A 46398-nucleotide genomic window follows, 5' to 3' on the forward strand; every position below is an offset into this window, starting at 1 on the left:
AGCAACCAACTGGTATCAGAACACAAAGAGATAGAATTTGACAGCAACATGCTTAAAAATGAAGATTGGCTAACTACAGAAGATTTAATGGACTATTTAAAAATTAGCCGATCTAAAATTTACGAATTGCGTAAAAAACGAATGATACCAAGCTTAAAAATTGGTAATGCACCCATGTTTCCTAAAATGTTAATCAACAAAATCTTTCTACCACTCGCACAACAATCTTTAAACAACAACGCTTTAGAAGACAATCAATAAACCGTTAACCTTTATAACTCAATACTTGCGCATCCATTAAAAAAGCGCATTAGCCCAAAACAAATAGATTGTTAGAGCATAATGCGCTTGTAATGGAGATAATACACTTTTAGGCAATCTCCTTTTTACCTCAACATATTTAAACCACGGTTAACGGGCCTAAATAAGTACTGGTAGCAGCGTAATTGGTGCCGTCTTTGTAAAAAGAGGCCCAAAGTTCTACCTCAAACCCTTCCATAAACTGCGGTAAGGTAACACTAGCAGTCGTAGCATCTCTAGTAGCAATAGCTGTATTGCTATAAAACAAACCCAAGTCTGGTGCGTACACAACAGCCATTAAAACATCGGTAGTAGTAGCTTTACCTTGGCCGCTGTTGTCAAGCCAGTTCAGATTTACAATTCGCCCAGTAGCAGCAGTAGCACTAGCGCCATCCAAACCTCTTAAATCACCTTTGCTAATCAACACCTTTTCGTAATCCATTATCATACCTTGTGCCGTGCTTACCACTGCATTTTTAAGATGATAAGAAGTAGCCAAATTAGCGCGCGATTTATCGCCTTGCGAACTCCCAAAGTATGCACTTAAAATTGCCGTAATCGGACTCAAGAATGAAATGACTGTTTTAAATTTTGCACGTTGCAGCTCTTGTCTGTCAGTTGGGGTATACTTACCACGCTGAGGCAAACTGCGCATTACATTTTTACCTCGCCAACGCGTACCCACTACACTACCTACTTTACCAGAAAATCCTCCTAGAATCCCTTTTTCAAATGTTGCCATAATTATATATGTTTTAAGTTAATATGCTGTAAAACTAAGGGCTAATCATCTAGTAAACAAAAGCTTGTTAGCAATTAGCACAAACTAACACAAATAAGTGGGAGTACCTTTTTTTTGAATGCTAATAAAACAGCAAAACACACCATAACACATCAGAACACAAGTAGCTTACCTACAACACCTCAGTAACTTCTGGCGCACATTTCTCTTAATTATATAGGGTTTTGTTCGAGTTTGCTTCGGGTTTTGTTCGGGTACAACTTGAGTGTATTTTTTTAAAATACATGCTATTCCGAAGAAAACCCGAAGCAAACTGGGAGGAAACTAGAAGAGGGAATAGGTTGGTTTTTGAAAGTTGTTAAACTTATTGAAAATGAAATGGTAATGAAGAGAAATAATCTTTAACTTTAAATTAAAAAGATTGCTTTGTACTTCACAATGAAAAGTAAATTAGTAACAATAACAGAATAGTCTTCCTAAAAAGGTATAACTCTAAGTATTGTTTTTTAAGAAGTAAATGTCAGTTTTATAGTATTTTAACTTTTAAAAATTACCTATCAATAGGTATGTCTATTGCTGTATTTATTTCTATTTTAGTACAAATATTAATTATAATGAAAAAAATATTTCTTTTACTATGCTTATTTTGGTTTGCTCTTTTAAATGCACAAAAAACAACCAATGAAAAAGAAAAGATATTTGAAACAAAATTAAAAGATGTTTTAGGGAAATATACTACTAGTAGTGAGTCTTTAGATAAAAAGTTTAAAAAAAAGTCTCAAATAATAGAACCTATCTTACAAAACCAACGCCTTACTAAAGCTTTTAATCAAATAATTTTTAGTCATACAGATTTAGTGGATAATGCATCTGCTTTTGGTGTATCGCAAAATGAAGAAGGAACAACAGCTTCTATAAATTCTTATTTTCATTTAAAAGGTAAAAGTAGAAACCAATTATTTTTAAAAGCAGGTATTAATTCGGTTAGTAGTAGTGGTATATTTAATTTATATGCGAGAGATGTTTGGAGAAGTAGTGTTGGTGGTAATATAGGATTTATATGGAAAGTGTATGCAACAACTTTTACAAATGAAAATATACCAAAATTAGATTACAACCTTGTACTTAGAGATATTTACATAAGAGACAGTATTTTAAAAGATCTTACAGTAAATTATTGTTTAAAAAATTATCAAGATATAAGAAGTAAGTATGTCCAATTAAAAAAATATCCGCTAATAAAAGAATATAAAGACAAAAAAGACCTTTTAATTGCTTACCTAAAAGTTTTAGAGAAAAACGAAACTTTTTACAAAGAATTAATAGGTAATAAAAAATTAAGAAATGCCGTACAAAGTCAAACACAAAAAAATAACAAAGACAAAGGTTTAAAGGAAGATAACGTTGATATTAAACTGGAGTTTGCTACATATTCTGATATTGAAAATAGAAATAATGATAAAGTAATCGCAATTTTGTTAGAAAAGTTTTGGTCAGAAAAAAATGAATTAAATACTAATGAACAAGCTGGGATATTACAAAAAATAGCTAAAAAAATTGGACTTAAAAAAGAAAAAAAAGATACAAAACTAGAAACTGAAATTAAAAAAGTGGCAGCAATATATGATGCTAAACATATAAAAAATACAGGTTATTCTTTTCATTGGCTAGATTTAAACACAACTTTAAATAATAATACTTTTGGATTTTCAGATAAAAAAGAAAATATACACAATGATATTAAAGATGATTTTGATGCATATAAAGCAACAAAAACAGATATAAATAAATTAAAGGTTACAGTAGCTTTTAACTATAATTATACTTTTAATAAAACATGTGGAGTATTTTATTTAAAAGGAGGTCTACAATATAATTCTGGTTCCTTTTTAAATAGTAACCTGATTAGTGGTAAACCTCATATAGATAGTGCTAATACCACAAATCTGTTTTTAATTAAAGATTATATAGATGATGAAGCACAAGAAGATATTTTAGGTGCATTCGATAATATTAAAGAAAACTTAAAGTTTGGTGCATTCAATTTTTATTCAGCATATTATTTTGGTAAAAAGAAAACAATTGGTGTAAATTTAAGTGCTGTACATAGGTACTTAATTAATAAGCCAGAGCATACTTTTTATAAAAACAACTATTCAATTTTTTTAGGCCCTATTTTTAGAAAAACAAAAGCAGATGATGATACTGGATTAACTTTTGGAATTGATATAGGATATGATAATGCTTTATATAGCAGAAATGCAAAAGACAACTTTGTAGCTAGAATACGAGTAGGTATTCCATTGAAACTTTACAATATTAACAAGTAATTTTTTTAATTTTTTCTGGCCATAAAAAAAAAGGCTATTAAATAAATAATCACTAAAAACTATATTCCCTCTTTGTTTATGTGGTCAACTTAAACCCTGTTAGTTCGAGTTAATTTTACGATTGTAATGAGAAAAATTAGTATCGAGAACTAGTTATGAATTAACTATGTTTTAATAAGATTTCTCCATAAAGTCGAAATGACAAAAATATGCGATCAGTTTGATGATTAGCAAACTTTAAAAACTATGTTCCCTCTGTGTCTATGTGGTCAACCCAAACCTTTGTCAGTTCGAGTTAATTTTACGATTGTAATGAGAAAAATTAGTATCGAGAATTAGTTATTATTTAACTATGTTTTAATAAGATTTCTCCATAAAGTCGAAATGACAAAAATATGCGATCAATTTGATGATTAGTAAACTTTAAAAACATCTAACTTTAATAATTTTTTCACTAAAAACTATGTTCCCTCTCTGTCTATGTGGTCAACCTAAACCCCCTTTTAGTTTCATGATAGGCAAACGATGCATCCTTTAAAATTTTTAATCCAAAAAAACACTTCTATAAAAAACACCAATCTGTAGATAAAATTATAGCAAACGTCTATTCTCTTTTTTTAACTTTTATTTAAAAGATATCTTTAAACTATTAATACAAAACAAGGTCTTAGTATTGATAAGAAAAGAAGTTTAATTTAAAAATTAAAATTATGAAAGTAAGGATATCAAAGTTTATTTTGCCTTCGTTATTAGTGTTGGCAATTAGTACACAAGCTAATGCACAATCAAGAAGAGATACAAATACTAAAAAAACAACTACAGTAACCAAAAGAACAGTTACTACTAATAACAATACAAGAACAACAACATCAACAAAAAGAATACCTCGATCTACGGTTACGTATAAAAAATCATCGAGAAAAGTAGTTGCTGTAAGAAATGTACCTAACAAACGAGTAGTAAGTCACAGAGGTGTAGATTATTATTATGCTAACAATAGATATTATACCTATTCTAGAGGACGTTATATAGCGATTGCACCAAAAGTAGGCTTTCGTATAAATACTTTACCTAGTAACCACAGAAGAATCCGTTTTAACAACAGAAACTATTATTACACAGAAGGTGTTTTTTACATACAAAGCAATGATGTTTATGAAGTGGTAGACCCAGAAATAGGTACCATAGTTTATGAATTACCAAATGAAGTAGAAAAAGTAGTAATAGACGGACAAACATATTATGAATTTGCCAATATACTTTACGAAAAAGTACAAGTAGATGGCATGAGAGCCTACGAAATAGTAGGTATTATAGAAATGAATTAAGTATCAATTTGGTTGATTGGTTAGTGATTGAGGAGTGCATATAATATAAATTATATGTGCTCTTTTTTATTTTGGATCAACTGTAATGTATTTTGATAAAATGCTTACCATTTGAGTGAATTCTACGATTGAAATGATAAAAATCAGTACAAAAACATGTGTTTTTATGTTCTGTTTTTTTGAAATTCCTAAATTTAATAATTATAGATATTTGATAATCAATATTATAAGGAATAGAAAAAGGTTCGTCTATATAAAACTTCTATTTGTAGACACTTACAAGGCATATATCTATTTTCTTTTTTTAACATTTATTTATAAACTATTTTAGAACTATTAATACAAATTGAGGTCTTAGTATTAATAAGAATTATAAGGGATATCTAAAAAGTAGTAAAACACCCAATTATAAAAAGGGTAAAATAAAGCCTACTAAAAAGTAGGCTTATAAAATGAACTAATAGTAATTCAGTTGGGGGATTGAATAGTTAGAGTACATATCTGTAAAATTTTATGTGCTCTTCTTTTTTTAGCATACACTGCTGTAAACTTTTATTAATTACTACAATTAGATTATAATAACTGAATTTTTATAGACAAAAACTTAAACAGATAAGTTATATATTAATCAAATAACTTTTTTGATATATTTTCTGATAAATGTCTTTACTAAACATATACAATTGAGCAGGTCTTTTAGAAACACCTACTTGTTTTTCATCTAAAGGAATAATGTATTTTTTGTTGATTACTTTACGTCTAAAATTACGATTGTCAATTTCTATATTTAAAATAGATTCATACAAGTCTTGTACATCATTAATTGTAAATTTATCAGGCAATAATTCAAATATAATAGGTTCAGACAAACATTTAGTTTTTAAATCCTCATAAGCCTCTAAGATAATCTGTTTGTGATCAAAACCAATTTTAGGCAATTGATTTATAGGATGCCATTTTGCCTGGTAGGTATTGTTTGTTACATCTACATCTTCAGTTTTTAGTAAAAAGTAATAGGCAATAGTAACTGTTCTTACATTAAACTTTTGGTTTTCTACCCATATTAAATCTTTTTCATTATTCAGTCTATCAGGGTCTCCAAAAGCCTTAAATTGTTTCTTATATTGGCCAGTTAAACCCGTCAATTCTTTTAAAACTCTAGTTGCAGAATCATCTAAACTTTCATTTTCATAAACGTGGTATCCAGTAAGTACATAATCATCTACTAATGGAGTATTTGTTTTTTCATCTGCTAAAAAACGTTTAATTAATAATACGTTTAAGCTTTTTGTGTTGGTGTCAAAACCAAAAACTACACAATCTACAGATAAGTTTTGTATTAAGTTGTTCTTCATAAATCTCTTTTCAGTTACAAATTTACATAAAATATATTATTAAACGTTATTATAACGTATATAATATATTGTGCTATTTCTAGTTTTTATGGTGTGTTAGGTTAATATCGACTATATAATTGGTAATAAAATATATTTATTTTGTTAAAAACAGCTTTTTGTAAAAAATATTTTTATACATTTGAAAAATAAACGTAAAAATGACGTTATATATTTTAATCTTACTAAAAACTACAAAATGAAATCTACATTACCATCTATTAAAGATAATTTTTACGCTGTAAGATATCACTTACAAATAAAAAAAGGAAAATATTTAGCAACTGTTTATTGTATGGTTTTATTGTTTTTTACAAACTTATTAAACGGACAAAACACAGAAAACAACACAGACTACAAACCATTTAGTATTAGTGCACATGTAAAAAATATGCATACATGGCATGGTTTTGTCGTACATCCAGGGGCATTATTTGCATCGAGTTTAGAATACAATTCTAAAAACAAGAAATTTACTTTTGGTTTTTGGGGTGGAGCAAGTTTTAGTCCTGTAGATGTAAACAATGTAAATACTGGCGAAAATATAAGTGCATATTATAAAGAGTTATCTATTTATACAAAATACCGATTTTCTGATCGATTTTTTATAGAAGCAGTAACACACAATAACTATACAGGAGTAGAGGAAAGAGGAGATAAATTAAGCTATTGGAGTTATGACAAAACACAAGGTTATAATTTTGTTGATGTAAACTTTGGTTATAATGTAACCCCAAATACCTTATTGTATTTAGCAACCATTATTAATGGTGGTTCTGGAGATTACGAAGTGCAAGCAGATGGTAGTTTAAAAGATTCTTGGACTCATTATTTTGAAATTAACAGTAAGGTTTGGCAAAATAAAACAGAAAGTTTATCACTTTTTGCTGGTGGTGCTTGGTCTTTTATTACTGATAAAACTTTTTACACTCAAAGCGCTGGAAACATTATTAATGTTGGGGCTACCTACAATAAACAATTGGCTATTAATAAGTACAAAATACCTGTAGATTTAACTTTAATGTGGAACCCAGAACAAGAAAGAACAGTACTTCAGGTAGATATAACCTTATTTTAAAATAGATATTCTTAACTTTCATTCAATAATAAACATCAAAATATGAAAACAAAATCTTTAATATTCAATTATTACAAACTAATAACACCAATTGCACTGCTGTTGTTTGTATTCAATTTTATAAGTTGTGCAGAACAATTAAATGATAAAGAAGCAACATCAACTTCATCAGAAGAAATAGGTGATGTTTTTAAAAGCGAAATCGATTTAACTGGTAAAAAAATTGGTTATTGTTCGCCTACATTAAATGCACCCTATTATCAAGCATTATGGCAAAGTATAAAAGCTACTACAGAAAAAAATGGCATGCAGTTTTTATCTGCAGATGGCCAAGATGATATTAACAAACAAATTGCAGCTGTAGAAGATTTAATTACAAAAGGAGTAGATGCTTTGTTATTAAACCCTAAAGATCCTGATGCCCTAGTTGGGGTTACAAAAATGGCAAAAGCTGCTGGTATTCCTGTTTTTATTATAGATAGTTCTATAAACCCAGAAGCAGAATTTGTAACAACTATACAGTCTAATAATTTAGCAAACGGAGAATTAGCAGGAGAGTGGTTGGCTAAAAAGTTTGGTAACAAACCTATGAATATTGCTTTATTAAGTGGTAATGCTGGTAACCCTGTTGGGCGTACTCGTAAACAAGGTTTATTACAAGGTATTACAGAAGAGCAGTTACGTACACAAGGTAAAATCAATTTAAATGTAAAAACCCAAGCGTATACAGAATGGTCTTATGCAGGTGGTTTAAAAGCCATGGAAGATATTTTAGTGGCTCACCCAGATGTAAATGTGGTTATTACAGAATCTGATGTATGTGTTTTAGGTGCAATTAAAGCAATTGCACAAGCAGGTAAAACTGATGATATTTTAATTGTTGCAGGTGCAGACGGACAAAAAGAAGCTATTAAATACATTATGGAAACTGATTTTTATGGTTGTACAGCCATGAATAGTCCTGTGCAGATTGGTAAAAATGCAGTAGAATATGCAGTTATGTATATGAATGGTAAAACTGATTTTGATAAAAAATCGTACACAGCACCTTTGTTAATTACCAAAGAAAATGCAGCTAAGTATTACAACCCAAATGCAATATTCTAATTTTAAAAAGATTTAACATGAAAAATTCAGCAAGCGAATATCGCTTAGAAATGACAGGAATATCAAAAAGTTTTGGTGTTGTGTCTGTATTAAAGAATGTGAATCTTAAAGTAAAGTCTGGCGAAATTCATGCTTTACTAGGTGAAAACGGTGCAGGTAAATCTACCTTAATTAAAATATTAAGTGGAGTACACCAAAAAGATGCAGGACGTGTGGTTTTAAATGGTGAAGAAATTACACCAAAAAACACGCATGAAGGTCAGGTGTTAGGTATTAATGTAGTGTATCAAGAATTGTCTTTGGTAAATGATTTATCAGTAGCAGAAAACATATACCTACATAAATTAGGGGCAAATAAAACTTGGATGAACTGGAAAGGTGTAATGAATGATGCACAAGAATTATTAGATTCATTAGATTTTAAAATAGATGCATCAGCAAAAGTTAAAAACCTAAGTATTGTACAAAAACAAGTTGTAGAAATTGCCAAAGCAATATCCGAAGACACCAAAGTGTTAGTTTTAGATGAACCAACTACTGTTTTTGACCCAAAAGATGTAAAAAAACTCTTTCAAATATTATTTAAGCTAAGAGATCAAGGAGTTTCTATAATATATATATCACATCATTTAGATGAGATTTTTAAAATTGCAGATACAGTTACAGTACTTAGAGATGGTGTTGATACAGGGAGTATGCCAATTGCTGAAACTGATAAAGATGGTGTAATTCATTTAATGATTGGTAGAGAGTTAAACGAATTGTATCCTAAAAGAGATATAAAAATTGGTGAAGTGCCAATCTTTGAAGTAAAAGATTTAACTGCTAAAGAAACACTAGTGCATGATGTTTCTTTTGATGTAAAACCAGGTGAAGTATTGGGTATTGCAGGTTTAGGAGGAAGTGGAAGAACAGAAACTGCAAAATTGATTTTTGGTGCTGATAAAAAGAAATCAGGAACTTTACTTTTAGAAGGTAAAGAAATTAAAACGAATTCTCCTGTAGATGCTGCAGGGTATAAAATTGGTTTTGTATCCGAAGACAGAAAAGAAGAAGGTGTTTTCTTACCACTTTCTATCCGAAGGAATATTAGTATTACCAGCTTCGATTCTATTTCTAGTAAACTAGGTTTTATAAATGTAGATAACGAATACAAAAAAGTGTTGAATTTAATTAAAAAACTAAACATTAAGGCACCAAATTCTGAGGTAGATGTAAAAAACTTAAGTGGTGGTAATCAACAAAAAGTAGCCTTAGCCAAATGGTTGAGTATTGATAGTAAAGTTATTTTTATTGATGAGCCAACAAGAGGAGTAGATGTAGGGGCAAAAATTGAAATTTATAACCTTATTAATGAAGTTGCCAAAAAAGGTGTTGGTGTGGTTGTAATCTCATCAGACATGCCAGAAATTATGGGTATTTCTGATAGAATATTAGTTATGCACAAAGGTACATTTTATGGTGAATTACAAAAAGAACAATTTTCTGAAGAAAACATTTTGCGTTACTCAATAGGAGAACCATTAAAAACAATATAATTAAACTAATTAAACTTACAAATTATGGCTTTAACAATAAAAGAACAACTTAGCAGTCCTGGTGGCATTCTTAAGTTTTTAGTAAAGTATAATACAATATTCATTTTTATTTTATTAGTGATTTTTTCGGCACTAATTTCAGATGTATTTTTTACCTCTGTAAACCTTTCTAACTTATTAAAACAAGTGTCTGGTATTGGTATTATCAGTATTGGTATGCTCATTGTAATTCTTACAGGTGGTATAGATTTATCTGTAGGTTCTATGGTAGCTTTATTAGCGGTTACCTTTGCTATTTTAGTTAATATTTTTGCATTACCATTGGCAATTTTAATGACAATAATTATTGGCTTTGGTTTAGGAAGTATTTCTGGCTATTTGGTTGCGTACCAAAAAATGGCTCCATTTGTGGCTACGTTAGCTTTAATGACAATTGCAAGAGGGTTAAGTTTTATTTACTCTAAAGGTTCGCCTGTTACATTTACAACTGTTGGTGGTAAATTTATGTCAGATTTTGCAAATAATTCCACTTTACGTATTCCTAATATTGCTATTGTATTTTTTATCATTGTAATCTGTGCTATGGTTATGTTGCGTTACAATGTTTTTGGTAGATTAGTAATTGCCATTGGTAGTAACGAAGAAGCCTCTCGTTTATCTGGTATAAAAGTAAATAAATACAAGTTTTTAGTATATGCAATTTCTGGAGCTTTGGCTGCAACTGCTGCAATTATTGTTGCTTCTAGAACCAATTTAGGATCGCCAAATATGGGTATGGCTTGGGAGTTAGATGCCATTGCTGCAGTAGTAATTGGTGGAGCAAGTTTAAATGGTGGAAAAGGAACAGCCATTAATACTTTAATGGGCGTACTTATTTTAGGATTAATAGGTAATATTTTAAACCTATTAAATGTACCTTCTTATCCGCAACAAGTGGTAAAAGGAGCCATCATTATTTTTGCAGTATTATTACAACGTTTTGACAGTAAATAAAAAAAATCATGAAAAATATAAAATTAAATAACAACACATTCTCTCAATTTTCTCAACAAGCTTCTATCCCCCAATATGATAGATCTAAGGTGAAAACTGGTATTGTACATGTAGGTATTGGAGGCTTTCATAGAGCACACGAAGCCTTTTACACAGATCAATTGTTGCACAAAGAAGCTTCAGAAAATTGGGGGATTTGTGGTGTTGCCTTATTAGATTTTGACACTAAAATTTATAATACGCTGCAAGAACAAGATGGTTTATACACCCTTATTGTAAAAGAATTAGATGGTAGCCATACAAGACACATTATTGGTTCTATTGTAGAGTCTTTATTTGCACCAGAAAATCCGAAGCAAGTCATAGAAAAAATGGCTAGTGAAGAGGTTAAGATTATTTCTTTAACTATTACAGAAGGAGGGTATAATTATAATGAAGCAACAAAACAATTCGATTTTACAAATCCTTTAATTATTCACGATTTAGAAAATCCACAGGCTCCAAAAACCATATTTGGCTACTTAACACAAGCCTTAAAATTAAGAAAAGAACATGGCTTAAAAGGAATTACAATTCAGTCTTGTGATAATATACAAGGTAATGGACATATGACACAAAATATGTTATTGAGTTATGTAGCAGAAGCAGCACCAGAATTGGTAGATTGGATTCACAATAATGTATCTTTCCCTAATGCAATGGTAGATCGAATTACACCAGTTACAGCACCAGAAGATATTAGCTATTTAAAAGAAACTACAGGTATAGATGATGCTTGGCCAGTAGTTTGCGAACCTTTTAAACAATGGGTTATAGAAGATAATTTTATTGCTGGTAGACCTGCTTGGGAAAAAGTAGGCGCACAGTTTGTAGAAGATGTGGTGCCTTACGAAAAAATGAAATTAAGTTTACTAAATGCAGGGCATTCTGTAATTGGTTTATTAGGTGCTTTAGTAGGATACAATACCATTGATGAAGCTGTAAATAACACAAATATCAGAACTTTTTTAAATCATTATATGGATGTAGAAGTTACACCCACTTTAGGCGATTTAGAAGGCATTAATTTACCCGATTACAAACAATCATTATTAGAGCGTTTTGGAAACATTAATATTAAGGATCAGATAGACCGTATTTGTTCTGAGACTTCTGCAAAGTTCCCTATTTTTATATTAACAACAATTAATAATCAGTTGGCAAATAAAGGCGCTATAGAATTAGCCGCTTTTGTAACAGCAGCTTGGGCAATTTATAGTTTTGGTGAAGATGAAAAAGGAAACCCATTAGCAATTAAAGATGCTCTAAAAATAACTTTACAATCTAAGGCGATTGAAGCACAAACAAAACCAGCAATATTTTTAGAAATAGATAGTATTTTTGGCGATTTAAATACCAATAGTACATTTGTAAACAGTTATACTAAAGCGTATAAAGACATTCAAAATAAAGGGGTAGAAGCCTGTGTAATTGCTCTAAATAATAAATACGATAAAACAAAAGCTTAATGAAAAATATAGTTTGTTTTGGCGAAGTTTTATGGGATATTTTTCCAACTCATAAAAAAATAGGTGGAGCACCATTAAATGTCGCTACTAGGTTAAAATCATTAAACAATAAAGTATCAATTATTACCAAAATTGGGCAAGACAAAGAAGGTGAAGAAATTGCTGATTTTATTAAAAAACAAGGCATCAGTGAAAAAGGGGTTCAAATAGATACTAGTTTAAAAACAGGGACAGTAGATGTAGTTTTAGATAAAAACGGAAGTGCATCTTATACCATTCAACATCCTAGAGCTTGGGATAAAATAGGTATCAATAAAGAAGCAAAACTATTGATAGCCAATGCAGATGCATTTGTGTATGGTAGTTTAATAGCTAGAGATGCAGTTTCTAGAGCCTCTTTAAATGAATATTTAAAATGGGCAAAATATAAAATTTTAGACATCAATTTAAGACCACCACATTATGCCATACCCATTTTATTAGAATTGATGAATGAAGCCGATTTTATTAAATTTAATGACGATGAAATTTATGAAATAGCCAAAGCTTTACAAGGAAATGTTCTAGGTTTAGAATCAACCATTAAATGGATGGCCACAAAGACAAAAACCGCTTGCATTTGTGTTACTTTAGGCAAAGAAGGTGCAGTGCTTTTTAAGGATGGTAACTTTTATTACAACAAAGGCTATACTGTTAAAGTGGTAGATACTGTAGGAGCAGGAGATTCTTTTTTAGCAACATTAATAGACCAGTTGTTAAAGGATAATAATCCACAATTTGCAATTGATTATGCATCTGCTGTGGGTGCTATTGTTGTGGGGTCAGAGGGTGCAAATCCAGAAATTTCTGAAGAACAAATACTAGAAATACTAAAAAAATAAGTGGGCTTGTTAGTAAATGTTATTTTGTTTATCTTTTTTAAAAAGGGTAAGTAAAATAACATTTTTTTGTACTATTGGTATTGTTTAATTTGATAGTTCTATAACTAGAATTAACAATAAATTAGAGTAATAGATTTAAAGTGTTCTGTAAATTTGCTTTTCCTTAAAAGTAAGCTATTTCAGTTTACTCATAAATTGTAATAATAGTATGAAATCAAATAACACTATATATTCTATTTTAGATTTGGCTTTGGTATCTCAAGATCAACCTTTAAAACAGACTTTTAATAATGTTTTAAAACTGGTGCAAAGTGCAGAAAAAGTAGGCTATACAAGATATTGGTTGGCAGAGCATCACAATTCAGAAAATATTGGATCTAGTGCTACAGCTATTTTAATTGGTTATGCTGCTCAAGGCACAAATACCATTAGAATTGGTTCTGGTGGAATTATGTTACCTAATCATTCGCCTTTAATTATTGCAGAACAATTTGGAACTTTAGCTTCCATATACCCAAATCGAATTGATTTAGGTTTAGGTAGAGCACCAGGAACAGACAGAGAAACTGCAGAAGCTATAAGATCAGATTTTATGGAAGCTGCACAAGATTTTCCGAGTGAAGTGGAAAAAATACAGCAATATTTTTCAGTAGATAATAGTGTTGCCAAAGTTAGGGCAACAGTTGCAGAAGGTGTAGATGTACCTCTATATATTTTAGGATCGAGCACAGATAGCGCACATTTGGCTGCCAAAAAAGGGTTGCCTTATGCTTTTGCGAGTCATTTTGCAACTGCATATTTAGGTAGTGCATTAAAAATTTATAGAGAAGAATTTCAACCTTCAGAAGATTTACAAAAACCTTATGTAATTGCAGGTGTAAACATTATTGTAGCAGATACAGATAAAGAAGCAGAACGTTTATCAACTTCTTTAATTCAGTTAATTGTAGGATTATTTACAGGCAAACGAGCTGCAGTACAACCACCAACTGCCATGAGTAATTACTACAAAGAAGTACTAAATAATCCACAAGTACATCAAATGTTAAAATACTCTTTTATTGGGAGTAAAGCCACAGTAAAAGCACAAGTAAAAGAGTTTTTAGCATATACTCAAGCAGATGAACTGATTGCTGTGACCAATATTTATGATATTAATGATAGAATAAAATCGTATCAATTATTTGCTGAAATTATGGACGAGTTGAATGCTTAATTCTTGTTTTATAACAACCTAATAATAAGGTCTTTGTAAAACAACTCAACAGAATCCAAAAAAGGAGTAATATTTCTATGGATAAAAACACTAAAACCCCAAACTTAAGTTTGGGGTTTTTAAATAAAAAGAAGGGGGGAAAGGGGTTTATTTTTTTAAGACTTTTAGTATTTTATGAAAAACCTCATTGTTTTCATACACTCCTTGAAATTCCTTTGATTGAGCACCATAAGCAAAAATGGGCACCATAATAGCTGTATGATCATATGAGGCAAAATAACCTTCAATTTCGTGTTTTTTAACATCACCTTGTGGAATACTAAATCCAGAAGTTTCATGATCTGCTGTTATAATTACTAAAGTTTCTGGGTTATTATCCGCAAAAATTAATGCTTCACTAATGGCTTTGTCAAAATCTATAGATTCAGCTAAAATGCCTGCAGTGTCATTAGAATGCCCTGCATGATCTATTTTAGCAGCCTCAATCATAACAAAGAATGGTTGATTCTTTTTATTTAAAAACTCTAATCCAAACTTTGTTGCATCTGCTAACATGTTACCTCTACCATCTCTAATCGATTTCATTCCATGTTCAGACATAAAAATACCCACTTTATCATTTGTGATATTTTTTAAATCGCTAATTGATGATAAGATGTTAAAATTATCTTCAATACTTGAATCTTTAAAAGCAGCACCACCACCACCAATAAAAAGGTTGAGTTTACTGTTTATTAAATCTTTTGCAATTGTAGGATCATCAGACCTGTCTATAGCATGTGCATAAAAAGAAGCAGGTGTTGCACCCAAAATATTATCGGTACTAATACAAGCTGTAGAAAACTTTTGTTCGTTTAAAATTTCTGTGATGTTTTTTATCGGTTTTTGATGAACATCTGTACCAATGGCTCTGTTATTGGTTTTTACACCTGTAGCCAAAGCTGTACCAGCAGCAGCAGAATCTGTAGTAAAATCGTCTGCAGCTTGGGTTTTAATAAAACCAATACTTTTTAATTGAGTTAAAGATAATTCACCATTATTTACTAAGGCTGTAGATGATATTTGAGCCAATCCATTACCATCACCAATTAATAAAATGATGTTTTTAACTGGTAAATCTTTTTGATCTGCTTTAAATGTGGGATGGTATACATCAGAAAATGTATCAGAAATAACCACTCTATTGGATAGCGTTTTAAAATAAGTAACACATTTAAAAGGATGATCTGTGTTAATGATATCTACACCCATATCCGATAAAACTCTCCAAGCTCTTTTAGAATCTGGACTTGCCCAAAAACGGAAAGGTTTATTCGTTTTCTTTGCTTTTGCGATTACATTCACTACACGTTTTTCATCATTGTGTGTTAATCTACCTTTTCCATTCCATTCTGAAAAACGTTTAAAATTCAAACTAACCATTCCGATTTTATTCCATATTTCTGATGTAATATCAGTACCTAACTCTTGATAATCAAAAAAGATAAAATCAGGATAATTTACATATTCCTCAGCTTTAGGTCTGTTCCCAGAAATAATAATTTGTATGTTTTTATTGTTGATAATGGTAGGGTGCTTTTTTAATATAGTAACCAATTTATTTAAAGTAGCTTCTGCTTCCGATTTTATATCAATTAAAAGGATTATTTTTTTATCCTTTTGATATTCAAGTTTTAAAGCATTTTCTATAGGTTTAAGATATAAGTTAACTAATGTTTTAGATGGTCTAATATCCTCTAAATCATGAGCTACAAATAGATGACTGTCTTTTAAAAAAATATCTGCCTCAAAAGAAGTAGCTCCGTTTGCAAAAGCATTCCAAAAAGGTACAGATTGTTTATAATCATTATGAGAATGGATGGTGACATTTTTTTGTGCCACAAGTTTGTTGTTTAATCCTGTTAAAAGAATTAAAAAAGCGAGTAATAGTTTACAATTATTTTTCATAGTATTATTTATTTTTGATGGATGGCTTTGAGGATTTTATGATAGATTTCGTTATTTTCATAAATACCTCTAAAATGTGCAGCACCTTTTCCTTTTGCAAAAACCGGAATTAAAGTTCCACTGTGTTGATCGTTATTAAAGTTGATAGAAACCTTATCTATTTCCTCAGATTTTTCTCCAGTTTCTTCATCAATCAAATAAGATTTACCAATACTAACACCTCCAGTTTCATGATCTGCAGTAACCACTAAAAGTGTATTTGGGTGTTTTTTGATGTACTTTAAAACAACACCTAAGGTTTTATCAAAATCTAAAACTTCTTGTTTTAGTAATTCTGCATCCATAGCATGACCACCCCAATCTATGTAAGAACCTTCTAGCATTAAAAAGAAAGGTTTTTCTTTTTCGGTCAAATAATTTAGCCCTAGTTGTGTAGCTTCTTGAAAAAAGGCTTTTCTACCTTCTAATTTAGAAGGCAAACCTTCATGTGCTAATAGATATCCGTTTTTCTTATTAATGTCGTATTTTGATAATTCTATAGAGTCTAATTTATAGTTTTTAGCAATTAATGCTGTATACAAATCTTTTTGATCTGTTCTGTGTTTTAAGTATTTTAACCCACCAGCTGCAAAAAAGTCAATATTAGATTTCACCAAATCTAAAGCAATATCTTCATGCAAATCTCTGTCTTTTACGTGTGCGTAAAAAGCAGCAGGAGTAGCGTGTGTAATAGGTGTTAAACTTACCAAACCAGATTGATAGCCTTTTTTATGCAAAGTTTCTATAATAGTAGGAATTGGCAAACTGTCTTTAGACATGCCAATAGCTCTTTTATAAGTTTTTTGACCAGTTGAAAAAGCAGTTGCGCCAGCAGCAGAATCTGTTATTGTGTGACTTGTACTTGGTGTTTTTATAAAACCTATGTCTTTAAATTGTTCAAAATTTGGGGTTTCTTCTCCAAAAGAAAAAGCAGTTGAAATCTGAGCAAGACCCATACCATCCCCAATCATTAAAATAATATTAATAGGATTTTCAGGAGTGTTTTGTACTGGTTTTTCTTCACAGCTCATGTAACATATAGCCATTAAACTCAGTAGTATTGTTTTTGTTAATCTATTCATTCTAATTCTTAAAAGTTGAATTCGTTTTTTGATGTTGTATCTAATAAAAAAAGGGAGCTTTCTTTTACAGAAAAGCTCCCAAAGCAATAAACAAAAAAACTAATATCCTTTATTCTGTACTAAATAATCAGGGGTATTAGAGGCACCATCAATGGCTACCTGTGGAATTGGAAATAATCTGTTGTTAACATCAGCATCTGTTTTTTCTGTCCATGAATCTTCATAATGACTAAAACGAATTTGATTGGTTCTACGCAAACCTTCCCAATAAAACTCAAAACCAAGCTCTCTGTATAAAACATCCATATCAATAGTACTTAAAGCTGTTGGCAATGGTTCACGAGCATTTCTAGCTGTTTTTACTGTATTTACATCAGCTAAAGCAGCTGCTGCATCACCTTTTCTTAATTTTGCTTCTGCACGCATCATGTAAATCTCAGCATAGCGCATTAATACCAAATCTACACTACTGTAATTGTTACCATTAGGTGAAGTATGGCTAAATTGATATTTAGAAACACGATATCCTGTGTGATGCGCTCTACCTTCGTTTGTGAAATCTACATTTAAAGTAAGGTTTACGTAATCTACATTTTTGTCTGTACCATTTCCTTTAATTTGTTTTACAGGATAAATTCTATATCCATCAGCACAAGTATAAAAAGCACCATTTTCATCTTTACGAGCAGCCCAAGGCACACCTCTTAAAATACCTCTATCAATTTCGAAGTCTTCTGCAGCTATACAGTAATAATTATCCTCGTCATTTAAAGGAGAAAGCCCTGTAAGATCATTTACACCATTAGCAACTTCTTGTGTGTTTTTTTGTAAAAATCTTGGATCTGCATCTGCAGGATCTACACTACCATAAGCCTCTACCCAAGTTTGGTAAAAATCTGAAGTAATTGCAGGCCCATCTGTACCATCTGCACTCGTAAATTCTGGTCTTGGAAACATAGAACCAGGGATAGACCAATATGCCCAACGACTGTGTTCTCTATTTAAAACACCACGTTGATCTAAAGCAAAAATTAATTCAGGATTGGTATTATTATCATCATTAAATAAATCGAAATATTCTGGAGATAAAGAAAACTGACCAGAGTTGATGATGTTGTCTGTGTACTCAATTACCTTATCTAAATCTTCTGAACTAAAGTTTGGAGTACCATAAGGATCTCTATACACAGCAGCATTTAAGTGCAATCTAGCTAAGAATCCATAAACCGCAGCTTGTGTCATTCTTCCAGGGACTTTGTTGGTATTGATAACCTCTGCAACCGATAACAATTCGCTTTCTATATAATCGATAGCCTCTTGTGTTCTTAATATTTCTGAATCTAAACTAGAAGATTCTTTTTTAAATGCAATACCCCAACTATCTAAAGTTAACATGTTTAAATAAGCTCTTAAGGCAATCATTTCGTACAAAGCACCTTCTGCTTCAGTGTTACCAGCTTCTGCTAATGGTCTTAAAACCTCTATAGCAGTTACAGTTCTAGAAATATTGATGGTTAATTCTGTCCAAGCACTTTTTACCAAATCGTTTGTAGGAGTAATAGAGTGGGTGTGCGCTGCTAAAAATTTACCTCCATCATACCAATCTGTTCCACCTCTGTAAGGTAAAATGGCTTCGTCACTTGGTATCAATTGCAAACCATAATAATTGGTGTGTCTCCATGTCCAAGAAACCTGTCCGTAAGCAGGAGCAATGGCACCACTAATGGCTTCTGCTTGTCCACTACCTGTTAAAGACTCATCTAAAACTTCTTCTTTTAAATCGCTACAGCTATATATACATAATATGCTGATGGCAAATACGATACTTTTTATTCTATTTTTCATTGTTGTCTTTATTAAAATTCTACATTTAAGCTTAAAAGAAGTGTTCTACTTTTTGGATAACTGAAATAATCGATACCAAAAGTTTGAATACCTCCAATTGCACTACCTGTATTGATTTCTGGATCAAATCCACTATAATCAGTAATCACAAATAAATTCTGACCTGTTACTGATACACGAAGGTTTTTAATGCTTTCTGAAAGTCCTAATTTGGCTAAATCGAAATTGTAACCTAAAGTGGCATTGTTTAATCTTAGGAAATCACCATTTTCTAAATAACGTGTAGAAACTAAATTGGAGTTGGTTGCAGATTCATTTAAAAATTCAACAGCTCTATCAGTAGTATTAAAAGAGTTGGCTAAATTCCCTTTGTTAAAAGAAGACATTGCAACGTGATTGTAAATTTTATGTCCGCCAGCACCATTAAAGTTTAAACCTAAATCAAAATTCTTGTAGTTAAAGTTTAGGTAGAATGCATAAATATAATCAGGCAAAGCATTACCAGCAACAATACGATCATCATCTAAGATTTCTCCATCATTATTGGTATCAGCAAACTCATTTAAACCATCTGAACCAATCCCTGTAAACTCTTGTATGTAAAAAGCACCAATAGATTCGCCATTTAAAACACCGTTAATGGTAGCACCAGTTTGTCCTGAACCTTGAGCAGCACCAGTTGTTAAAATTTGGTAAGGCGAGTTGTTTACTTCGTTATTGGTAATTGAAATATTACCACCAATGTTGTAAGAAAAATCATCACTTACATAATTGTTGTAATCTAAAGCAATTTCTACACCATTGTTTTTAATTTCCATATTAGGGATGTTGGTCCAATAACTAGAAACAGGAACAATAGGATCTGTAGGAGCAACTTCTAATAAAATGTTGTCTGTTACTTTGTAAAAATAATCAACAGTACCAGTTAATTTGTTACCAAATAAACCAAAATCTACACCAATATTTGTTTGTGTTGAAACTTCCCATTGAATATCAGGATTTGCCAAACGTGTAAAAATAGAACCATAAGGATAACCACTTAAATCGGTTGCAGCAGTATCTAAAGGGTAAGTATCATTCTCAGTATTACTTTCTGTATAACTTGCTTGTGTTATTTTAGAAGGGATTTCTTGACTACCTGTTTGCCCCCAACTGGCTCTTAATTTTAAGTTGTTGATCTGATCTGAGTTTTCTAAGAAACTTTCTTTGCTGATGTTCCATCCTAAAGCAACAGAAGGAAAATATCCATATCTATTATTGGCTCCGAATTTAGAAGAACCATCTGCACGCATGGTTGCAGTAACCAAATACTTATCATTATACGTATAATTTACTCTACCAAAAAATGATTGCAACTCGTTTTTAGTAGCATAAGCAGACTGTGTAGTTTGCTGATTTGCAGTTTCTAATTGGTATCTTGGTTCTACACCATTATCTGGAAAACCTTCTAAGTAAAATTGCTTTTGACTTACTTCTGTTTGCTGATAAGAGTGTCCTAAAAGAAACGTAAAACTACTTGAATCTGTATATAAATTATAGTTTAATGTGTTTTCTACAAGTGTATTGCTGTTTTTTGTAGTGGCCGTATTTACGCTACCTAAAGTAGTATTGGTTTCTGTAGCATAAGGCATATATTGTATATCTCTTTCTGTAATAGAATAATCTACACCTACATTTAGTTTGTAAGTTAAACCGTCTATAATTTCATAAGAAGGAGAAATATTCGCCAAAATACGGTTGTTGTTGGTATAATCTCCGTAAATGGTTTCTGCAATAAAAGGATTTAAAACGTCGTTACTTAAATTCCCTTGTAAAACCCCATTAACATAAGGCGAATCAGTAGGATTTAAGCTTAACATATTACCAACCACAGAACTTGAATTTGATCTAGTATTGTCTAATTTAGTGGCTGTTAAATTAAAAGTTACATTCAATTTATCATCAATCGCTTTTTGCGTTAAGTTTAAACGCCCTGAATAACGTTTTAAATTGCTATTTCTTAAAATTCCTTCTTGATCATCAACCCCTAAAGAAGCTGCATAAGAAGAATTTTCTGTACCACCACTCATAGAAAAGTTGATGTTTTTAGAAATTGCTGTTCTTGTCAATTCATCTTGCCAATCTGTATTTGACCCACCATCAACCAAAGTTCCGTTAACGGCATTTACGTTGGTTCTAAATTCATCCGCAGAAAAAACTGCTACTTTATTCGCTAGTGAAGAAAATCCGTTAGATAAGGTTAAATTGATTTTTGTTTTACCTTTTTTACCTTTTTTTGTTGTAATTACAATTACCCCATTTGCAGCTCTTGAACCATAAATGGCAGCAGAAGAAGCATCTTTTAAAACTTCGATACTTTCGATATCTTGAGGATTGATAAAGTTTAATGGATTTGTAGCTACTCCATTACCAGAATTGTCTAAGGCAAAACCATCTACAATGTACAAAGGAGTAGTACCCGAACGTAAACTACCCACACCTCTAATAATTACATCTTGCGAAGCACCAGGCTCTCCACTTGCAGAAGAAACATTTACACCAGCAACTTTACCTTGTAATAATTGTCCTGCATTTGCTACAACTCCTTGGTTAAAATCTTCGCTTTTTACAGAAGAAATGGCTCCTGTTACATCAGATCTTTTTTGAGAACCATACCCAACAATAACAACTTCTTCTAAAGAATTTTCTTCTTCATTTAAGATTACTTTTAAGGTTTGGTTACCAGAATACGATACTTCTTTTGTTTGATACCCTAAATATGAAAAAATTAAAACTCCATTTTCATCATTAAGTTTCATTACAAAATTACCATCAAAATCTGTGGTTGTTCCTTTAATAAGACTTCCTTTTAAAGCCACAGAAACATTTGGTATTGGTACTCCTTCAGTATCAGAAACTACGTTTCCTGATACTTGTACTTGCGCATTTGTATAAGATAGGCATCCTATAGCAAGTATTAATAATAAATAAAATTTGTTCATTTAGTTTAAGTTTTTGATTGGCATAAAAGTAGTTTGCCCTTAAAACCTAATGGGGTAATTTGGTTTCTACAAGGTGGAAAAAACGTTCAAATTAGTATAAAAAAGAAACAGATTAGGTGTTGTTTGGTTACAGTAACAATTCTCTAACATTAAGAAAATCCTACATTAACAGCAGGCTTATAAAAATTGTTGTTTAAATTCTTTAGGGCTTTTACCAAAATGCTTCTTAAAAGTTTTTGCAAAGTATTTTGGATCGTTATAACCACACTCAAAACTAATTTCTGAGATGTTTAGTTTCTTAGTTTTTAACAAAGCTTCTGCTTTTTGTAATCTTAAAGACATTATAACATCAGAAGGCGATTGTTTTAAACGTTCTTTAAACAAACGATAGCATTTTACCCTAGAAATGTCTAAAAAATCCACCAACATTTCTACATTAAAAGCAGGATTATGAATTTCCTTTTTTATAATTTCTAGACTCTTTTTTAACAGTTTGTCATTGGCTGTTAATACTTGCTCTTTGTCTGTTAAAATGTCGAATATCTTTTGCTGAAATTGATTTTCTTCTGTAGAAATATGTTTTTTGTTGATGAGTGATTCCATCTTTTTCTGAATAAAAGATTCGCTAGCAGGTAGCTGCACCAAAGTGTCTATGCCAAATTCTATAGATTGTTCTCGTAATTCGTAATTAATATCTTCGGATATATAAATCATCGGAATTCTTTTTCTTCGGATTTCATCTGAATGGTTGATAAAATATAAGAGTTCTTTAGAAAAAGTAACTTGATATAAAACGATAATCTGAATGGGGATTTGTTTGGTAGCAGAGTTTAAATTACTTGCCAAATTTTCGAAGATTAAATTATAATCGTTTTGTGCTAAGATTTGATTGGCAGTTGCAAAATTATCTTCATCACTAAAAATTAAGACGTTTTTTTTATCGTTAGCTAAGTTTTCTTGCGCTTTAAAATGTTTCCAAGAAATGGTTTCTACTTGTGTATCATCTGTATTTATTTTAGTAATCGGAATTTGTAAAGCAATCTTAAATTTTGTTTTTAAATTATGGTTAATGAACTTTCCTTTTAAATCAATCAATAAAGTTTGTAAAGCTTTAAAATAAGGGCTGTAATGTAAAACACTATACCAATTGTTAATTAAAAGACTGCTATTAGAAGCAATTTCTATGACTAAATTAGATTTTACAGTATTGATATATACTTCTAATTTACTACCTGTATCTGAATATTTACTAACATCATTAAACAAATATTGAAGCAGTAATCGAAAGCGTAAAACATCAATTTCTACCCAGTTTATGCTTGCATCAATAGTAAAATTAAAATCAACTTTATTGCTGTGTAAAGACTTTTCTAGTTTATGAATACTGTTTTTTAAAACTGCAAATAAATGAATTGCAGAAGTTTTTATAGGTCCAATGTCTTTAATGTGGCTTAGGTAATTCCATTCAGAAATTTGTGTTACTAGTTTGTTAGATTCTTGAAGAATACTTTTCTTATTGTCTGAATTTTCGTTTAAAGAATTGGCTTTTTTAATGATTTTAGAAATCGGTTCTTGGAATTCGGATAACACAAAGGTTTTGAATTTCTCGATTTCGAAATCTTCATTTTTAAGGTTGTTGTGTAGTGCTAATAATTTTTCTTTTTGTTGTATAATTTCTTTATTCTTTTCATCGAGCTTGTTATTAATAAGTTGTAAATCTTTTTTCTGATTTTCAATAACTTTTGTTCTTAATATAATTTTATCTTCTAATTTCTTCTTTTGTGCAATAGCAGCTTTATTTTTTACATAAATAAAAATGATTGCACTAATTAGAATTAATGCAGTCAGTAAGACATAAAAGAGAATAGTTTGGTAAAATGGTTTCTGAATTTGTAAAGAAAATAAACGTTTTGCTGGGGTGTTTTTGCCTTCTTTTACTAAAAACTCATAGTCTCCAGGAATTAAATTGCTGTAACTGATTTCATTATTTACGTTTAATAAAACCCATTGACTATCATGATTCTCAAGTTTGTAGTAAATGTTTTTTTCTACTTTTATCGGAAATCGAATTGGCACCAAATCAATATCAATATGATTATGATTGTGACTTTTTACAATAGTTGAGGTATAATTCTCATTATAATCTACCAACAACTTCAGTTTTGCTTTGGCTGTGTTAAACTGAATGTTATTCGGATTAAAGTAATTCAATCCGTTAATTCCACCAAAATACAAATCGCCTTTAGCATCTTGATAATACGCTCCTTCAGAAAATTCAGAAACTTGCCAACCTCCTTTAGGATAGAAGGCTTTTACCAAAAAGTTATTTTTATTGATTACTGCAATTCCTTTTGTTGTGCTAATCCAAACTTCTTTGTTATTAGTTAAAATACCATAAACCAATTGACTGGGTAAACCTTCTTTTTCTGTAATATTTTTTATAATCCCTTTTTCTTTATCAAAAATACTTAAACCACCTAATGTTGCTACCCAGTAATAACCTGTGTTTTTATCTTTATAAACAGCATAAATGCTATTACTTAAAAGCCCTTTGTTTGTATTTATGGTTTGTAATTCGCCATTTTTAATATCAATTAATTTTACGTTTTTACTGTTAGTTTGTACATTTTTATCTTCTTTATGGTAATTAGAAAGTTCTTTTTGTACCTCAATAGTTTTTAGTTTTCCTTTACTGATGTCTAATAATTGTAAACCATTATTTTCTGTGGCTAAAATAAGTTCGTTGTCTATAAACTTTAAATCTCTAATATGATATTTTGCTAATAAACCTTGCCCTTTAAAAGCTTCAAATTTATTGCTGATTAAATTAAATTTAGCAACTCCACCCCAACAACCAATCCATAATTGTTTGTGGTTGTCTTCGTAAATGGAATAATTCCGATTATTAGTGAAATTAGAAAAATCGTTAGCTTTATATAAAAGATAGCTTCCATTTTTTTGTATTCTAATAATACCAGCATAAGTTCCTGCCCAAATGGTGCCATCAGAAGCTGTAAACAAAGATCGAATACGTTTCCAATCTGGTTGATGTTTGGCTTCTTTAATATTAAATTTTCTGTAGTTTTTAGATTCTGCATTGTAACAATAAAGCCCTTTTGTGTAATATCCTAACCAAAGTTTGCCTTCTACATCTTTGGTTATGGCACGTAAAGTTTCATTAGGTATGTTAGGCGATTCTAAAGGATGAGGTGCAACTGAAAGAATTTTATCAGAATTAGAATACGCCATGCAAATACCACCATCTTTTGCACCCAACCAAATATTACCAAAAAGGTCTTCATGTAATGTTTCTATTTCATTGCTATTAAAACTAGAAGATGAATAAGGGTCTTTTAAGTAGTTTTCTATGTGATATTTGTTTGTCTTATCGAGTTTGTTTTTAATAATAAACAAACCATTTTTAAGTGTAGCATACCAAATGTTACCTTTTTTATCTTTTAAAACATCATTAATAATTAGATTAGGGTATTTAGCTAAAAGAATGTTTTTTAATGCTTTATTTTCTGATGTATCTGCTAATCTGCCTTTTTTTTGAAACTGACCAGCTATAAACTCATAGCAAGAACTTGCAGTATAAACTAAGATATTTCCGTTATTAGAAATAGAAATATCGTTTGGTTTTTCTTTGAATGTGTAGTTTTTAAATTGCTTATTACCAATATATCTACTAATTTTTGCATCTTCAGTAATAATCCAAATTCTATTTTTTACGTCACGTTTTATTTTAGTAATAAAATTACCAGCAATGCTATTTTTAGCATCAATATCATTTTTAAAAATGGTAAATGTGTAACCATCAAAGTAATTTAAACCATCCCAAGTAGCAATCCATAAACCACCATTAATATCGTTTTCAATGTCTTTTACAGAGTTATTAGAAAGCCCTTTGTTTACAGAAAAGTTTTCAAACTTTATTTCTTGTCCAAATGTTTGTAGTAATATAAAAAAAGCGATAAAAGTAGCTCTTGACATCTTGTATATTTAAACTTACAAGCGTACAACAACTAGATTAATTAAATGTGAATGATGCGTTAAGTAATGGGTAAGTATCTAAGTGAGTTATAAACAAGATAGGGTAAATAATGTTAAAGATATTTTATGAAAATTAACAGTTGTTTTTATCGATAAATTATTAGCTTTCGAACAAAATTACACCATTATGAAATTTACACATTTTCTTTGTCTTTTTCTGTTGTTAGTTTCCTGTAAAAAAACAGAACAGAACCTAACAAAAATAACCGGAAAAAATATTGCAATTGATACTACTATTGCTGCTTCTGAGGAGATCTCTAAAATGATAAAACCTTATAAAGAAGAACTTACAGGCGATATGCAAGAACCTTTAACGTTTACCCCAATTGATTTAACCAAAGAAAATAAAGGGAAACAAAGTAACTTAGGTAATTTATTAGCTGATTTATGTATAGAAATGGCAAACCCTGTTTTTCTAGAAAAAACAAAGACAAATATCGATTTCTCTATGTTTAATTCTGGTGGAATTCGTGCAATAATCCCTAAAGGAGTAGTTACAAGAGAACGTGCTTTTAAAGTAATGCCTTTTGAAAATGAATTGGTAGTGGTTACCCTTTCTGGGGATAAAATGCAAGAGTTAATTCAATATTTTGTAAAAACCAAGGCAGCACATCCCTTGTCTAAAAACATTGATTTAACCATTAATAAAGATGATTATACTCTAAAAATAAACGGAAAACCTTTTGATAAAAATAAAACTTATACTGTATTAACCACAGATTATTTACAGAGTGGTGGAGATCGAATGAATTTCTTTAAAAACCCTTTAAAATTAACAGTATTAGATTATAAAATGAGAGATTGTATTATTGATTATTTTAAAAAAGTAGATACTTTAAAAACAGCCATTGATAACCGCATAAAACTAAAATAATGAAAAGAAGAGATTTTATAAAACGTACAGGAGCAGTTTCTACTTTAGCATTAGCAGGTGGTTTGGTTTTACCTTCAATGATTGCTAAAAAACAAAAGCATATTACAATTTTACATACCAATGATACACACAGTCATATAGAACCTTTTAGTGCAAATCATAGTAGAAATCCTAATAGAGGAGGAGTAGCTAGAAGAGCGACTTTAATTCAGCAAATAAGACAAGAAAATAGCAATACCTTATTGTTAGATGCTGGAGATATTTTTCAAGGAACTCCGTATTTTAATTATTTTGGTGGCGAATTAGAATTTAAACTAATGAGCATGTTAAAATATGATGTTGCTACCATTGGTAATCACGATTTTGACAATTCTATTGAAGGTTTATACAAACAATTGCCAAATGCAAAGTTCGATTTTGTTTCTGCTAATTACGATTTTAAAAATACAGTTTTAGACACTCATGTAAAGCCATATAAAATCATGGTAAAAGAGGGTGTTAAAATCGGAATTTTCGGATTAGGAATTGAATTAGAAGGTTTAGTAAATAAAAAGATGTACAAAGAAACTGGCTATTTAGACCCTATAGAAATTACTCAAGACATTACAGATCAACTTAAAAATAAAGAAAAGTGCGATTTAATTATCTGTTTATCGCATTTAGGTTATTATTACAAAAGCAATCCAAATAAAATCTCTGACTTAAACTTAGCCAAAGCTACAAAAAACATCGATTTAATTATTGGTGGTCACACCCATACGTTTTTACCAAAGCCAACCATAGTAAAAAATAGTGATGGCAAAAACACACTTATAAATCAAGTAGGTGCTTATGGTTTAAACTTAGGTAGAATCGATTTTTATTTTGATGAAGCCAATGAAAAATCAACCAAAAGCACCACTATTTTAGTGTAAAGCTATAGTTTAACAATTAATTATTCTTTTAAACTTTGGTGTAGCATCATTATTGATAATTTTACAAAAAACAGATGTATGAAAAAATATCTTTTATGTATTGCGTGCTGTATTTCAATGCTACAGATTACACAGGCACAAGTAAATAAATATCAAAAAGTAACTTCTAAAAACTTCAAGAATTTTTATAAAATTAGTGATGATTTATACAGGGCAGAACAACCTAGTAAAAAGGGTTTTAAAGAATTAGAAGCTTTAGGCATAAAGACCATTTTAAATCTAAGACGATTAAGAAATGATAACAATAAAGCCAAAGCCACCAATTTAAAATTAGAACATATTGCTATTAAAACAAAAATATTAGATGAAGATGATATTATTAAGTCTTTAAAAATCATCAAAAATGAAGAACAACCTGTTTTGGTGCATTGTTGGCATGGTTCTGATAGAACAGGAACCATTGTTGCAGCTTATAGAATGGTAATTCAAAATTGGTCAAAAGAAGATGCTATTGCAGAATTTAGATACAAACCCTTTGGTTATCATGAAAAAATGTATCCCAACTTGTTGGTATTATTGCAAAACTTAAATGTTAAAGAAATACAACAACAATTAAAAATTAAACCTTCCAATTAATAAAATAAGTCTTTAGTCGTTAATTAAAAAGATAATCAATTCTTATAATTGTATTTTCTTTACTCAATACAAAACAATAACTTCTTATCACTAAAGTTTACAATTTTTAGTCAGTAGTTCTCAATTAATTCTCTTTTCTAATTTTAAACTAAGTCCTAAAAAATTAGCATCCAACACCCAACATCAAACTACCATCAAATTTCCCATCGATAAAAATACCCTTTTAGTATAGTCATACTTCCCAAACTTCTATTACTCTTTATAAATAAGACATATAACATCACCTTTGAAGTGTTATTTAAAAACACCGAAAAAATGAAATTATATATTATTTTAATTGGTTTATTCTTTGCGCAACTTTTAGCAGCGCAAGAAACAACTACAAACCCTAAAACTTGGTCTTTACAAGAATGTATCGATTATGCTATTGCACATAATATTACTGTTAAAGATGCTGCTTTAGACAAAGACAATGCAGCTGTAGCGTATTACAAATCAAAATCATCTAGATTACCTAGTTTATTTGGTAGTGCAAATCAGAATTTTTCTAATGGTAGTACTATAGATCCTATTACAAGCGATTATGTAACAGATCAAATTCATAGTACAAACATGAGTGTTAATAGTTCTATTACCTTATTTCAAGGAAATCAAATTAACAACGAAATAGCACAAAGTAAGTTACTGTTAGAACAAAGTGTTTTTCAAGAAGAAGTAGAAAAGAACAGTATTGCTCTAAGCATTTTAGAAATTTATTTACAAACACTTTATAGCAAAGAAAGTATTGTTATTGCACAGAATAATGTTAAGGCTTCAGAAAACGAGGTACAAAGAGCAAAAGCACGTTTAGATGCAGGTACTATTGCTTTAAGCGATTATACAGAAGCACAAAGCCAGGCAGCAACTAATAAATACAATGTAATTGCTGCTAAAAACAATTACCAACAATACATTATTCAATTAAAACAGTTGTTAGAACTTTCTCCTATGGATGAAATGCAGGTAGAAACCATTAATGAAAACAGCGATTTAATAAATCTAGAACTAGACAAAATAGCAGTTTATAATAATGCTTTAAAATTTTTACCAGAAATACAAGCAAGTAATCTAAACATAGCTGCTAATGAAAAAGAACTAGAAATTGCAAAAGGTGGTTTTTTACCAACTTTAGCTTTAAACGGAAGTATAGGAAGTGGATATACAAGCATTAGCGATAACACTTTTTCAGATCAATTTGATGTTAATTTTAACCAACAAATAGGGCTTTCATTAAGCATACCCATCTTTAATAAAAATCAAACTAAGGCAGCAGTTAAAACAGCAAGTATCAATATTAAAAAGGCAGAAATTCAAAAACAATCAACAGAAAAAGAAATCTATAAAAAAGTAGAAACAGCCTATCAAAATGCACTTTCTGCACAAGAACAAGTTATTGCATCAGAAGCATCTAAAGAGGCTGCAGAACAGAGTTATAAGTTAGCACAAAAGAAATATGAATTAGGTGATTTAAGTACTACAGATTTAGTGATAAGTCAAAATACATATACCAATGCACAACAAAACTATTTGCAAGCCAAATACTTAAATATTTTATACCACCAATTATTACAATTTTATCAAGGAAACGACATTAAACTTTAATCAATACTCTCATGAAAACTAAAAAAACAATCATAATAAGCAGTGTAGTAATTGCTACTATTGCCTTTGCAGTTTACTTTTTTTTAATAAAAGGCAATGATGCTATTATTATAGAAGCAAAAACAATAACAGCTAAAAAATCTAATGTAACAACAATGGTTACAGCAACAGGTACTATAGAACCCATAAATCAAGTAGATGTAGGTACACAAGTATCTGGTGTAGTAGAAAAAGTATATGTAGATTATAATTCAGAGGTTAAAGCAGGGCAATTAATTGCAGAATTAGACAAAACAAATTTAATGGCAGCTAAAACACAAGCACAAGCTGCTTATGACAATGCAATAACTCAAAGAAATTATATGAAAACGATTTACGACAGACAAAAATCGTTATTCGACAATCAAGTAATTAGTAAATCAGATTTTGATACTGCTACTTATGATTATGCAACAGCAAAAGGTACAGTAACACAACGTTTATCAGACCTGCAATCTGCAACTACCAATTTAGGTTATGCAAATATTTACTCGCCAATAGATGGGGTAGTATTGTCTAAAGATATAGAAGAAGGGCAAACTGTAGCCGCAAGTTACAGCACACCTACCTTATTTACCATTGCACAAGATTTAAAAGAAATGCAAGTAGAAGCAGATGTAGATGAAGCAGATATTGGGCAAGTAATAGAAGGCCAAAGAGTAGAATTTACGGTAGATGCTTACATTGGCGAAATCTTTAATGGTGTTGTTACACAGGTTCGTTTAGACCCAACTATTACTTCAAATGTAGTTACGTATACAGTTGTAATTAAAGCAGATAACGAAAACTTAAAACTAAAACCAGGCTTAACAGCAACCATTTCTGTTTATACTTTAGAGTTAAAAAATGTTTTATCTGTAGAAGCAAAAGCAATTAACTTTAAACCAGAAGCAACTACATTATCAACTTATAATTTACATCATAATTTACCAGTAAATACAGCAATTACTTCTTCTAAAACTAAAACACTTTGGGTATTGGGTGCAGACAGAAGTATAACAGAAAAAACGGTAACCTTGGGCGCTAGTGATGGTGTAAATGTTCAAATTTTAAGTGGAGTAAATCCTGGTGATGAATTAGTGTATAGTTTAAAAGCTATTTCTAAATCAGAAGGTAAACCATCAGGCCCTTCAGGCGCTAACGAAAGTCCATTTATGCCTAAACCACCAGGAAAAAAATAATAAACCATGACTAAAGAAATTATAAAAATAGAAAACCTAAAGCGTGCCTTTACTATGGGTAGTGAAACTGTACACGCATTAAAAGGTATTAATTTTACGATAAATGAAGGTGAATTTGTAACCATAATGGGTTCTAGTGGTTCTGGTAAAAGTACCATGTTAAATATCTTAGGATGCTTAGATCAACCTACTTCTGGTAATTATGAAATAGACCAAGTAAAAGTTAAAAACTTAAGCAGAAATCAATTGGCAACCATAAGAAACGAAAAAATAGGTTTTATTTTTCAATCTTATAATTTGTTAGCAAGAACTTCTGCTATAGAAAATGTAGAATTGCCTTTATTATATAACTCTAAAGTATCTACAGAAGAACGTAGAGAACGTGCTATAAATGCTTTAAAAATGGTAGGTTTAGCAGATCGTTTAGATCATACACCATCACAACTTTCTGGTGGTCAGCAACAACGTGTAGCTATAGCCAGATCTTTAGTAAACAACCCAGTAATGATATTAGCAGATGAGGCCACAGGTAATTTAGATACCAGAACCTCTTACGAAATTATGGCATTGTTTCAAGAACTAAATAAAAAGGGAATTACTATAACATTTGTTACACACGAACCAGATATTGCCACTTTTAGTAATAGAACTATTGTGTTAAAAGATGGTAATATTATTCAAGATTATAAAAACAATAAGGTACTTTCTGCGGCACAAGAGTTGGCAAAACTACCACAACAAGACCATTAATTATGAGACTATTAAATCTATTTAAAATTGCTTTTAAAGCCATTATACTTAACAAAACTAGAACTTTGTTAACCATGTTAGGTATTATTATTGGTGTAGCCTCTGTAATTGCAATGTTAGCCATAGGAGAGGGGTCTAAAGAAAGTATTCGTTCTACTATTTCTAGTATGGGGTCTAATATGATAACTATAAGACCTGGTACAGATACTAGAGGACCTGCAAGAGGTAGTGGTGGAGATGTACAAACCTTAACCCTTAAAAATTACGAAGTAATTAAAGAACAAGCTAATTTGTTAAGTTACAGTACACCTGTTGTAAACGGTAGTGGCCAAGTAATTAATGGGTCTAACAACTGGCCTAGTACTATTTATGGAGTAAACCCAGAGTATTTAAATATTAAAGTAGTCGATTTGCAGAGTGGCTCTATGTTTACCAATGCAGAAGTAAAATCTGCGGCTAAAGTTGCTTTAATTGGGCAAACTGTGGTTGATAATGTTTTTCCTGATGGGCAAGAACCTGTTGGTAAAATGATTCGATTTAACAACATACCCTTTAAAGTAATTGGGGTGCTAGAAGAAAAAGGAGAAAATACCTTTGGGCAAGATCAAGATGATGTAGTTATTGCCCCATATACTACTGTACAAAAACGTATTTTGGCAATTGATTATTTAAATCAGATTATGGCATCTGCAGTTAGTGAAGATGATGCACCTGAGGCTGTAACTCAAGTTACTGAAATTCTACGTACACAACACAAATTACAAGATTATGAAGACGATGATTTCTCTGTTCGTTCTATGGAAGAGCTTATTTCTACATTTAGTTCTACCAGTGAAATGCTTACGTTATTGCTTGTGGCTGTTGCCAGTATTTCTTTATTAATTGGGGGTATAGGTATTATGAATATTATGTATGTGTCTGTAAAAGAAAGAACCAAAGAAATAGGTTTGCGTATGGCAGTTGGTGGTAAAGGCTCAGATATTTTAATGCAGTTTTTAATAGAAGCTATTTTAATAAGTATAACAGGTGGTTTGCTAGGTGTTATTTTAGGATTAGGTGCCACAATTTTTATAGAAAAATTCTTAAATTGGCCTACGAGTGTAGCTTTATATTCCATTGTTATATCTTTTGCAGTATGTGCGGTTACAGGTATTTTCTTTGGATGGTATCCTGCAAGAAAAGCATCATCATTAGACCCTATAACAGCATTACGTTACGAGTAATATTAAAGACTATTTAATGGAATCTGTTAATGCTGCAGATTCCTTAAGGATATAAAATTATGTACGTTTGGTAAGAACAATACAATAGAACGTTTTTTTATTTTTGAGTAATTTGATTTGTAAAAGGTTGGCCTTATCATAGAGGTCGACCTTTTTTATGCACTACCAAAACCCACAAAAGCTTAATCTCTATTTATTATTAATCTGGTAAAAATTGGCAATTTTATTTTATTATTCTTGGTTTTGTAATATGTTTATCTTGATAAAACGAAACCTACAAAATTTAGTACTACTGCGTTAAATTAACTGTAACAATCAGCCAGTCAGTAGGGTATGTGAAAAGTGAATTTTATGTAAAAATTATCGAATTCATAAAAAATTACTATATTGTAACGCAATTAGCTCTAATCAAGGGTTTTAAATTAACTAAAAATCAATTATTATGAAAAAGAACAAAATAGACAAACCATTGTCTAATCATCCGTTTTTACACTACAATGCCAATGATATGAATAATGAAGTATGGCTTACTGTTCAACAAGTTATGCAGAATTTTAAAATAAGCAAAAGTACTGTATATCGTTTAAGTAAAAAACATGCAATACCAAGCTATAAATTGGGTAATATGCGTATGTATCCTAAGAACTTAATAAACAGAATATTTATTACCCAATCGTTAAAAAACATTAAAGATTTTAACAATTACAATCTAGATTAAACAGCTTTACAACTAAAGTTAGATAAAAAGTGTGTTAGTATATCATAAGTTTAATATGATTTACTAACACGCTTATACTTATCCGTTGATAACATCTGCCACTATTGTTTTTTAAATTACAATACAGTTACTGTACCTAAATAGGTGCTATTCGCAGCATAGTTAGTATCTGGTTTGTAAAAAGAAGCCCAAACTTCTACCTCAAAACCAAGCATAAACTCAGGCAAGGTAATACTTGCTGTAGCAGCATCTCTAGTAGCCACACTGGTATCACTATAAAACAAATTAAGATCGGGTGCATAGATTACTGCCATTAAAGCATCTGTGTTTGTGGCTTTACCTTGGCCACTATTGTTTTGCCAATTTAGGTTTAAAATACGCCCAGTAGCTGCAGCAGCAGTAGCGCCATCTAAGCCCCTTAAATCTCCTTTACTAATCAATACCTTTTCAAAATCCATTACCATACCTTGGGCAGTGCTAACTACTGCATTTTTAAGGTGATAAGAGGTTGCCAAATTAGAACGCGATTTATCTCCTTGCGGACTCCCAAAATACTGGCTTAAGATATTTACAATAGGACTCAAAAAGGAGATGACTATTTTAAACTTTTCACGCTGTTCTTCTTGTTTGGTACTTGGGGTATATTTACCACGTTGGGGTAAACTACGCATAATGTTTTTTCCTCGCCAACGAGAACCTACTACGTTACCTACTTTTCCAGAAAATCCACCAAGGATTCCTTTTTCAAATGTTGCCATAATTAAATGTTTTTAAGATTATTAGATTTCAAAACTAAAATTTAAATAACTATAAACCAATACCTTGACATTAGTTGACGCTAATTAACCTTAACTAACTTTAAATGGTTTTAGTTAACTTTTACTGACACTAAATGACACTCTGTGACACACTTAGACCCCAAATGAACCCCATTGATTTTGTATGAATCAAAATTTAGGTTTTTAGGGGGGTTTGTTCGAGTTTTGTTCGGGTTTTCTTCGGGTACAGGTAGGGTGTATTTTTTTAAAATGGATGCTTTTACGAAGCAAACTCGAAGCAGACTAGAACAAAACCTATAGAAAAGTGTTCTTTTTTAGTAAGATTGTTGTGTTTAAACCCCTTTTTGATAACAATAGGAATCTTAATTTTTCTTTTTTTTAAGTGGTTTACCTAAAGATTTTTATATATTTAACGTAAAAATTGAATACTAGTAAAAGAAAATGTATCTAATGATCTAGATTTATTTTTTGCAACATTCTTGAACTAAAAGGGTAGGGAATTAATAATTTAGAAAAAAGTGGTTATAACCACTAGTTGGGCGTCATTAAAAAAAAACACGAATGAAATTTGAAATTATACTTAATGAAATATTTGATGACGTAAATTTAGATGACACGTTAAATCCTACTGATAATAAATCTGTACTTGGAATTATAAATGACTTTGAAGATGGGAAATGGAGATATGAAAAATTTCAAAATTTTGTATGGAATAATATTAAAGAAACGGCTTTAAGTTACAGTGAAAGACAGGCTCTTTTAAATGATGGAGAAGGTTCTGTATTAATTGAATCAGCTAAAAAACTAAGATTAGTTGAAGGAGATAAATCTTTTGGTAAAGGAAGTGAAATTGCAGAAATTGTTCTTTATGGAATAATGAAAAAACATTACAAGGCATTACCAATTGTACCAAAAATATTCTACAAACAAAATCAAAATGATGAAGCGAAAGGAGCTGATAGTGTTCATATTGTAGTTGAATCCGAAGATAGTTTTTCCCTTTGGTTTGGCGAATCAAAATTTTACAACAGTATTGAAAATGCAAGATTAGATAAAATAGTAGACTCTGTAAAGGACTCTATTAGCTTAAATAAAATAAAAAAAGAAAATGGAATAATTACTAATCTAAGTGATATTAACGATTTTAATGAAATCTCAGATGATTTAAGAGCTAAAATCAAATCAAGCTTATCACAAGGAGAGTCAATAGATAATATAAAGCCGATTTTAAACATTCCCATTTTGTTACTGTATGAATGTGAAAAAACTAAATCAGGTACTAGCTTAACAGATGAATATAAAAAAGAAGTAATTGCTTATCATAAAGAAAGAGCAACTCAATACTTTAAAAAACAAATTAATAAATGTACTGACGTACATTTATATGAGAAAATAAATTTTCATATAATTCTTTTTCCAGTTGCCGAAAAAGAACAAATAGTTAATAAATTCATTCAAATAGCAAAAGTTTATAGAGATTAAATATGCAAAAACAGGTTTTCGAAAAATGTCATATAATAAACGAACTTTTAATATCTGAAAAAGATAATGAAGCTAGACAAGAATTAATCAAATTATTAGATTATCATAATACTAATGATTTAAATTATAATCCGTTAGTAAATCATTTAATAAGAGAAACAGGTCTTTTCCCATATTTAGACCCAGAAACATCAAATTGGGAAGAACGATTTATCTATGATGCCTTTAAAGTAGATGTCGGAGAACAAGTTCCTTTAACTCTACATAGAGAACAATCGTTACTATTAAAAAAGCTCTTAGAAGGACGTAACATTGCTGTTAGTGCTCCAACAAGTTTTGGAAAAAGTTTTGTTATTGATGCTTATATTAAGTTAAAGAAACCAAATAATGTTTTAATAATTGTACCAACTCTGGCCTTAACTGACGAAACAAGAAGGCGTTTATATAAAAAATTTGCTGATGAATATAAAATAATTACAACTTCAGATGTAACACTCTCTGAAAAAAATATTTTTATTTTCCCACAAGAAAGAGCTTTGAATTATATCAATATTGTCAATGAATTTGACATTATGATTATTGACGAATTTTATAAAGCTGGTTATAAATTTGATAAAGAAAGGTCTCCTAGCTTAGTTCGAGCAATGATTAAATTAGGCGAAAAAGCAAAACAAAAATATTATTTGGCTCCAAATATTTCAAGTATAGATGACAATCCATTAACAGAAGATATGGAGTTTCATAGAATGGATTTTAATACAGTTTTCCTTGAAAAACACGAATTATATAATGAAATAGAAAATAATGACACTGCCCAAAAGAGTAAAGTCTTACTCGATATTTTAGAAAAAAATAATACTAAATCACTTATTTATGCAGGGACTTATTCAAACATTGAAAGTCTAACTAACCTATTTCAATCTACTTATTCAGAATTAGATAACAATTTACTTACAATGTTTTCTAATTGGCTTGTAAAAAATTATGACTTTAATTGGAGTCTTACTAAATTAATAAAAAGAGGTGTTGGAGTTCATAATGGACGACTACATCGTTCACTAAGCCAAATACAGGTAAGATTATTTGAAGAAGATAAAGGAATCAATAACTTAATTTCAACTTCCTCAATTATTGAAGGAGTAAATACATCTGCTGAAAATGTAATTATTTGGAGAAATAGAAAAGGAGCTGCAAAACTTGATGACTTCACCTATAAAAATATTATTGGCAGAGGAGGTAGAATGTTCAAACATTTTATTGGTAAAATTTACATTTTAGAAAATCCACCTGAACAAGCTCAAACACAATTAGATATTCCTTTTCCAAATGAAATTATTGGAGATTTAGATGCAGAACAATATGGAGGTTTATTAACTAAAGAACAACTAGCTTTATTAAAGTCGCACCAAGAAGAAATGACCTCAATAATGGGTTTTCAAGTTTATGAAAAGTTAAAGAGTGAATCGGCTTTTCAATCAAGTAATTCAGAATTAATAAAAAAAATTGCAATTGACCTAAAAACAAATCCAGATGAATGGAATGGCTTATATTATTTAAATGAATTTAAGCCAAAAAACTGGGATAGGTTGCTTTATAAAATTATAAATCTTCAACCAGGTAACTGGGAAGCTAAAAACAAAACATTTGTAGAGTTTATAAAAACAATCGCTCGTAATTGGAGTAAATCAATTCCAGAGTTACTTAATGAATTAGAAGATTATGATGTTGGAATAGATGAATTTTTTAAATTAGAAAGAAATGTAACTTACAAATTTTCTTCACTTTTAAAAGATGTTAATGCGTTACAAAAAGAAATATTAGTTGGAAAAGGATATGACATTTCTAAGTTTATTGGTTATTGTTCACAAGCATTCCTACCAAAAGTTGTTTTTCAATTAGAAGAATATGGTTTACCTAGAATGATTTCTAAAAAGTTTCAAAAATCGAAAATTATTGATTTCTATGATAGTGAATTAACTATTCATAAGGCAATTGAAGAATTTAACGAAATTGGTCAAGAACAAATAGTTAGAAAAACAGAAGGACTAGATGAGTTTGACAAATATATTTTAGATTACTTTTTTGATGGAATAAAAATAACGAACGCCCAACACCGTATATAATTTATTGCTGGCTTCTCGCCTACTTACGAAAGTCCTCGCGGACTTTCTTGGTCGGTAATTATTTACTAAATTAGTTGCTTCAAACACGCAACAAACCATATACAACAACGTTGTACAACATTACCAAAAACTTCAAAATTTGAACAAATTATTATTATTATTATTATTATTATTATTAGCACTTTTAGTTTTCTCAAACACATTCGGTCAAGTGCAGAAAACATTCTTTGTAGAAGGTGTAAAAAATGTTGAATATGTTACTGTGAATTTCTGTGTAAATGATGAAGCGAAAATTAGCGAAGTAACAATTGTTGCAGACAAAACTACATATGAAAATGAATATAATATTGAGCAACTTCGACAATATCTTCTTGGAGTTCAATATTATCCTGAAAGTAAATTAAAAAATAATTGTTATGATTCGACTTTTGAATTTATAAATTCCTCTTACGAAAAAAAGAGTTTGAATAAAGACGAATGTAACACTTGTAAAAAATTTAGAACTGGACTTTATGAATACAAGCATGTATTATACAAAGACACTAAAATCAAACGGAAAAGAAAAGTACAAAGAGAAATTGGAAAAGAAGACAAACAAATTTACTATATAAAATGGCTTTCTGGTTGCATATATGTTTTGACTTATAAGCGTATGACTGAACCACGCCTAAAACATTTAATTGGAAAAGAAATACACGTTGAAATTATTGATATACTTGACGATGGAAATTATGTTTACAGATCAAAAGCAAACTTTCAAGAAAAAACTGATTACGGAATTATAAAAAAGGTAAAATAACGTTGTACAACAACATGTATAAAAAATTGCTAATTTTAGCTAAAACAAAAGTCAGTTGCATTTTTGCAAACTTCTGAATTTCTTTACGGAAATTCCTCGTTCACAAAAAACGCAACTTTCCACAACACAACAACATTAACTACAATAGAAATGAAGTTAATAATTAAATAAATTGAGAAGCACTTATGACAACTCATGATAAAAACAAGGATAGATTCTTTCAAAGAATGGTTGACATTGGCGCTGACTATAACTCTTCAATCACTGAAATCAGATATTTGCGTGTAACGAATATTGCATCCGTTTTAGGAGTAATTTATAATGTAACTTGGATACTAATTGCATTGTTTCTTACAGACGCACTAGTGATTTACGGAAGCAATACTTTCTTGGGGTTAATGTTTCTAATGGCGTTAATATTCAATAGGAAAGGGTGGCGAGTCTTGGCTTCCATATGGCTTATTCTAGCCTCTTATATGTCTGTTCTCTTGTTTCTTTATTTGTTGGGATATTCCTCAGGGGTTGCAGTTGTTTGTTTTCTAATTATTATTCTACCATACATGACTTTCCCAAAAAAGGCAAGGAATATAGCTCATGTCTTTAGTATTCTAGCTTGCCTGACCTTGATTGTTACTGTAGTATTTCAATCAAATATAACATCTCATTTTAAAGGATTAGATCCCTACTTATCGCAAATAGTTAATATCAGCTTTACTGGACTCATTTGCCTTATACTCATAGCAAGTATGTCTATATTAATTGATAAATCAGAGGAATCATTAATGGCAGAACAGAAAAAATCAGATGATCTTCTGCGCAATATTCTACCAGCTAACATAATCAGAGACTTAAAAGAAAGCGGTAAGACAATTCCTAAAAGGCATAAGAATGTAACTGTTCTATTTACTGACTTTGAAGGATTTACTGAGCTTGTAGCATCCATATCAGCAGTCACTTTAGTCAATGAACTCAATGATATTTTTGGTCGTTTCGATGAAATAATGGAAGAAACGGAAGTTGAAAAGATTGAAACGATTGGTGATGCCTATATGGCAGCATGTGGCCTTGAAAAAGAAATGACAAATCATGCTGCTAACTGTATTAGAGCAGCACAAATGATGCAATCCTACCTTGTGAAGCGGAATAAAAGCCATGAAATAAAATGGAGAATGAGGGTTGGGATACATTCAGGAACTGTAGTAGCAGGTGTTGTAGGCAAAAAGAAGTTTGCATATGACCTTTTTGGTGACACTATAAATACCGCCAGCAGAATAGAATCTGCTGGTGAAGTAGGTAAAATAAATATATCTTCATCTACCCATGAACTGATTAAAAATGAATTTGCATGCCTTTCTCGTGGAAAGATTCTTGCAAAAGGAAAAGGGGAATTGGAAATGTATTTTGTGAATTAAACTGTAGCTAAAACTGTGTATAATTAATGGCTGGTTCTAGCTAATTTACGAAAGTTTTCGCGGACTTTTTATTTGCTAATTTAGGTGCTTAAACACGTTACAAAATATTAGATGAAAAATATAAATCCATTTTTAAGAACAATAATGTTAATTGGAATTGTTCTACTTTTTCAGGTAAAATTTGTGAGGGAATTAGTTAACCCAATAAGTGAATATTTCCCAATAATTTGGATTGTATTTATTTTGTTGAGTATTTATGAAAAAATAAAATACAAGAAAGGAAAAAGAACTAATCAATTAAGAATTCCGACTAATAATGACGATTATAACAGAATAATGCCTTTCATTCTTGGAGTTATATTATCTATTGGTGGAATTTTAGCCTTGAAATATTTTGAATCGGAAAAAATTATGTGGACTTTACTTTTTGTAACGGGAATTCTCTCGTTAATTTCAGGATTTTTATTTATACCAAGTGGAATTATTGAAACAAAAAATAATAAATTAAGTTTTGAAAATGGTTCACGAAAAGAATCTATCGGAATTGAAAAAATTAAAAATATAGATTTAAAGGGTAATGAAATAATACTTTATGAAAATAATGAAAAAGTCCATTATATAAATCATATGAACTTGAATGAATCAGATTACAAAAGTATTTTAGAATTTTTAAAAGACAAATTGAAAAGTGAAATTGAAATAAAAACGTTTGGTAGCAAAGTATAAAAATAATTGCTGGTTTTAGCCAATTTACGAAAGTCTTCGTTGACTTTTTATTTGTGTTTTATTTACTAACTTTAGTGCTTAAAACAGACTACTAATTTTATACAACTACGTAGGTAAGCTGTCAAAAGAAATAAAACTAAAATTTAAACTAAGTGCTAGATTTATTTTTTGTAAAATTCTTGAACTGAAAGGGGAGAGGATTATTATAAATTTAGAAAAAGTGGGTATAGCCAGTAGTTGCAAGTAATAGGTGGAATGAATCCAAGAATTACAGAATTCTCCATTCACTAAGATAAAATATGAAAAAAAAAATATTACTTCTAAGTATTGGAATATATATCATTTCTTTAACTCAAAAAAGTTATTGTACAAGTGGAGGAACTTGTGAGTATTTTTCCGGTTTATTAAACTTAATATTTGGTTGGATTGGTGTATTTAAGTTTCACTTACCTGCTTTTCCTTGGATTGCTAACCTAATACTTTTAATATCTTGGAAAACATTTTATAAGAATACAAATATTTCATTTATTTTGAGTATTTTAACTTTTCTTACTATGCTTTCATTTTTATTTGTAGACCAAATTATTGTAAATGATGGAAGCACGAAATCAAAAGTTATTTTTTATGGCTTTGGTTACTGGATGTGGCTAGTCAGCTCTTTTATTATGCTAATAGGAAACATTATTATATATAAAAAAAAGAGAAATTAAATTTGAAAAATTAATTTAAGAATAGAACACTCTCTTGCTAATAAAATTTAATAAAGTATTATAATTTTGAAAGACGGAATTTATTCAAAGCGAGAAAATCAAAATTAGAATTAAAATCAGTACAAATTCTGTCACTAACCTGAATTAGTCAGTTTATAGAGAAACTAAAATTGCGGAATTTTTACTCAATCTCTGAATTTCTAAAAATGGAAAAATAAATTGTAATATAAAAAAGCTACTACTTGCAACACCGTATAAACTTTATTGCTGTTTTTAGCTCACTTGGGAAATTCCTTCGGAATTTCGCCGTTCGTGTTTTATTTAGTAAATTAACTGCTTAAACAACGCAACAAAGCTTATACAACAACGTAGGTAACCTGTCAAAAGAAATAAAACTAAAATTTAAACTAAGTGCTAGATTTATTTTTTGTAAAATTCTTGAACTGAAAGGGGAGAGGATTGTTATTAATTTAGAAAAAGTGGGTATAGCCAGTAGTTGTGGCACATATGAGAAAAACGACAACCATCATACTATTAACAATGATTTTTAATTCCGTAATTGGACAAAATACGAATGGAAAATGGATTCTGAAAGACGTTGATTTAGGAAATGAAAAAAAAGGATATCCTGGTTTTCAACTTCTTGAAATTAACAACGACAATGTTGACATTTATACTGATTTTTCTCTCAAAGAGAAAGCAACAACGTTGAAAATGAACAATGGAGACTTTTTGAACCATAACAACGAGAGATCCTCTAAATACGAAATCGTTAATGAGAATCACATAAAGTGGTTTATCAACGGAAAGTCAAATGACAAAGACGCAGTTTTTGAATGTGACTTTTATCGACTTGAACCGACAATCACAACGTTGAAAAAAGAGGATATTAAAAAATGACTTTCGTGATGACTGAAAACGGACGAGAATCAGAATTTGAATTTAACAAAGAACTTTGGGACAAAGAAACTTTAGAATTATTTAAGAGAAAAGAGGGCGAAAAGAAAATTATTGAAAAAATTGACTCGACTTTTTTCGTTTCTATATATTATGACGGAAAAAGAAATGGCTCAATTCCAATCAAAGAAGTTACGTCGGAATTTTTAAAACTTTGTTTAATTCCAACTGGACCAATGGAAATGGTAGCATACCGAAAAGAATAAAATACGTGCCACAACAAAGTACTGTGGTAAAAAACAAGTAAAACCTCATTAATTTTTCACTAAAATACTTCTGTAATTATTATCATAAAGTAATCCTGATTTCGCGATTGCAAAAGCTTGTTTTAAGAGTTTATTACAGACTGCAATTAAGGCTAATTTTTTACTCTTTCCTTTGGCTACTAATCGATCATAAATTGCTTTACAAGCATGGTTATATTTACAAGCATTAAAACTACACATAAAGAGTAAGTTTCTAAGCTTTTGATTTCCAATTTTACTAATTCGTGGACGCCCATTTACACTGCTACCACTTTTCCTAATCACAGGTGCTAACCCAGCATAACTGCACAATTCACTAGCGCTTGTGAAACGCTCAAAACCATCAGTTAAAACCACTAGCATTAAGGATGTTTTAGGGCCAATTACTGGAATACTTTTTAAACGTGTTAAAACCTCTTGATGTACTTGTTTTACTAAAATTAATAATTTAGTTTCTAGAGATTCCATCTGTTTATTAAGGTACTTTAAACTTTGTTTAAAAGAACGCAAAACTACTTTACTTGGAACCCCTAAAACCAGTTCCCCATGTATTTTATTCTTTAGCATTGTACGCTGCTTTGTATACATAGAGAGAGCTCTAGTCATTTGTAAGCATTCTAATTGATGTTTAGAATTGCCTTGCCAAAGTTTCAATTCTACCTGTTTAGCATATTCACAAATCAATCGTGAATCACTCTTATCTGTCTTTATCTTGGAGAGTTTCATTTGAATAAATCGTTTTACAGATAATGGATTCTCTACTGATAACTGAACACCATGCTCTTGTAAATAATAAGCCAGCTGATAATGATAATAACCGGTAGCTTCCATAACACAATGACTATGACTATCAACAAGTTTTAAAAACTTTTTAAAGCCACTAATACTGTTTTTAAATTGGTAATAATTACCCTGTGAATCTGTTACATCAAAAACCAAATGACTGATGTCAATTCCGAAATATTTTATATCTTTATTCATAAGAAAATGTTTTTTTGAAAGGATATCTACGCGAGTTTCAACGACTTAAAATCGAGGTCTTAAAGCCTCATAGAACTGTACGAAATCTGTGTAGAAAAGAGAGGGGATTTTCAATGTTGACGAGATCATTGTCTCTGCGTATATAATAACCTTAATCCTCTCTTTTGTTCTTTCTTATTTATATGCCTTAAATTTAATGTTTTTATTAAAATGCTAACTTAAGCCGTGTATAAAAAATTTCTATAATTAGCTAAACTAAAACTTGTTGCTTCTTTGCAAACTTCTGAATTTCTGCTGGAAATTCCTCGTTCACAAAATTGCAACTTTTCTTACACAACAACGTAGGTAAGCTGTCAAAAGAAATAAAACTAAAATTTAAACTAAGTGCTAGATTTATCTTTTGTAAAATTCTTGAACTGAAAGGGGATAGGATTGTTATTAATTTAGAAAAAGTGAGTATAACCAGTAGTTGTGCTTAATATAAAAAATCTCACGCAACCATTTCACTAAATTATACGTCTATTAAATAAAGGAATATAAATCAGCCGCAAAATGAGGGAAATTCAATACTTTATTTCGATATTATTTTTAGTTTCAAGTCTAAATAATTATTCTCAATCTATTCAAAGAATAGACAACTCAAAAATATCTACAACAGTTTTAGATAAGGAGATTCAGCGTTTAATAAAATCAGGGAATGTTCACGGACTTACAATTTCTATAGTAAATAAGGATAGTATTTTATTTCAGAAAGCCTATGGTTCGAGAAACCTTAAAGAAAAACAAGCACTTAAAACTTCACATAACTTTTACGCAGCTTCGCTTAGTAAACCACTCTTTGGATTCATCGTAATGAAATTAGTTGAAAAAGGAAAGATTGACTTAGACAAACCTTTAGTAAATTATCTTGAAAACCCAATCTATACTTATGAATTTCAGCACGATTATGAAAACTATAAAGATTTAATAGATGACAAAAGATACGAGAAGATAACTGCAAGAATGTGTCTGTCACACACAACGGGATTTCCAAATTGGAGATATATAGGAAAATTTGGTATTAACATGGAAAAACCGTTGGAGATAGAATTTGAGCCAGGAACTTTTTATAGCTATTCAGGCGAAGGCATTCAATTACTTCAATTTGCTGTTGAGCAAATAACAAAAAAAAGTTTGGAAGAACTTGCGCAAGAATATGTATTCATGCCGTTTAAAATGAATATGACAAGTTTTCTTTGGCAAGAAAAATTTGATACCAACTATGCTGTTGGTCACTATAAAAAGAGAAAAACTTTAAAACGAAGAAAACGAAAAGAACAATATGCTGCTGGAAGTATGGACACAACGCCTGAAGATTATGCCAAGTTTATTCAAGCAATGTTAGCTAAAAAAGGTTTAAATAACACTATGTTTAATGAGTTTTTTGAGTCACAAATCCGTATTAAATCAAAGCAACAATTTGGAAAAAACAGATTTATAAAAACAATAGAAAATAATGACATTGAACTAAGCTATGCCTTAGGTTTTGGGACTTACAAAACACCTTTCGGAAAAGCAATTTTTAAAGAAGGCCATTATCAAGGTTGGGAACATTACACAATATTTTATCCATCACAAAACCTTGGAATAGTAATAATGTCTAACAGTTCCAACGGAGAAAGCATTTTTAAAGAATTACTTGAAATTTCTGTAGGAGATAAGTGGATGCCTTGGTATTGGGAGAATTTCATACCTTGGGATAAGTAATGAAATACTAAGGACAACAACGTGTATAATTAATTGCTTAAACACGCAACTAACCACACACAAACACGTTAGCTAACTTTTTGTCTTATCCGGAATAAAG

The 46398-nt window shown here is 30.3% G+C and carries 36 protein-coding genes (1 of these 36 running past the window's edge); 27 read left to right on the plus strand and 9 right to left on the minus strand.

The features are described from left to right. Window positions 1-261 carry the 3' portion of a helix-turn-helix domain-containing protein gene (locus tag KO506_RS16870; protein WP_215996104.1) on the plus strand. Its footprint begins 24 nt before the window's first position, so only the last 261 of its 285 coding nucleotides appear in the window; its start codon lies off the left edge, out of view; the stop codon is at window positions 259-261. A 139-nt stretch (window positions 262-400) separates the two neighbouring features. Here KO506_RS16870 and KO506_RS16875 read toward each other — a convergent pair whose 3' ends face one another. After that, complete coding sequence (locus KO506_RS16875) at window positions 401-1042, minus strand: DUF6266 family protein (protein WP_215996105.1); 642 nt, start codon at window positions 1040-1042, stop codon at window positions 401-403. Window positions 1043-1656: 614 nt separating this feature from the next. Between KO506_RS16875 and KO506_RS16880 the strand changes: the two genes are divergently transcribed. Together KO506_RS16880 and KO506_RS16885 are read left to right on the plus strand one after the other, a co-directional pair. Further along, window positions 1657-3372, plus strand: coding sequence for a hypothetical protein (locus KO506_RS16880; protein WP_215996106.1), 1716 nt, complete (start codon window positions 1657-1659; stop codon window positions 3370-3372). Window positions 3373-4082: 710 nt separating this feature from the next. After that, window positions 4083-4700 (plus strand): DUF6515 family protein, encoded by a 618-nt coding sequence (locus tag KO506_RS16885; protein ID WP_215996107.1) that lies wholly within the window; start codon window positions 4083-4085, stop codon window positions 4698-4700. A gap of 617 nt (window positions 4701-5317) precedes the next feature. Here KO506_RS16885 and KO506_RS16890 read toward each other — a convergent pair. Next, on the minus strand, window positions 5318-6055 hold the full coding sequence (locus KO506_RS16890) for an NUDIX hydrolase (RefSeq protein WP_215996108.1): 738 nt from the start codon (window positions 6053-6055) through the stop codon (window positions 5318-5320). 238 nt (window positions 6056-6293) lie between these two features. Between KO506_RS16890 and KO506_RS16895 the strand changes: the two genes are divergently transcribed. From KO506_RS16895 to KO506_RS16925, 7 genes are all read left to right on the plus strand, one after another. Further along, window positions 6294-7172, plus strand: a complete 879-nt coding sequence (locus KO506_RS16895; RefSeq protein WP_252726900.1) for a hypothetical protein — start codon at window positions 6294-6296, stop codon at window positions 7170-7172. A 42-nt stretch (window positions 7173-7214) separates the two neighbouring features. Then, window positions 7215-8279: a substrate-binding domain-containing protein gene (locus tag KO506_RS16900; RefSeq protein ID WP_215996109.1), complete on the plus strand. Its 1065-nt coding sequence runs from the start codon at window positions 7215-7217 to the stop codon at window positions 8277-8279. 17 nt (window positions 8280-8296) lie between these two features. Beyond that, the gene (locus tag KO506_RS16905; protein WP_215996110.1) at window positions 8297-9817 is read left to right on the plus strand and encodes a sugar ABC transporter ATP-binding protein; all 1521 of its coding nucleotides are present in this window, start codon (window positions 8297-8299) and stop codon (window positions 9815-9817) included. Window positions 9818-9841: 24 nt separating this feature from the next. After that, the gene (locus tag KO506_RS16910) at window positions 9842-10810 is read left to right on the plus strand and encodes an ABC transporter permease (protein ID WP_215996111.1); all 969 of its coding nucleotides are present in this window, start codon (window positions 9842-9844) and stop codon (window positions 10808-10810) included. A gap of 8 nt (window positions 10811-10818) precedes the next feature. Next, window positions 10819-12318, plus strand: a complete 1500-nt coding sequence (locus KO506_RS16915) for a mannitol dehydrogenase family protein (protein WP_215996112.1) — start codon at window positions 10819-10821, stop codon at window positions 12316-12318. Beyond that, complete coding sequence (locus KO506_RS16920; RefSeq protein WP_215996113.1) at window positions 12318-13199, plus strand: carbohydrate kinase family protein; 882 nt, start codon at window positions 12318-12320, stop codon at window positions 13197-13199. The genes KO506_RS16915 and KO506_RS16920 overlap by 1 nt, the downstream gene beginning before the upstream one ends. A gap of 208 nt (window positions 13200-13407) precedes the next feature. Then, window positions 13408-14415: an LLM class flavin-dependent oxidoreductase gene (locus KO506_RS16925; protein ID WP_215996114.1), complete on the plus strand. Its 1008-nt coding sequence runs from the start codon at window positions 13408-13410 to the stop codon at window positions 14413-14415. A gap of 147 nt (window positions 14416-14562) precedes the next feature. Here KO506_RS16925 and KO506_RS16930 read toward each other — a convergent pair whose 3' ends face one another. The 5 genes from KO506_RS16930 to KO506_RS16950 form a co-directional block, all read right to left on the minus strand. Further along, window positions 14563-16362 (minus strand): alkaline phosphatase, encoded by a 1800-nt coding sequence (locus KO506_RS16930; protein WP_215996115.1) that lies wholly within the window; start codon window positions 16360-16362, stop codon window positions 14563-14565. 8 nt (window positions 16363-16370) lie between these two features. Further along, on the minus strand, window positions 16371-17483 hold the full coding sequence (locus KO506_RS16935) for an alkaline phosphatase (RefSeq protein ID WP_215996116.1): 1113 nt from the start codon (window positions 17481-17483) through the stop codon (window positions 16371-16373). A gap of 99 nt (window positions 17484-17582) precedes the next feature. Beyond that, window positions 17583-19328 carry a RagB/SusD family nutrient uptake outer membrane protein gene (locus tag KO506_RS16940; RefSeq protein ID WP_215996117.1) on the minus strand — a complete coding sequence of 582 codons (1746 nt, stop codon included), beginning with the start codon at window positions 19326-19328 and terminating at the stop codon, window positions 17583-17585. 11 nt (window positions 19329-19339) lie between these two features. Beyond that, a complete protein-coding gene (locus tag KO506_RS16945) occupies window positions 19340-22309 on the minus strand; it encodes a SusC/RagA family TonB-linked outer membrane protein (protein ID WP_215996118.1) in 2970 nt (989 codons plus the stop codon). Window positions 22310-22486: 177 nt separating this feature from the next. Continuing rightward, window positions 22487-26302: a two-component regulator propeller domain-containing protein gene (locus KO506_RS16950; protein WP_215996119.1), complete on the minus strand. Its 3816-nt coding sequence runs from the start codon at window positions 26300-26302 to the stop codon at window positions 22487-22489. 187 nt (window positions 26303-26489) lie between these two features. On the opposite strand from KO506_RS16950, the gene KO506_RS16955 reads away from it, so the two are divergent. From KO506_RS16955 to KO506_RS16990, 8 genes are all read left to right on the plus strand, one after another. Further along, window positions 26490-27236: a 5'-nucleotidase C-terminal domain-containing protein gene (locus KO506_RS16955; protein WP_215996120.1), complete on the plus strand. Its 747-nt coding sequence runs from the start codon at window positions 26490-26492 to the stop codon at window positions 27234-27236. Further along, a complete protein-coding gene (locus KO506_RS16960) occupies window positions 27236-28150 on the plus strand; it encodes a bifunctional metallophosphatase/5'-nucleotidase (RefSeq protein ID WP_215996121.1) in 915 nt (304 codons plus the stop codon). The genes KO506_RS16955 and KO506_RS16960 overlap by 1 nt, the downstream gene beginning before the upstream one ends. 78 nt (window positions 28151-28228) lie before the next feature. Then, window positions 28229-28786, plus strand: coding sequence for a dual specificity protein phosphatase family protein (locus tag KO506_RS16965; RefSeq protein WP_215996122.1), 558 nt, complete (start codon window positions 28229-28231; stop codon window positions 28784-28786). Window positions 28787-29101: 315 nt separating this feature from the next. Further along, window positions 29102-30427 (plus strand): TolC family protein, encoded by a 1326-nt coding sequence (locus tag KO506_RS16970; RefSeq protein ID WP_215996123.1) that lies wholly within the window; start codon window positions 29102-29104, stop codon window positions 30425-30427. An 11-nt stretch (window positions 30428-30438) separates the two neighbouring features. After that, window positions 30439-31647, plus strand: a complete 1209-nt coding sequence (locus KO506_RS16975) for an efflux RND transporter periplasmic adaptor subunit (RefSeq protein ID WP_215996124.1) — start codon at window positions 30439-30441, stop codon at window positions 31645-31647. A gap of 6 nt (window positions 31648-31653) precedes the next feature. Next, window positions 31654-32397, plus strand: coding sequence for an ABC transporter ATP-binding protein (locus KO506_RS16980; RefSeq protein ID WP_215996125.1), 744 nt, complete (start codon window positions 31654-31656; stop codon window positions 32395-32397). 2 nt (window positions 32398-32399) lie between these two features. Beyond that, window positions 32400-33620: an ABC transporter permease gene (locus KO506_RS16985; RefSeq protein WP_215996126.1), complete on the plus strand. Its 1221-nt coding sequence runs from the start codon at window positions 32400-32402 to the stop codon at window positions 33618-33620. A gap of 442 nt (window positions 33621-34062) precedes the next feature. Then, on the plus strand, window positions 34063-34338 hold the full coding sequence (locus tag KO506_RS16990; RefSeq protein ID WP_215996127.1) for a helix-turn-helix domain-containing protein: 276 nt from the start codon (window positions 34063-34065) through the stop codon (window positions 34336-34338). Window positions 34339-34454: 116 nt separating this feature from the next. On the opposite strand, the gene KO506_RS16995 is transcribed toward KO506_RS16990, so the two are convergent. Next, window positions 34455-35096: a DUF6266 family protein gene (locus KO506_RS16995; protein WP_215996128.1), complete on the minus strand. Its 642-nt coding sequence runs from the start codon at window positions 35094-35096 to the stop codon at window positions 34455-34457. A gap of 582 nt (window positions 35097-35678) precedes the next feature. Here KO506_RS16995 and KO506_RS17000 point away from each other — a divergent pair. The 8 genes from KO506_RS17000 to KO506_RS17035 all read left to right on the plus strand — a co-directional run bounded on the left by KO506_RS17000 (window position 35679) and on the right by KO506_RS17035 (window position 43532). Continuing rightward, complete coding sequence (locus KO506_RS17000; protein ID WP_252726901.1) at window positions 35679-36599, plus strand: HamA C-terminal domain-containing protein; 921 nt, start codon at window positions 35679-35681, stop codon at window positions 36597-36599. A 2-nt stretch (window positions 36600-36601) separates the two neighbouring features. Next, entirely contained in the window at window positions 36602-38722 is a 2121-nt protein-coding gene (locus tag KO506_RS17005) for a DEAD/DEAH box helicase (protein ID WP_252726902.1), read from the plus strand. A gap of 139 nt (window positions 38723-38861) precedes the next feature. Further along, entirely contained in the window at window positions 38862-39521 is a 660-nt protein-coding gene (locus KO506_RS17010) for a hypothetical protein (protein ID WP_215996129.1), read from the plus strand. 185 nt (window positions 39522-39706) lie between these two features. Further along, window positions 39707-40933 carry an adenylate/guanylate cyclase domain-containing protein gene (locus tag KO506_RS17015; RefSeq protein ID WP_252726903.1) on the plus strand — a complete coding sequence of 409 codons (1227 nt, stop codon included), beginning with the start codon at window positions 39707-39709 and terminating at the stop codon, window positions 40931-40933. A gap of 111 nt (window positions 40934-41044) precedes the next feature. Next, entirely contained in the window at window positions 41045-41659 is a 615-nt protein-coding gene (locus KO506_RS17020) for a hypothetical protein (protein WP_215996130.1), read from the plus strand. Window positions 41660-41958: 299 nt separating this feature from the next. After that, complete coding sequence (locus tag KO506_RS17025; RefSeq protein ID WP_215996131.1) at window positions 41959-42369, plus strand: hypothetical protein; 411 nt, start codon at window positions 41959-41961, stop codon at window positions 42367-42369. 507 nt (window positions 42370-42876) lie between these two features. Beyond that, entirely contained in the window at window positions 42877-43269 is a 393-nt protein-coding gene (locus KO506_RS17030; RefSeq protein ID WP_215996132.1) for a hypothetical protein, read from the plus strand. 8 nt (window positions 43270-43277) lie between these two features. Further along, window positions 43278-43532, plus strand: coding sequence for a hypothetical protein (locus tag KO506_RS17035; RefSeq protein ID WP_215996133.1), 255 nt, complete (start codon window positions 43278-43280; stop codon window positions 43530-43532). Between the two features lie 48 nt (window positions 43533-43580). Here the strand turns inward: KO506_RS17035 and KO506_RS17040 are convergent, their stop codons facing one another. Beyond that, window positions 43581-44552, minus strand: a complete 972-nt coding sequence (locus KO506_RS17040; protein ID WP_215996134.1) for an IS110 family transposase — start codon at window positions 44550-44552, stop codon at window positions 43581-43583. Between the two features lie 552 nt (window positions 44553-45104). Between KO506_RS17040 and KO506_RS17045 the strand changes: the two genes are divergently transcribed. Further along, window positions 45105-46298, plus strand: coding sequence for a serine hydrolase domain-containing protein (locus KO506_RS17045; protein ID WP_215996135.1), 1194 nt, complete (start codon window positions 45105-45107; stop codon window positions 46296-46298). Window positions 46299-46398 lie beyond the last annotated feature (100 nt).

It is taken from the genome of Polaribacter vadi, from assembly GCF_018861005.1.
GTDB classification, from domain to species: Bacteria; Bacteroidota; Bacteroidia; order Flavobacteriales; family Flavobacteriaceae; genus Polaribacter; species Polaribacter vadi_A.

What these genes read in the sequence shown, in the direction of transcription:
- KO506_RS16885 (WP_215996107.1), top strand. Translation starts at nt 4,083, where the DNA reads ATGAAAGTAAGGATATCAAAGTTTATTTTGCCTTCGTTATTAGTGTTG.
- KO506_RS17030 (WP_215996132.1), top strand. Translation starts at nt 42,877, where the DNA reads ATGAGAAAAACGACAACCATCATACTATTAACAATGATTTTTAATTCC.
- KO506_RS17040 (WP_215996134.1), bottom strand. Translation starts at nt 44,552, where the DNA reads ATGAATAAAGATATAAAATATTTCGGAATTGACATCAGTCATTTGGTT.
- KO506_RS16955 (WP_215996120.1), top strand. Translation starts at nt 26,490, where the DNA reads ATGAAATTTACACATTTTCTTTGTCTTTTTCTGTTGTTAGTTTCCTGT.
- KO506_RS16875 (WP_215996105.1), bottom strand. Translation starts at nt 1,042, where the DNA reads ATGGCAACATTTGAAAAAGGGATTCTAGGAGGATTTTCTGGTAAAGTA.
- KO506_RS17035 (WP_215996133.1), top strand. Translation starts at nt 43,278, where the DNA reads ATGACTGAAAACGGACGAGAATCAGAATTTGAATTTAACAAAGAACTT.
- KO506_RS16915 (WP_215996112.1), top strand. Translation starts at nt 10,819, where the DNA reads ATGAAAAATATAAAATTAAATAACAACACATTCTCTCAATTTTCTCAA.
- KO506_RS16910 (WP_215996111.1), top strand. Translation starts at nt 9,842, where the DNA reads ATGGCTTTAACAATAAAAGAACAACTTAGCAGTCCTGGTGGCATTCTT.
- KO506_RS16905 (WP_215996110.1), top strand. Translation starts at nt 8,297, where the DNA reads ATGAAAAATTCAGCAAGCGAATATCGCTTAGAAATGACAGGAATATCA.
- KO506_RS16970 (WP_215996123.1), top strand. Translation starts at nt 29,102, where the DNA reads ATGAAATTATATATTATTTTAATTGGTTTATTCTTTGCGCAACTTTTA.
- KO506_RS17025 (WP_215996131.1), top strand. Translation starts at nt 41,959, where the DNA reads ATGAAAAAAAAAATATTACTTCTAAGTATTGGAATATATATCATTTCT.
- KO506_RS16880 (WP_215996106.1), top strand. Translation starts at nt 1,657, where the DNA reads ATGAAAAAAATATTTCTTTTACTATGCTTATTTTGGTTTGCTCTTTTA.
- KO506_RS16900 (WP_215996109.1), top strand. Translation starts at nt 7,215, where the DNA reads ATGAAAACAAAATCTTTAATATTCAATTATTACAAACTAATAACACCA.
- KO506_RS16980 (WP_215996125.1), top strand. Translation starts at nt 31,654, where the DNA reads ATGACTAAAGAAATTATAAAAATAGAAAACCTAAAGCGTGCCTTTACT.
- KO506_RS16890 (WP_215996108.1), bottom strand. Translation starts at nt 6,055, where the DNA reads ATGAAGAACAACTTAATACAAAACTTATCTGTAGATTGTGTAGTTTTT.
- KO506_RS16925 (WP_215996114.1), top strand. Translation starts at nt 13,408, where the DNA reads ATGAAATCAAATAACACTATATATTCTATTTTAGATTTGGCTTTGGTA.
- KO506_RS16930 (WP_215996115.1), bottom strand. Translation starts at nt 16,362, where the DNA reads ATGAAAAATAATTGTAAACTATTACTCGCTTTTTTAATTCTTTTAACA.
- KO506_RS16960 (WP_215996121.1), top strand. Translation starts at nt 27,236, where the DNA reads ATGAAAAGAAGAGATTTTATAAAACGTACAGGAGCAGTTTCTACTTTA.
- KO506_RS16975 (WP_215996124.1), top strand. Translation starts at nt 30,439, where the DNA reads ATGAAAACTAAAAAAACAATCATAATAAGCAGTGTAGTAATTGCTACT.
- KO506_RS16945 (WP_215996118.1), bottom strand. Translation starts at nt 22,309, where the DNA reads ATGAACAAATTTTATTTATTATTAATACTTGCTATAGGATGCCTATCT.
- KO506_RS16965 (WP_215996122.1), top strand. Translation starts at nt 28,229, where the DNA reads ATGAAAAAATATCTTTTATGTATTGCGTGCTGTATTTCAATGCTACAG.
- KO506_RS17000 (WP_252726901.1), top strand. Translation starts at nt 35,679, where the DNA reads ATGAAATTTGAAATTATACTTAATGAAATATTTGATGACGTAAATTTA.
- KO506_RS16935 (WP_215996116.1), bottom strand. Translation starts at nt 17,483, where the DNA reads ATGAATAGATTAACAAAAACAATACTACTGAGTTTAATGGCTATATGT.
- KO506_RS16895 (WP_252726900.1), top strand. Translation starts at nt 6,294, where the DNA reads ATGAAATCTACATTACCATCTATTAAAGATAATTTTTACGCTGTAAGA.
- KO506_RS16940 (WP_215996117.1), bottom strand. Translation starts at nt 19,328, where the DNA reads ATGAAAAATAGAATAAAAAGTATCGTATTTGCCATCAGCATATTATGT.
- KO506_RS17015 (WP_252726903.1), top strand. Translation starts at nt 39,707, where the DNA reads ATGACAACTCATGATAAAAACAAGGATAGATTCTTTCAAAGAATGGTT.
- KO506_RS17005 (WP_252726902.1), top strand. Translation starts at nt 36,602, where the DNA reads ATGCAAAAACAGGTTTTCGAAAAATGTCATATAATAAACGAACTTTTA.
- KO506_RS17045 (WP_215996135.1), top strand. Translation starts at nt 45,105, where the DNA reads ATGAGGGAAATTCAATACTTTATTTCGATATTATTTTTAGTTTCAAGT.
- KO506_RS17020 (WP_215996130.1), top strand. Translation starts at nt 41,045, where the DNA reads ATGAAAAATATAAATCCATTTTTAAGAACAATAATGTTAATTGGAATT.
- KO506_RS16920 (WP_215996113.1), top strand. Translation starts at nt 12,318, where the DNA reads ATGAAAAATATAGTTTGTTTTGGCGAAGTTTTATGGGATATTTTTCCA.
- KO506_RS16995 (WP_215996128.1), bottom strand. Translation starts at nt 35,096, where the DNA reads ATGGCAACATTTGAAAAAGGAATCCTTGGTGGATTTTCTGGAAAAGTA.
- KO506_RS16990 (WP_215996127.1), top strand. Translation starts at nt 34,063, where the DNA reads ATGAAAAAGAACAAAATAGACAAACCATTGTCTAATCATCCGTTTTTA.
- KO506_RS16985 (WP_215996126.1), top strand. Translation starts at nt 32,400, where the DNA reads ATGAGACTATTAAATCTATTTAAAATTGCTTTTAAAGCCATTATACTT.
- KO506_RS16950 (WP_215996119.1), bottom strand. Translation starts at nt 26,302, where the DNA reads ATGTCAAGAGCTACTTTTATCGCTTTTTTTATATTACTACAAACATTT.